This window comes from Vibrio sp. PID17_43 (assembly GCF_002608565.1).
In the GTDB taxonomy this organism is placed as follows: Bacteria; Pseudomonadota; Gammaproteobacteria; order Enterobacterales; family Vibrionaceae; genus Vibrio.
Genome location: NZ_LIXM01000028.1, coordinates 1 through 50,160, shown reverse-complemented (window position 1 = coordinate 50,160; position 50,160 = coordinate 1). Strand labels below are relative to the sequence as shown.

Annotated in this window: 44 protein-coding genes and 1 pseudogene; 10 read left to right on the top strand and 35 right to left on the bottom strand. The window is 45.7% G+C overall.

The genetic code is table 11. The features are described from left to right. Positions 1-519 precede the first annotated feature (519 nt). The 7 genes from AK965_RS17635 to dusA form a co-directional block, all read right to left on the bottom strand. Entirely contained in the window at positions 520-1,299 is a 780-nt protein-coding gene (locus AK965_RS17635; RefSeq protein WP_099080837.1) for a phosphoadenylyl-sulfate reductase, read from the bottom strand. After that, the gene (gene cysI / locus AK965_RS17630; protein WP_099080836.1) at positions 1,292-3,028 is read right to left on the bottom strand and encodes an assimilatory sulfite reductase (NADPH) hemoprotein subunit; all 1,737 of its coding nucleotides are present in this window, start codon (positions 3,026-3,028) and stop codon (positions 1,292-1,294) included. The genes AK965_RS17635 and cysI overlap by 8 nt, the downstream gene beginning before the upstream one ends. Next, positions 3,028-4,902 carry an assimilatory sulfite reductase (NADPH) flavoprotein subunit gene (locus AK965_RS17625; RefSeq protein ID WP_099080835.1) on the bottom strand — a complete coding sequence of 625 codons (1,875 nt, stop codon included), beginning with the start codon at positions 4,900-4,902 and terminating at the stop codon, positions 3,028-3,030. The genes cysI and AK965_RS17625 overlap by 1 nt, the downstream gene beginning before the upstream one ends. A 116-nt stretch (positions 4,903-5,018) precedes the next feature. Continuing rightward, positions 5,019-5,249, bottom strand: coding sequence for a hypothetical protein (locus AK965_RS17620; protein ID WP_099080834.1), 231 nt, complete (start codon positions 5,247-5,249; stop codon positions 5,019-5,021). Between the two features lie 148 nt (positions 5,250-5,397). Then, positions 5,398-6,060, bottom strand: coding sequence for a TIGR04219 family outer membrane beta-barrel protein (locus AK965_RS17615; RefSeq protein ID WP_099080833.1), 663 nt, complete (start codon positions 6,058-6,060; stop codon positions 5,398-5,400). A gap of 99 nt (positions 6,061-6,159) precedes the next feature. Then, positions 6,160-6,375, bottom strand: a complete 216-nt coding sequence (pspG, locus tag AK965_RS17610) for an envelope stress response protein PspG (protein WP_099080832.1) — start codon at positions 6,373-6,375, stop codon at positions 6,160-6,162. Positions 6,376-6,538: 163 nt separating this feature from the next. Beyond that, positions 6,539-7,519: a tRNA dihydrouridine(20/20a) synthase DusA gene (gene dusA, locus AK965_RS17605; RefSeq protein WP_099080840.1), complete on the bottom strand. Its 981-nt coding sequence runs from the start codon at positions 7,517-7,519 to the stop codon at positions 6,539-6,541. Between the two features lie 392 nt (positions 7,520-7,911). On the opposite strand from dusA, the gene zur reads away from it, so the two are divergent. Continuing rightward, positions 7,912-8,358 carry a zinc uptake transcriptional repressor Zur gene (gene zur, locus AK965_RS17600; RefSeq protein ID WP_099080831.1) on the top strand — a complete coding sequence of 149 codons (447 nt, stop codon included), beginning with the start codon at positions 7,912-7,914 and terminating at the stop codon, positions 8,356-8,358. A gap of 27 nt (positions 8,359-8,385) precedes the next feature. Then, positions 8,386-8,847, top strand: a complete 462-nt coding sequence (locus AK965_RS17595) for a chemotaxis protein CheX (protein ID WP_099080830.1) — start codon at positions 8,386-8,388, stop codon at positions 8,845-8,847. 96 nt (positions 8,848-8,943) lie between these two features. Here the strand turns inward: AK965_RS17595 and pgi are convergent, their stop codons facing one another. Beyond that, on the bottom strand, positions 8,944-10,596 hold the full coding sequence (gene pgi / locus AK965_RS17590; RefSeq protein ID WP_099080829.1) for a glucose-6-phosphate isomerase: 1,653 nt from the start codon (positions 10,594-10,596) through the stop codon (positions 8,944-8,946). A 305-nt stretch (positions 10,597-10,901) separates the two neighbouring features. Between pgi and AK965_RS17585 the strand changes: the two genes are divergently transcribed. Beyond that, positions 10,902-11,330 (top strand): secondary thiamine-phosphate synthase enzyme YjbQ, encoded by a 429-nt coding sequence (locus tag AK965_RS17585; RefSeq protein ID WP_099080828.1) that lies wholly within the window; start codon positions 10,902-10,904, stop codon positions 11,328-11,330. Positions 11,331-11,371: 41 nt separating this feature from the next. On the opposite strand, the gene AK965_RS17580 is transcribed toward AK965_RS17585, so the two are convergent. Genes AK965_RS17580 through AK965_RS17570 form a run of 3 tightly spaced genes read right to left on the bottom strand, consistent with a single transcriptional unit; the run spans position 11,372 to position 15,062 of the window. Beyond that, positions 11,372-12,568 carry a hypothetical protein gene (locus AK965_RS17580; RefSeq protein ID WP_172438185.1) on the bottom strand — a complete coding sequence of 399 codons (1,197 nt, stop codon included), beginning with the start codon at positions 12,566-12,568 and terminating at the stop codon, positions 11,372-11,374. 3 nt (positions 12,569-12,571) lie between these two features. Continuing rightward, positions 12,572-13,648: an alanine racemase gene (gene alr, locus AK965_RS17575; RefSeq protein ID WP_099080838.1), complete on the bottom strand. Its 1,077-nt coding sequence runs from the start codon at positions 13,646-13,648 to the stop codon at positions 12,572-12,574. Between the two features lie 13 nt (positions 13,649-13,661). Continuing rightward, positions 13,662-15,062, bottom strand: a complete 1,401-nt coding sequence (locus AK965_RS17570; protein ID WP_099080827.1) for a replicative DNA helicase — start codon at positions 15,060-15,062, stop codon at positions 13,662-13,664. A gap of 349 nt (positions 15,063-15,411) precedes the next feature. On the opposite strand from AK965_RS17570, the gene AK965_RS17565 reads away from it, so the two are divergent. Continuing rightward, complete coding sequence (locus AK965_RS17565) at positions 15,412-16,176, top strand: YdiY family protein (RefSeq protein WP_099080826.1); 765 nt, start codon at positions 15,412-15,414, stop codon at positions 16,174-16,176. Between the two features lie 131 nt (positions 16,177-16,307). On the opposite strand, the gene rplI is transcribed toward AK965_RS17565, so the two are convergent. The 14 genes from rplI to pilM form a co-directional block, all read right to left on the bottom strand. Then, positions 16,308-16,760, bottom strand: a complete 453-nt coding sequence (gene rplI / locus AK965_RS17560; protein ID WP_099080825.1) for a 50S ribosomal protein L9 — start codon at positions 16,758-16,760, stop codon at positions 16,308-16,310. Between the two features lie 33 nt (positions 16,761-16,793). Next, positions 16,794-17,021, bottom strand: coding sequence for a 30S ribosomal protein S18 (rpsR, locus tag AK965_RS17555; protein WP_000090472.1), 228 nt, complete (start codon positions 17,019-17,021; stop codon positions 16,794-16,796). Between the two features lie 16 nt (positions 17,022-17,037). After that, on the bottom strand, positions 17,038-17,340 hold the full coding sequence (priB, locus tag AK965_RS17550) for a primosomal replication protein N (RefSeq protein WP_099080824.1): 303 nt from the start codon (positions 17,338-17,340) through the stop codon (positions 17,038-17,040). Positions 17,341-17,348: 8 nt separating this feature from the next. Beyond that, positions 17,349-17,729 carry a 30S ribosomal protein S6 gene (gene rpsF / locus AK965_RS17545; protein ID WP_099080823.1) on the bottom strand — a complete coding sequence of 127 codons (381 nt, stop codon included), beginning with the start codon at positions 17,727-17,729 and terminating at the stop codon, positions 17,349-17,351. Positions 17,730-17,972: 243 nt separating this feature from the next. After that, positions 17,973-18,644 carry a ribulose-phosphate 3-epimerase gene (rpe, locus tag AK965_RS17540; RefSeq protein ID WP_099080822.1) on the bottom strand — a complete coding sequence of 224 codons (672 nt, stop codon included), beginning with the start codon at positions 18,642-18,644 and terminating at the stop codon, positions 17,973-17,975. 100 nt (positions 18,645-18,744) lie between these two features. Beyond that, positions 18,745-19,584, bottom strand: a complete 840-nt coding sequence (locus AK965_RS17535; protein WP_099080821.1) for a Dam family site-specific DNA-(adenine-N6)-methyltransferase — start codon at positions 19,582-19,584, stop codon at positions 18,745-18,747. 69 nt (positions 19,585-19,653) lie between these two features. Beyond that, complete coding sequence (locus AK965_RS17530; RefSeq protein ID WP_099080820.1) at positions 19,654-21,171, bottom strand: AAA family ATPase; 1,518 nt, start codon at positions 21,169-21,171, stop codon at positions 19,654-19,656. A gap of 52 nt (positions 21,172-21,223) precedes the next feature. Beyond that, on the bottom strand, positions 21,224-22,324 hold the full coding sequence (aroB, locus tag AK965_RS17525; protein ID WP_099080819.1) for a 3-dehydroquinate synthase: 1,101 nt from the start codon (positions 22,322-22,324) through the stop codon (positions 21,224-21,226). A 29-nt stretch (positions 22,325-22,353) separates the two neighbouring features. Further along, a complete protein-coding gene (aroK, locus tag AK965_RS17520) occupies positions 22,354-22,872 on the bottom strand; it encodes a shikimate kinase AroK (RefSeq protein WP_099080818.1) in 519 nt (172 codons plus the stop codon). A gap of 190 nt (positions 22,873-23,062) precedes the next feature. After that, entirely contained in the window at positions 23,063-24,808 is a 1,746-nt protein-coding gene (locus tag AK965_RS17515) for a type IV pilus secretin PilQ (protein ID WP_172438183.1), read from the bottom strand. Positions 24,809-24,840: 32 nt separating this feature from the next. Then, on the bottom strand, positions 24,841-25,362 hold the full coding sequence (locus tag AK965_RS17510; protein ID WP_099080816.1) for a pilus assembly protein PilP: 522 nt from the start codon (positions 25,360-25,362) through the stop codon (positions 24,841-24,843). After that, the gene (locus tag AK965_RS17505; protein ID WP_099080815.1) at positions 25,352-25,945 is read right to left on the bottom strand and encodes a type 4a pilus biogenesis protein PilO; all 594 of its coding nucleotides are present in this window, start codon (positions 25,943-25,945) and stop codon (positions 25,352-25,354) included. The genes AK965_RS17510 and AK965_RS17505 overlap by 11 nt, the downstream gene beginning before the upstream one ends. Beyond that, positions 25,938-26,513, bottom strand: a complete 576-nt coding sequence (locus AK965_RS17500; RefSeq protein ID WP_099080814.1) for a PilN domain-containing protein — start codon at positions 26,511-26,513, stop codon at positions 25,938-25,940. The genes AK965_RS17505 and AK965_RS17500 overlap by 8 nt, the downstream gene beginning before the upstream one ends. Continuing rightward, positions 26,497-27,513 (bottom strand): type IV pilus biogenesis protein PilM, encoded by a 1,017-nt coding sequence (pilM, locus tag AK965_RS17495; RefSeq protein ID WP_099080813.1) that lies wholly within the window; start codon positions 27,511-27,513, stop codon positions 26,497-26,499. The genes AK965_RS17500 and pilM overlap by 17 nt, the downstream gene beginning before the upstream one ends. Positions 27,514-27,692: 179 nt before the next feature. Here pilM and AK965_RS17490 point away from each other — a divergent pair, with 179 nt between their 5' ends. Further along, entirely contained in the window at positions 27,693-30,257 is a 2,565-nt protein-coding gene (locus tag AK965_RS17490; protein ID WP_099080812.1) for a penicillin-binding protein 1A, read from the top strand. A gap of 60 nt (positions 30,258-30,317) precedes the next feature. Here AK965_RS17490 and oxyR read toward each other — a convergent pair whose 3' ends face one another. Next, complete coding sequence (gene oxyR / locus AK965_RS17485) at positions 30,318-31,226, bottom strand: DNA-binding transcriptional regulator OxyR (protein ID WP_099080811.1); 909 nt, start codon at positions 31,224-31,226, stop codon at positions 30,318-30,320. A 167-nt stretch (positions 31,227-31,393) separates the two neighbouring features. Between oxyR and AK965_RS17480 the strand changes: the two genes are divergently transcribed. Then, positions 31,394-32,122: a redoxin family protein gene (locus AK965_RS17480; RefSeq protein ID WP_099080810.1), complete on the top strand. Its 729-nt coding sequence runs from the start codon at positions 31,394-31,396 to the stop codon at positions 32,120-32,122. Between the two features lie 263 nt (positions 32,123-32,385). Here the strand turns inward: AK965_RS17480 and argH are convergent, their stop codons facing one another. From argH to argC, 4 genes are all read right to left on the bottom strand, one after another. Next, positions 32,386-34,260 (bottom strand): argininosuccinate lyase, encoded by a 1,875-nt coding sequence (gene argH, locus AK965_RS17475; protein WP_099080809.1) that lies wholly within the window; start codon positions 34,258-34,260, stop codon positions 32,386-32,388. Between the two features lie 250 nt (positions 34,261-34,510). Then, on the bottom strand, positions 34,511-35,725 hold the full coding sequence (locus tag AK965_RS17470; RefSeq protein ID WP_099080808.1) for an argininosuccinate synthase: 1,215 nt from the start codon (positions 35,723-35,725) through the stop codon (positions 34,511-34,513). Between the two features lie 90 nt (positions 35,726-35,815). Continuing rightward, positions 35,816-36,607 (bottom strand): acetylglutamate kinase, encoded by a 792-nt coding sequence (argB, locus tag AK965_RS17465; RefSeq protein ID WP_099080807.1) that lies wholly within the window; start codon positions 36,605-36,607, stop codon positions 35,816-35,818. A 20-nt stretch (positions 36,608-36,627) separates the two neighbouring features. After that, the gene (gene argC, locus AK965_RS17460; protein WP_099080806.1) at positions 36,628-37,632 is read right to left on the bottom strand and encodes an N-acetyl-gamma-glutamyl-phosphate reductase; all 1,005 of its coding nucleotides are present in this window, start codon (positions 37,630-37,632) and stop codon (positions 36,628-36,630) included. Positions 37,633-37,775: 143 nt separating this feature from the next. Here argC and argE point away from each other — a divergent pair, with 143 nt between their 5' ends. The 3 genes from argE (at position 37,776) to AK965_RS17445 (ending at position 42,805) form a co-directional block, all read left to right on the top strand. Then, positions 37,776-38,912, top strand: a complete 1,137-nt coding sequence (gene argE / locus AK965_RS17455; RefSeq protein ID WP_099080805.1) for an acetylornithine deacetylase — start codon at positions 37,776-37,778, stop codon at positions 38,910-38,912. 279 nt (positions 38,913-39,191) lie between these two features. Next, on the top strand, positions 39,192-41,825 hold the full coding sequence (gene ppc / locus AK965_RS17450; RefSeq protein ID WP_099080804.1) for a phosphoenolpyruvate carboxylase: 2,634 nt from the start codon (positions 39,192-39,194) through the stop codon (positions 41,823-41,825). Between the two features lie 440 nt (positions 41,826-42,265). After that, on the top strand, positions 42,266-42,805 hold the full coding sequence (locus tag AK965_RS17445) for a PadR family transcriptional regulator (protein ID WP_099080803.1): 540 nt from the start codon (positions 42,266-42,268) through the stop codon (positions 42,803-42,805). A 70-nt stretch (positions 42,806-42,875) separates the two neighbouring features. Here the strand turns inward: AK965_RS17445 and metF are convergent, their stop codons facing one another. The 3 genes from metF to AK965_RS17430 form a co-directional block, all read right to left on the bottom strand. Further along, positions 42,876-43,778 carry a methylenetetrahydrofolate reductase gene (metF, locus tag AK965_RS17440; protein ID WP_099080802.1) on the bottom strand — a complete coding sequence of 301 codons (903 nt, stop codon included), beginning with the start codon at positions 43,776-43,778 and terminating at the stop codon, positions 42,876-42,878. 270 nt (positions 43,779-44,048) lie between these two features. Further along, positions 44,049-46,457, bottom strand: a complete 2,409-nt coding sequence (locus tag AK965_RS17435) for a bifunctional aspartate kinase/homoserine dehydrogenase II (protein ID WP_099080801.1) — start codon at positions 46,455-46,457, stop codon at positions 44,049-44,051. Positions 46,458-46,473: 16 nt separating this feature from the next. Further along, positions 46,474-47,634 (bottom strand): O-succinylhomoserine (thiol)-lyase, encoded by a 1,161-nt coding sequence (locus tag AK965_RS17430; protein ID WP_099080800.1) that lies wholly within the window; start codon positions 47,632-47,634, stop codon positions 46,474-46,476. Positions 47,635-47,862: 228 nt separating this feature from the next. Here AK965_RS17430 and metJ point away from each other — a divergent pair, with 228 nt between their 5' ends. Beyond that, entirely contained in the window at positions 47,863-48,183 is a 321-nt protein-coding gene (metJ, locus tag AK965_RS17420) for a met regulon transcriptional regulator MetJ (protein ID WP_005432736.1), read from the top strand. Positions 48,184-48,298: 115 nt separating this feature from the next. On the opposite strand, the gene AK965_RS17415 is transcribed toward metJ, so the two are convergent. Both AK965_RS17415 and AK965_RS17410 read right to left on the bottom strand, forming a co-directional pair. Beyond that, positions 48,299-49,576 carry a malic enzyme-like NAD(P)-binding protein gene (locus tag AK965_RS17415; RefSeq protein ID WP_099080799.1) on the bottom strand — a complete coding sequence of 426 codons (1,278 nt, stop codon included), beginning with the start codon at positions 49,574-49,576 and terminating at the stop codon, positions 48,299-48,301. 480 nt (positions 49,577-50,056) lie between these two features. Beyond that, positions 50,057-50,160: pseudogene (locus AK965_RS17410) on the bottom strand (elongation factor Tu); the annotation flags it as partial.

Genomic DNA, 50,160 nt, shown 5'->3' with positions numbered 1-50,160 from the left:
TGTGCCAAGTCTTGCGACTTGATTGGTCACTCAGTTCATTGAAACCTAATTTGATACCAAGGTATCTAATTGGATTATCATCAACGAGTGCCCACACAGATTGATAGGTTCTTATTTTTAAAGAGCGATTCTTCTTTGTGACTTACATCACTTCGGAAGAGGCGGCCATTCTAGCGAGATAATCTTTTGTGTCAAACACTTTCTCAAATTATTTCGTTTTTCTTTCTGACCTTGCCGACCTTGCCCTGAGCCCTTGTGAGCCCTGCCCTGTCGACAAGGACGCATTATAGAGATCGTGCTCACATTGGCAAGCGTTATTTTGCAAAAATTGCAAAAACAATGGTTAAACACTGTGTTTTCGATCAAAGCCTTATTTATCCAACTTTACCCAAAGAACGTGAACAACTTATCCACAGAGTTATACTTTTGAGGCACATTTTCATACCTTATAAATAAAGAAAGCGGCTTTGCAGCTGCTTTCTTTATTTACCTGAAAGTCGGTTACAGCCAACTTTACGACTAGATGCCCGAACCATCTTGCTCAGAGCCATCATCTTCATGCAATCCACATTCACGCTTTAATCCGAAGAAGCGGGTTTCTTCTTCCGACATTCCGGGCTCCCACTTTATAGTCGTATGGGTATCACCTACAGAGAGATAGCCTTGGTCCCAAAGCGGATGATAACTTAAACCGTGCTCTTCTAAATAATAGTGCACATCTTTATTTGTCCAATCGATCACGGGCAAAAACTTGAAGACACCATTTTGTATTGACAAGATAGGTAACCCCGCTCGTGACTTGCTTTGTTCGCGGCGCAACCCTGAAAACCAAGTTCCTATATTTTGCTCACGTAGAGCTCGTCGCATTGGCTCGATTTTGTTTATCTTGTTGTACTTTTCAATTCCCTCTATACCTTGTTCCCAAAGTTTTCCGTAACGTGCTTCTTGCCAATTGGCACTTTCTTTAGCTTGGTACACTTTAAGGTTAAGATTCAGTTGCGCTTTCAACTGATCGATGAATTGATAAGTCTCTGCAAATAGATAACCGGTGTCCGTTAGGATGATGGGAATGTCCGGCTTTTGTTGTGTCACAAGATGGAGCATCACTGCGGCTTGGATACCGAAACTGGATGAGACAGCGAACTCCCCTTCCAAATTCTCCAATGCCCACTTTAGTCTCTCTTGTGCCGAAAGCTGTTCGAGATCGACATTGATTTGAGCAAGACGGAGAATTTGCTCCGTCTTCGTTAATGTCAGTAACTCTGCTAGCTCCGGTTTGGACGCTACAGAATCAAGCATGGAAGTCCCTCTTTGATATGAACACTTCTTGGATAATACCAACTCGAATCGTGAAGTCGCCAAATGCTTCGCCTTCCTCACGTTCAGCAGCCCAACGAGCCACCAGCTGATCAATCTCTTCTAAGATTTGCTTATCCGTAATATTCTCTTTGTACATCTTCGGCACTCGCGTTCCGCCACGGTTACCACCTAGGTGTAAGTTGTATCGACCTGGCGCTTTACCAACTAAGCCGATTTCTGCCAACATTGCTCGACCACAACCGTTTGGACACCCTGTTACACGAAGAATGATATTGTCTTCTTCAGGTAGACCATGCTTTTCGAGAATACCTTCTACATCGGTTACGAACTGAGGAAGGAAGCGCTCTGCTTCTGCCATTGCTAATGGACATGTTGGGAACGCCACACACGCCATCGAGTTTTTACGTTGTTCACTTACGCCGTCATCCATCAAGCCATGCTCACGAGCAATCTTCTCGATCTTCGCTTTTTGGCTTTTCGGTACACCTGCAACAATCAGGTTTTGGTTTGCTGTCATGCGGAAATCGCCTTTATGGATTTTGGCTATTTCAGCAACACCCGTCTTAAGTGGTTTCCCTGGGAAATCCAGCAGACGACCGTTTTCGATGAAGAGTGCTAGATGATACTTACCATCGATCCCTTCAACCCAACCGATACGGTCACCACGTTCCGTGAATTCGTACGGGCGGCTTTGCTCAAACTTAACCCCGGCACGTTTTTCTACTTCTGCTTTAAACACATCACTACCGACACGATCTAATGTGTATTTGGTTTTTGCATTCTTACGGTTAGAACGGTTACCCCAATCACGTTGAGTTGTTACTACAGCAGCAGCAACATCAAGTGTTTTCTCTAATGGGATAAAACCAAAGTCATCCGCTCTACGTGGATAAGTTGACGTATCGCCATGCGTCATCGCTAGACCACCACCAACGAGCACGTTAAAACCAACCAGCTTACCGTTATCTGCAATCGCTACGAAGTTAAGATCGTTAGCATGTACGTCTACGTCATTTTGCGGTGGGATAACCACTGTGGTTTTAAACTTACGTGGCAAGTAGTTCTTACCCAAAATAGGTTCGTCTTCTTCCGTGCTTTCTACTTTTTCACCGTCGAGCCAAATCTCTGCATAAGCGCGTGTCTTCGGTAATAGATGCTCACTGATCTTCTTCGCCCATTCGTACGCTTCTTGGTGTAGCTCCGACTCCACTGGGTTAGTGGTACACAAGACGTTACGGTTAACATCACCCGCGGTGGCAATCGAATCAATACCAATGCTGTTTAGCGTTTGGTGCATCAACTTGATATTTGGTTTTAGCACGCCATGGAACTGGAACGTTTGACGAGTAGTAAGACGAATACTTCCATATAAAGAGTGCTCAGTTGCAAACTTATCGATCGCTAGCCATTGCTTTGGTGTAATGATACCCCCCGGCATACGTGCACGAAGCATGACGTTGTGTAGTGGCTCCAGCTTTTGCTTAGCACGCTCATTTCGGATATCGCGATCATCTTGCTGGTACATTCCGTGGAAACGAATCAACTGGAAGTTGTCTGCAGTAAAGCCACCAGTAATGCGGTCTTGCAGATCTTGTTCAATCGTTCCACGTAGTAAATTACTTTCTCTTTTAAGGCGCTCGTTATCCGAGAGTGGACCAAGCACCTCACCTAATACTTCTTGGCTGTTTGATTGTTGATTCGCGCTCATTAGTACACATCCCTTTGGTAACGTTTCGCTTTACGTAGATCGTTGATAAATGCTTCTGCTTCTTCACGAGATAGCTTGCCTTGTTGCTCGGCTACAAATACCAGCGCATCGTGAACATCTTTTGCCATACGAGTAGCATCACCACACACATAGATGTAGGCACCATTCTGAATCCATTGCCAAACTTGTTCAGCGTTTTCTAGAATGCGATGTTGAACATAAACCTTCTCTGCTTGGTCACGGCTAAACGCGACATCAAGGCGGGTCAGCAAACCTGACTTGAGGTACTTTTGCCATTCAACTTGGTAAAGGAAATCTTGAGTAAAGGTACGGTCACCAAAGAACAACCAGTTCTTGCCTTGCGCGTCACGGTTATCACGCTCTTGAATAAAGCTGCGGAAAGGCGCAATACCTGTGCCTGGACCAACCATGATGATTGGTGTGTTGTCATCTTGTGGCAGTTTGAAGTTATTGTTGTGCTCAACAAACACTTTCACTTCACCGCCTTCTTCTAGACGTTGAGCGAGGAAACTCGATGCTCCGCCATAGCGCTTCTCATCACCTTTGTCGTATTCAACCAATCCGACAGTTAGATGAACTTCTTCGTCCACTTCCGTTTGACTCGAAGCGATAGAATACAGACGAGGTGTCAATCGACGAAGTAAACCAACCAATTCTTCTGCGCTTAGATTGGTCTTCTTTTCTGCAAGGACATCTACGACTTGAGTATTTGCTGCGTACTCACGAAGTTTGTCTTTATCTTCCACTAGCTTTTGTAGTTTCTTACTACCAGAAAGCTCTGCAAACTTCGTGACGAGTTGAGGATTAGAAGCGGTGATCTCATATTTGCTAACTAAAGCGCTGTGAATAGATAAACTCTCACCATCAACTTCGACACTCTCGACACCGGATAAGCCTGCTTTTGCAAGGATAGCATTCGCCAACTCTGAACTGTTATCAAACCAAACTCCGAGCGCATCACCGGCTTGGTAAGTTAGTCCAGACTCTTCAAGGTCAATTTCGACATGGCGAACATCTTTACCTGAATCTCGGCCAGTGATCTTTTGGCTTGTCAGCAGTGATGCAGTGTATGGGTTTTGCTTATTATAAGACGAGTGGCCTGATGCTGCCTGCCCGACTGGCAACTGAACCACTTCCGCTTCATTACCTGAACAAAGCGCTTCTTTCACTTGTTCAAGGGCTTGTTTGCGCCATTCCGCGGCTGGCGCATCGTAATCCACATCACAGTCAATGCGATCGATGAAGGCAGTTGCACCAAGCTTAGACAAGTAAGTATCGAAGTCTTTACCCGTTTGGCAGAAGAACTCATAGCTTGAATCGCCAAGCGCAATGACTGCGTATTGCAGGTTTGGTAACTTAGGTGCTTTCTTAGATTGAAGGAATTCATGCAGTTCAATGGCATTATCTGGCGCTTCGCCTTCACCATTGGTCGAGGCCACGACAATAACGTGTGTCTCTTTAGCGAGATTTTTACCTTTGTAGTCACAGGCATCAAAGAGCTCTACAGCAATGCCTTCGGCTTTCGCTTCTTGCTCTAGTGCTTCAGCAACACCTTTTGCATTACCCGTTTGAGAAGCAAAGATGATGCTCAACTTACCTGCCGGTTGTACAGCGACAGCCGCCGCTGCGTGTGCGATTGGTATCGCGACTGCAGTACTTGGTTGATTTTGTGCGAGACCCCAGAAATAACCACTGACCCAAGCAAGTTGCTGTGAAGACAACTCAGAGACAGTTTGCTGGAGTGAACCAAATTGTTGATCATTAAGAGGGCTTGCGATTGGCGAGCTTCCACCTTGCCCATTTTTTCCTTCCGACTCATTCTTGTTAGAAGATTCATTCTTTTGAAAAGACATTGTCACGACATCCCTATTCATTGCGTGACTATAGATTAACCACTCTCTTTAATAACAAGAAAGAATAGAAGTGAATGCTTTATAACTTTTTGGAAGTAAGCCCCTCTGCGTTACACTCAACGATCTTCGATGCGTACCTGTTGAAAGCCCACTGCCATTGCCGACTTGGATGCCGTATCGAGATCATCATACAGACACTCCTCACCATGGGTATCAGTGAGAAAAACAAATCCGCCTTGTGCGTGACGAAATTCCACGACCCAACCACCTTCTTGCATTGCAGGCTCGATGATGGCCTCTACAAGCTGTTTTTCACGAAATAGATGTCTTAGTTCATTTATAGTCATCGTAAGCCTCAGCTCCTAGCGTTTAACACTAGATAAGCATGGCCCAACTCTGCGAAGTTAGGCGAGTATTTCGAATAAGTATAATGAAGTGATATAAAAAAAACGCCGCTTATAAGGCGACGTTTTAAAAGAAGTATCTTGAGCTAACTTAAAATGAGAATTCTACACTCGCGAAAAAGCCATTGGCAAAGATAAACTCTTTACCTAAATCTGATAAAAACTCTTCTGACTCTAGGTCAATTACACGGTAACCACCACGCAAAGCCAATTGAGACTCTTGGAAAGGAATACGGTACTGTATGCCTGCCATTAAGTCCGTGCTCTTAATGCCTTTGTTATCACCAAAGTTCATTTCACCAATCACATCAAAATTGGTGTTTGGCACCGTGATTTCGGCGTAGCCGTACCAAGCCCAAATCAGTTCATCGAACTCTTCCGTACGAACGTTAGTCCCTGCATCAGTGTATTTAGTATCACTTAAGTTGCTAAACGTTAGGCCCGCATCAAAGTGCAACAAATCATGCTCAAGAATTTGGTAGTAAAGAGTGAGGTCAAGCTTATCAAAGCCCATAAAATCTGCATCAATGCTGGAATAACGAAGACGAGCATTGGGCACGTATTTTACGTCATGCTCTACCGCTGCGTAGAAAGACCCTGTTGTATTGCTATCTCTTCTTACTTCATTAACTTTGGTATCCGCAACCCAAACTTCTGCACCGACTTTCGTCGTCAAAGAAGACTCTTGTGCAAAAAGAGGGAAAGACGCGGCCAACGATAGTGTCGCTAAAGCGAGGGTCGCTTTATTTGTCATGTAATTTTTACTCCGAGATAGCTGATTTCAACATTAAGGGCATGTAAGAAATACTACCATACTCTCACAGCCCTCTATCAACTAAATCTCGACAATCCGTTACTTATAACGCGGTTGGGCAACAACACTTTTAAAGAACCATATACCTAGAGCAATGACTATCAACCAAGGTAACAGTTTCAATACAGCACCAACCATGCCAAGTAGGAACATCACCACCAATGCGATACCTGTTGCGGCGAATACCGTCATCATTGTGATACCTGTTACCAACAATGTCGCGGCGAACACTAAAATAAAGATAAGCTCCAACATAATCACTTCTCCTTTGTTTTAGTGTTATTACAGCAGGTTCTATACCAACTTTTTCAAATGAAACTAAATTAATGATCTAAAAGAAAAAATAAAGCCAGAGGCACTTCTGCACTCTGGCTTACATATTCATCACTTGGCAATTCTAACCAACCACTGGTGAATTTTACACATTCAGTTCTTTCGGAATTTTCGCTAGTGCATCTTGCAGTACTTCTAGACCAGAGCCTGGCTTATGCGCGTTTTCACTGATGTGGCGACGCCATTGACGTGCACCCGGCATGTTTTGAAACAAGCCCAACATATGACGAGTAATGTGCCCGATGTAAGCACCTTTTGCCAATTGCGCTTCAATGTAAGGATACATCTCTTCGACAATTTCACTGCGTTTCTTCACTGGCGCATTCGAGCCAAACAGCTCTTGGTCTACTGATGCAAGCAGATAAGGGCTTTGATACGCCTCACGACCGATCATCACACCGTCTAAATGTTGTAGATGTTCTTTTGCTTCTTCTAATGACTTCACACCGCCATTCACAGCGATAGTGAGATGAGAGAAGTCTTTCTTCAACTGGTAAGCGCGCGGGTAATCCAATGGTGGTATTTCACGGTTTTCTTTCGGGCTCAAGCCACTCAGCCACGCTTTACGCGCGTGAATAGTGAATTGCTCACAGCCGCCTTTTTCAGACACAATCGATACAAAGTCAGTGAGGAACTCATAAGAGTCTTGGTCGTCGATACCAATACGTGTTTTTACCGTCACTGGAACATCAACCACGTCCTTCATCGCTGCTACACAGTCAGCCACCAATTGGGGCTCTGCCATCAGACACGCACCAAAGCGACCGTTTTGAACTCGGTCAGACGGACAACCCACATTTAGGTTGATCTCATCATAGCCGCGTTCTTGAGCTAGCTTGGCACACTTCGCCAAATCTTCAGGGTTTGAGCCACCCAATTGAAGCGCTAACGGATGCTCTTCTTCGTTGTAAGCAAGGAAATCCCCTTTTCCATGAATGATCGCGCCTGTGGTTACCATTTCGGTATACAGCAGGGTTTCTTTGGTCATTAAGCGATGGAAGTAGCGACAATGACGATCGGTCCAATCCAACATTGGTGCTACAGAGAGCCTGCAAGAATGAGTCATGATATAAACACCCGTTTTTACGTTGCCAAGTAAGAGCGCATTGTGCACTCAAAAAATTAAGTCGGGTATTGTATACCCAAGTACCCTCTAGGTGCTAGTTTCAGCAAGAACGACTGAGTTTTCAGATATGGCGACGAGTAAGGTTCGAGTAGTTCTACACCAAAATCATCACAAACTACGCTAGCCAAGGCAACGCCCCTGTGGGAGCGCCATGAATCCGCTTATGGCTGCCTGATTTCTGCACTGGTCTCTCGTTCTCTGATATCCACAGCGCATCCCTCCCTCGCGGACTTGCTTTATTTCATGATTTTCGTTCTGATTATGGGTAAAATAAAGCGCTTCTGCACAAAGTGCATATTGAAGTGCTTTATCATCAAGCACGTCCGATAGTTATGGTGAAAGATTTGGACTCAAAAATCATTGAACAAATTGAGCGTACATGCGTGGAACGTGGCGTTAGGCTGACTCCACAACGCAGACGCGTTTTTGAACTGATTTGTTCTCACCGCCGCGCTTCGAGTGCGTATGAGCTATTGGAGCAACTTAAAAAGAGTGAACCTCAGGCGAAGCCACCAACCGTTTATCGAGCGTTAGATTTTCTTTTAGAGCAAGGTTTTATCCATCGAGTCGAGTCAACAAACAGCTTTATCACTTGCTGCTCTTTCAACACTCAACAACATTTTTTTCAACTGTTAATTTGCGATAAATGTGGTGATGTCGTTGAACTTGAAGACGAGACGCTGATATCCTTGTTAGCCAATAACGCCGAGAAACACGGATTCAAGTTAACAAATCAAGTTATTGAAACCCACGGTGAATGCCAGGCATGTTCCTCGTAGACAAAAAAAGATAGATAGAAGAACGTTATGCGCGCTGAATTTGTAAACCCGTTTTTAGCTTCTTTAATGAATGTTCTAAAAACTATGGCCTCTCTAGAACTGAAGCCACAAAAACCGCGAATCAAGAAAGATGAGATCGCACGAGGGGACGTTTCTGGCCTTATCGGTATGGTTGGTCCACAAACACGTGGCTCAATGTCAATTACCTTTGATGAAGCATTAGCACTAGAAATCATGCAAAACATGCTTGGCGAACGTCCAAATGGCGTGAACGAAGAAGTGACCGACATGGTTGGTGAGATCACCAACATGGTGACTGGTGGTGCAAAGCGTATTCTTGCTGAAAGTGGCTTCGATTTTGATATGGCAACACCGATTGTTGTATCAGGCAAAGGTCATACTATTCGCCACAAATGTGAAGGCTCCATCATCATCATGCCTTTCTCTTCACAGTGGGGAAATGCCTTCATCGAGATTTGTTTCGAATAAAAGAAAAACAGGTTGGTCAGTGCCAACCTATTTTATTTCTGCCTCAGGTAATAAAAAAGGTCAGCGTTTGCTGACCTTTGTTTTTCTATTCAAACATTAAGCTTTGAACGCTTTAAACGCGTTGATCAGACCATTTGTAGAGCTGTCGTGTGAGCTGATTTCTGATTCATCTGCTAGCTCAGGTAGGATTTGGTTCGCTAGTTGTTTTCCTAGCTCAACACCCCATTGGTCGAAGCTGAAGATATTCCAGATAACGCCTTGAACGAAGATTTTGTGCTCGTACATTGCGATCAGGTTGCCTAGCGTGCGAGGTGTGATTTGCTTAACTAGGATAGAGTTCGTTGGGCGGTTACCTTCAAATACTTTGAATGGTACTAGAGATGCCATCTCTTCTTCGCTCTTACCTGCCTGCGCAAATTCTGCTTTCACTGTTTCTGCAGACTTACCAAATGCCAATGCTTCTGTTTGTGCAAAGAAGTTAGACATCAGTTTTTGGTGGTGGTCGCTCGCTGGATTGTGGCTGATTGCTGGTGCAATGAAGTCACATGGGATCAACTTTGTGCCTTGGTGGATCAACTGGTAGAACGCATGCTGACCATTTGTGCCAGGTTCACCCCAAATGATAGGACCTGTTTGATAAGTTACTGCGTTACCTTCACGGTCAACGTACTTACCGTTAGATTCCATGTTACCTTGCTGGAAGTACGCAGCGAAACGGTGCATGTACTGGTCGTAAGGTAGAATTGCTTCTGACTCAGCACCGTGGAAGTTGTTGTACCAAATACCGATTAGAGCAAGAATCACTGGAATGTTGCTTTCTAAGCCTGTCGACACGAAGTGGTTATCCATCTCATGGGCGCCATCTAGAAGCTCAATAAAGTTTTCGTAGCCAACGGCTAGTGCAATTGAAAGACCGATTGCTGACCAGAGAGAGTAACGACCGCCAACCCAGTCCCAGAACTCAAACATGTTGTCCGTGTCGATACCGAACTCAGATACCGCTGGAGCGTTAGTCGATAGCGCAGCGAAGTGCTTAGCAACGTGTGCTTGATCGCCAGCAGTTGCTAGGAACCAATCACGTGCAGAGTGCGCGTTGGTCATGGTTTCTTGAGTTGTGAACGTCTTAGACGCGATCAAAAATAGCGTTGTCTCTGGATCGACTTTCTTCAGAGTCTCAACAATATGAGTACCATCAACGTTAGAAACGAAGTGTAGGTTTAGGTGATTTTTGTATGGTGCCAGTGCTTCCGTCACCATGTAAGGACCAAGGTCAGAGCCGCCGATGCCGATATTGACGATATCTGTGATTGCTTTACCTGTGTAACCTTTCCACTCACCGCCGATGACACGCTCAGTGAATGATTTAATCTTCTCAAGAACCGCGTTTACCGCTGGCATTACGTCTTCGCCGTCAACCATTACAGGCTTGTTCGAACGATTACGTAGTGCGGTGTGAAGAACAGCGCGTTCTTCTGTTTTGTTGATTGCTTCACCACTGAACATCGCTTCAATCGCTGACTTAAGCTCAGTTTCGTTCGCAAGTGCGAATAGATGCTGCAGAGTTTCTTCGTTGACTAGGTTCTTTGAGTAATCGACTAGAATATCTGAGCCGAAACGTGCAGAGAATTTGTCAAAACGAGCCGCGTCTTGAGCAAATAGCTCTTTCATATCCATATCTTGTGCAGATTCGAAATGCGCTGTTAGCGCTTGCCAAGCTTGAGTTTGCGTTGGATTGATATTTTTCAACATGGTCTTTATCCCGATGTTACAGTAGGTTCTATTCCTGACAGTCTAGAGAAAACTGTGGAATCCCCGATTTAGCAAAATGTATATAAATTAGATGTTTGGGCAAATTGCCACAAAACAAGTCTTGTAATTTTTTTTCAGGCATCAATTATGACGGAGAGCTTTTACTCTCACATTGAGTTAGGTCACGTTCCCTGTTTCGAATTTAAACAATTCATTTATGATGCTAAGAATCATACCATTAACTAATTGTTGACTCTAATTGGATTAGGATAGACACCAATTCACATTCTTCCAAAGGAACGCATATGTGGGCACAAAGAACACTGCAACTGAAAGCACGATGTCGTGGTTTTCACCTCATCACTGATGAAATTGAACAACAATTACCAGAAATTCAATCGCTTTCAGTCGGTTTGTTACATCTATTTATTCAGCACACCTCGGCCAGTTTGACCTTAAACGAAAACGCCGATCCAACCGTACGAATGGATATGGAAGCCCACTTCAACAAGTTTGTTCCTGAGCGAGCACCCTACTACCAACATACCTACGAAGGCGATGATGATATGCCTGCTCACATAAAAGCATCATTACTTGGCAACAGTGTGACGATTCCTATCCAAAACGGTCGATTAGCATTAGGCACATGGCAGGGTATTTACTTGGGGGAGCACCGATATTCTGGGGGTAAGCGCTGCATTATCGCGACCATCAATGGTGAAGAGTTCAGATAAAAAAATGCTAACCACGGGGTTAGCCTTTGTTTTATCTCAATTTAGAAAGGTTGGTTGATCATCACTCGGAAAGTGCCTTCGTCTGCGCCTTTTGCCATTTCAGCACGAACCACAATCCCTTCTACTTGGAAGCGTACCGCCCCACCGACGCTCCACTTCATCTCTTCATGCAGTGTTTTTAGATCATAGTCATCTGCGACTCGTCCAACTTCAAAAAACGCTACCCATTGCCACCAAGGCAGATCGTAATAGTTGAGCAGGGGAATATCATCTAGCGGCTGCCAATCCGGTAATACGCGGTATTCAGCAGAATAGTGAATTGCACTGCGGCCGTGATATCGACCTGCGGTGTAACCACGTAGTCGATACAAACCTCCTAAGCGGACTTGATCTTGTTCCGGTGGCCGACTGCACACGCCACCATCACACTGATTCCATGTTGGTGTATCTGCAGTATAAAAATCCAATGCCAACACTTGCTGATCGAACCAATCACCAAGAGAACCAAAGGAGTAATAATGACTTTTTTGGAACTCCCACTTTAGCCATAAATCTTCTGACCGCCAACTATTCGCTCCGGTAGTAAGGTCTAAAGAAGTGTGCGAACCACGAGTTGTGTTGCGCACGCTATCGCGGTTATCCCAATCAAACGTCAGAATAAACCCGCTCGCTTCTTCATTATTTCTACTATAAATATCTAACTCTCGGGAAGAGTAGAAAGGTGTGAATACCAATGAGCTCACACCTGACTCGACTGGTGAAGCAAAGCTGACATCACGAACGGGTTGAAACGCACCAAGTAATCCGTACTCACGCACGTTCCCCCATGGTAAGAGGTATTTGAACTCCAACTTATAGTTCTGCTCTTCCCCATTAGCAATGGTTTTGTTTTGTGTTGATGAATTATTATTACCCTGACTTCCCAAGTAATAGGGATTGTCATTAAAACGGGTTCGGTACATCTGTGTGCTGAACAACCAATGAGAAGAAAGAGCGTAATTAAATGCCGATAAAAAACCGACGTAGCTGTCTTTCTCCGAATATAGCCCCATACCAAACAGCGCCGCTTGTGGTTGACCCACTCCTTTTGCAACACCTGCCACGCCTATCGTACTTCCGAGCGTCTCGGTAGTGAAATAGAATGGAACAAATGCGGAATCTTTCTCTTTCGCGAACGACTGAGACGATAAAAAAAGGCTGGCAGAAAAAGCCAGCACTGAGAGTAGTCTTTTCTTCATTGGTTACTTAGCGTATTCCATTTCGACGCGAGAAGTCAGTTTCGTCACTAGCTCATAAGCAATCGTGCCAATGTGACTCGCGACCTCTTCTACTGGTAACGCTTTACCCCAAAGAATGGCCTCGTCACCAACTTTATCCGTAGCATCTGCGCCTAAATCAACCGTCAACATGTCCATTGAAACACGACCAGCGATCGGCACTTTACGCCCATTCACCAAAACAGGAGTGCCATTTGGCGCACTTCTTGGGTAACCGTCACCATAACCAACCGCTATCACGCCGATTTTAGTATTACATTCACAGACCCATGTGCCCCCGTACCCCACACTTTCACCTTTTTTCACTTCACGTACAGCTATCAGATGAGACTTCAATGTCATCACCGGCTGGTAACCAAGATCTTGTGCGGTCTTATCACTAAAGGGGGAGACACCATACATAATGATCCCCGGACGAACCCAATCGAGTTGGCTTTGTGGCCAAGCCAGTAAGCCGGCTGAAGCCGCGAGTGAACGTTCCCCCTGACAACCTGCGGTCAAAGACATAAACAACGCTATTTGCTCAGGGGTGGTATGGCTATCAAGTTCATCAGCACAACCAAAGTGACTCATATAACGAAGCGGCTTAGCTACATTCTGACACGCATTTAGGCGAGTGATAAACTCTTCATATTGTTCTGGACGAACCCCTAAGCGATGCATGCCGCTATCGATTTTTAGCCAAACCACAACCGGCGTTTCTAATTCCGCTTGTTCAAGAGCGATCAACTGCTCTTCACAATGCACCACCGTTTGGATGTTATTGGTGACCAAAACCGCCAAATCACCTGCTGAGTAGAACCCTTCGAGCAATAATATCGGCTTCACCACACCGCAGGCGCGTAATTGTAACGCTTCTTCAATTCGTGCAACTCCGAATGCATCGGCATGAGTCGCATGCTTCGCGACGTGACGCAAGCCGTGGCCGTAACCATTGGCTTTTACCACCGCCATCACTTTACTTTCTGGCGCTTGCTGTTTTACTCGTTGAAGGTTGTGTTGTAGTGCAGACAAGTCAATACATGCCATTGCGGCTTTCATGTAGCTCATTGTATTACTCATCATCAATATCAAATGCAGGACCCGCGTAATTGTCAAAGCGCGAGTGTTGACCTTGAAAGGTCAAACGTACAGAACCAATTGGACCGTTACGCTGTTTACCTAGAATGATTTCTGCCGTCCCTTTATAAGGGCTATCCGGATGATAAACCTCGTCACGATAGATGAACATGATCAAGTCGGCATCTTGCTCGATAGAGCCCGATTCACGCAAGTCGGAGTTAACTGGGCGCTTATCCGCACGTTGCTCTAAGGAACGGTTAAGCTGCGACAGGGCAACAACAGGCACATTTAGCTCTTTCGCCAACGCTTTCAACGAGCGAGAGATTTCTGCAATCTCAAGCGTACGGTTGTCCGATAATGCAGGAACACGCATAAGCTGAAGGTAGTCGACCATGATCATGGATAGGCCACCATGTTCACGCGCGACACGACGAGCACGAGAACGGACTTCCGTTGGAGTCAGACCTGAGCTATCGTCGATGTACATGTTCTTCTTTTGCATCAAGATGCCCATGGTAGAAGAAATACGCGCCCAATCTTCGTCATCTAATTGACCCGTACGGATTTTAGTCTGGTCGACACGAGAAAGAGACGCAAGCATACGCATCATCAACTGTTCTGCTGGCATCTCAAGCGAGAAGATCAGCACTGGCTTCTCTTGTTGCATCGCGGCGTTTTCACATAAGTTCATCGCAAAGGTAGTTTTACCCATCGATGGACGCGCAGCCACAATCACCAAATCCGAGCCTTGCAGACCCGCCGTTTTCTTATTGAGATCGGTAAAACCAGTATCCACCCCAGTCACACCGTCTTGCGGCGTTTTGTACAACAGCTCAATACGCTCGAGTGTTTTCTCCAGAATGTTGTCCACATTCTGCGGTCCTTCATTTTCACTGGTGCGCGATTCTGCGATGGCAAAAACTTTACTTTCCGCTAGATCAATCAAATCTTCAGAGCTGCGACCTTGCGGATCATAACCTGCATCCGCGATCTCATTTGCCACGCCGATCAGGCCGCGAACAATGGCGCGTTCCGCAACGATATCAGCATAAGCGTTAATGTTCGCCGCACTAGGCGTATTTTTAGCAAGGTCGGCAAGGTAAGCAAAACCACCGACATCCTCTAATGATTCGTGACGCTCCAAATGCTCAGATAACGTGATTAAATCAAGAGGCTTGCCCGCTTCAAGAATGGTTTTGACACCATCAAAGATAAGACGATGTGGACGACTATAGAAATCACTGCTAACAACACGTTCGGCAACGGTGTCCCAACGTTCATTATCCAATAAGAGCCCACCAATCACTGATTGTTCCGCTTCCAATGAGTGAGGGGGCACCTTCAGTGCGTCTACCTGACTGTCCAAAGGTTTGCGATTTCTGTTTTCCGCCATGACTTTGCTCGATAACTACTATTGACCCGAGATTATAACCTTAAACCTAACTAATATGCTTCCCCGATACGACAATTACTTGTTAAGAGTGGAACAGGAGAAATACGTCTCTTGATGTTAAGCCAATGGCCTCTTTCGGTGAGTTAACACTCCCTAGTAACGTTAACCATCGAGCAAGCATCTATCATTATTGCAAAGAGTCTATATTGTGATTGGTTTCGCCCATATCAGTCATGGATATCACGATGGTAACTAAGCCTGAGTCTAATATAATTTAACGTACCATTGACCAAATAAAATATCTGTATCAGTATCATGCCCCACCATTTTCATTGCATTCGAGGTAGTTGTGTCACGATACTGGTTACTTGGCATTAGCTTGCTTTGTATGGGCGCATCGCATGCTGAAGAGTCAGTACAGCCAGAGCAAACCATTGAAGTGACCGTTCCTCTAGAAACTGAGGTCGAATTCGGCTATCAGGCTCACACAGGTAACACGGACTCTCGTTCCCTAAATGCTCGCCTAAGCGCTGAATACACTTCCGGTCGTCACCGTTCAATGGGTGAATGGAAGTATTACAACCTGTATAAAAACGGCGAGGAAGATAAACGATCTTCCACTTACACCGCACAGAGCGACTACAAGTTGGGGACAAAAACTTACTTGTATGGCAGTTTTAAAGGGGTAGATTCACGCTACAGTGCTTACTTTAAAGATTACACGCTTTCTGGCGGTCTGGGTTATCAGTTTGCTTACACTGAAGATTTCACTTTGGAGGTCGAAATCGGACCGGGCTTTCGCTATCAAGAACCGAACCTTGATGAAATTGACGACGATGATATTGTCTTTTCAGATATCGTCCAAGAGGCGATATTTCGTGGCAACATCAACACGACTTGGCATGCACTCGATAACTTGAGTTTTGGCGTTGACGTCACAATGGTGAGCGGTAAAAGCAACACGCGTATAGATAGCGATATTAGTATCATCAATAACATCACCGAAGATATAGCATTAAAGCTAGAGCAATCTCGTCAGTACCACGATAGGGTGCCAGAAGGGCTGAGCAAAGCAGATAGTGTGTTCTCGGTAAACCTACTATTTATCTTCTAATACCAATGCCGCAAATTATGTAGCCAGTATTAGATAATTTCTGGTCTTCCCCACCTTCCGCTTTTCATTGAAAATTAGACATAAAAAAAGCACCTCTAGAGAGGTGCTTTAAATTCGTCTTGATACTGATATTAGTCAGCAGCAACAACCTGTACTTTCGCAGTAGCGAACACTTCTGAGTGAAGTTGAACGCTGATCTCGAATTCACCAGTGTTACGTAGAGCGCCTTCAGGAAGACGAACTTCGCTCTTAGCAACTTCAACGCCTGCCGCTGTGATAGCGTCAGCGATGTCACGAGTACCGATAGAACCGAATAGTTTGCCTTCGTCACCAGCTTTAGATGCGATAACAACAGCTTCTAGAGCGTTAACTTTCTCAGCACGTGCTTCAGCAGCTACTAGTTGCTCAGCAACTTTAGCTTCTAGTTCAGCGCGACGAGCTTCGAACATTTCAACGTTAGCTTTAGTAGCCATAACTGCTTTACCTTGAGGGATAAGGAAGTTACGTGCGTAGCCAGATTTAACGTTTACTGTATCGCCAAGACCACCTAGGTTACCGATTTTATCAAGTAGAATAACTTGCATTGTTTAATCCTCTTTCTTAATAAAACGAACCGATTACTGATGCTTGTCAGTGTACGGTAGTAGAGCTAGGTAGCGTGAACGCTTGATAGCGCGAGCTAGTTGACGTTGGTATTTAGCGCTTGTACCAGTGATACGGCTAGGAACGATTTTACCAGCTTCAGTGATGTAGTTTTTAAGAGTTGCTACGTCTTTGTAATCAATCTCTTGTACGCCTTCTGCAGTGAAACGGCAGAATTTACGACGACGGAAGAAACGAGCCATGGGCTATCTCCTGATCTTAAATTTGAGTAATATTGTCGGCATGTAACACTAATTTCCCAACGCCATTTCGGCCGGTTTGATAAGCGACAAAACCACTTACCTTAATGTTACTACCTTGTACTAAATTCTGAGTTAACGCTTGTGACCTAAGCCCACTGACAACTACCGGCATTCGACAATAAACTTGTCGTGGTAGGTCAGCTTCGATAACAGCAGAGCGATGCTCTAACCAAAACCGACAGTGTTCAATGCCACTTGGGCTTTTACTACGAATGGGCGGCTTGGCAATGGTGCCACTCAGCTCCATTCGATTGGCCATAAGAGAAATTACTCAGCAGCTGCTTCTGGCTTAGCTTCAGCACGCTCTTCGCGACGTGGAGCACGCTCTTCACGTTGCTTAAGCATGATAGATTGCTCAGTGATAGCCGCTTTAGTACGCATGATCATGTTGCGTAGAACTGCATCGTTGAAACGGAAAGCAGTTTCTAGCTCATCGATTACAGCTTGGTCAGCTTCAACGTTCATTAGAACGTAGTGAGCTTTGTGAAGCTTGTTGATTGGGTAAGCCAGTTGACGACGGCCCCAGTCTTCTAGACGGTGGATTTTACCGCCAGCTTCAGTGATTGAACCAGTGTAACGCTCGATCATGCCAGCAACTTGCTCGCTTTGATCTGGGTGCACCATGAATACGATTTCGTAATGACGCATGGGTTGCTCCTTACGGATTATTCAGCTTCCACAAATGGCCCGGTCGTCCAGAGGAAGCAAGGAACTAAAGAAAATTGACCGAGTTTTAAGGAGCACGAATAGTACAGAAAGGACGCAAAATAGGCAAGTGATTATTTGCACAGCGCGAGGGATATTTTTGCACCCTTGCCTTCAGAAACGACAAAGGCTGCCAGCAAAGTGACAGCCTTTTTAATCAGTGTGTTATTACACTTATTTCAGCGCTTATTTAACTTGAGCAAGTTCCGTACGCATTTGGTCAATCACTTGCTTGTAATCTGGCTGACTAAAAATTGCTGAACCCGCGACAAACATATCCGCACCCGCTTCGGCGATTTCACGAATATTATCGACTTTAACACCACCATCGATCTCTAAACGGATATCACGACCAGACTCATTAATCATTTTGCGTACAGCACGGAGCTTATCCAAAGTGTTCGGAATGAACGATTGACCACCAAAGCCCGGGTTAACGGACATAAGTAGAATCAAATCCACTTTGTCCATGATGTACTCTAGGTGAGCAAGCGGTGTTGCTGGGTTAAGCACCACGCCCGCTTTACAGCCGTGCTCTTTGATCAATTGAAGAGTACGATCGACGTGCTCTGATGCCTCAATATGGAAAGTGATCATCGATGCGCCCGCTTTCGCGAAATCAGGAATAATACGGTCGACTGGCTTGACCATTAAATGAACGTCGATTGGTGCAGTAATACCGTAATCACGCAGCGCTTTACACACTGGCGCACCAAATGTCAGGTTTGGTACATAGTGGTTATCCATCACATCGAAGTGCACGACATCCGCACCCGCTGCGAGTACTTTTTCTACGTCTTCACCAAGACGGGCAAAATCAGCCGATAAAATGGATGGCGCAATGAGAAAATCTTTCATACCTGACCTCAGTAGTGGCGAGCAAACAACAAACAAATTTGCGCACAATTCTACCGAAGCCAGTGGGGAGATCCACTATTTAGAGACAATAGTGTGAGAACTAGGAGTCAGATTTATCCGTATCTGGGGCACGAAACAGAGCAAGCAGCTCATCTACTTTATTGCGTCCACTGCCGTTGCGGCTGATGGTTCGCTTCACTTTAACCACATTAAGCTCTGCACCATGGTACAGGCGACGCGTTAATGTCGTGTCGTGGTTTGAAATCAGAACGGGAATACCACGTTCAGTTGCAGCTCTCTCTGCAATGTCAGCCAATGCTGCTTGGTCATCAAGAGTAAAACCATTACCGGCATATGAGGTAAAGTTCGCCGTATTCGACAACGGTGCGTAGGGTGGATCACAGTAAACCACGCTGCCTTTGCGCGCTCGGCTGAATGTCTCAGGGTAACCTTCACAGACAAATGTCGCCTTCTTCGCTTTTTCTGCAAAGAATTCAAGCTCGGCTTCTGGGAAGTAAGGCTTTTTGTAAGAGCCAAACGGTACGTTGAAGCCACCTTTTTTGTTGTAACGGCACAATCCATTAAAACCAAAACGATTCATATAAAGGAACGCAAGGGAACGGTACATCACATCGTCGGTACCGTTAAACTCAGCGCGAATACTCAGGTACGCTTCTTTACGATTATTCTCTGCGACAAACCAACGCTTTGCCTCTGAGATGTAATCCTCAGGACGCTCTTTCAACAGGTTATAGAGGTTAATTAGGTCGGGGTTGATGTCTGCCAGCAAATATTGGTCATAGTCGGTATTCAGGAATACTGAACCAGCACCAACAAAAGGTTCAACTAGCTTCCGAGCCGGTGGCAAATGACGTTGGATGTCTTCAACCAGACCGTATTTTCCTCCCGCCCATTTTAGAAAGGCTCGTTGCTTTTTCATCTACTGCTCTATCTATCGACCAAAAATTAAGGCTGCGGAATGTAACATATTTTTCGACGAAGCTCAGGATTATTTCACGCGATCAATTTCGCGATGTACTTGACTCAAGGATTTTGCCCAAGGACTCACCGACTTAAGTGAATCAGGCAGTCCTTCAACCGCGTCACGCGCTAACTGAATGGTCGGGTAATCTTGATAAGTAATTATATACCACTCTGTACCACTGCGAACCGTTGGGTAAATGCGCACTTGGTGATTGAGCTGATGGAGATCTAAAAATACTTGAACATCTTCCATTGATGTCATGGCAGCAAGCTGCAAAGTATAGGCTCTTGGAGACAAAGCCTTTAACTCTTCACGAGCAAACGAAAACTTCAGCACCGGTTGACGCGAAGCCAAGTCTGAATCCGATCCTACCGACGTCTCACTATCTTCCGCCTCAACCACTTTAATCAATGATGAGCTGGCACTGCTTTGTAATGAAGCATCGGACGCTTTAACAACGGCGTCGATTTTAGCCGTATTCGCATGCTCAGGCTTACCTTCAAGCAAAGCATCGACCACATCAGATTCAATGACCACACGCTGTTGAGCCTCTTCAGAGCCAACACTTGCAACTTCGCCAGTCACCACAGGTGGTAATGCGTCCGAGTCATCGGTCACATTAAACAGATCAGAGTGGCTATCAGCATCCGTTTCCATCGACGTACCTACCGATACACCGACACTTGATTCGACTTCGGGCTCGGTTAACGTTGGGATCGCTGTTTGCTCCAAACTGCCTGTCATTTGCTGCGCTTTTTCCTCTGGACTTGGTTGATTATACATCCACCAATAGCCACCTACTGCCAGTAACAATAACACCAACACAAGCAATGCGATGTTACGCGATGATCCGACCATTGAGCGGATAATAATCCTTTTTTCCATTTTCATCCCTCCTAACGCCATAATGTCGCCTGGAACAGGTTCAACTTTTTTAAAAGCATCTCGAACGCGTTTTTCCGCATCATCATCCACGTATCGAACCACTAAAGATTCAAAAAATCGACGCGCCTCCACTTCCGAGAGCATCTCAATGTCTAATTCAACTGGCTTTAACTCTTGCCCATAACTAAGGCGCGCGAGAACCGACTCTATCTTTCCAGCGATAGTAAAGAGTACGACATTTATTTTCCACTTTGGATTCGCTTGTGCTTCTAACACCAATATCCAAAGTTCTGAGAGCAGAGTTTCACTCAGCAAGTGAGCGTCATCGACCACAATAGCGATATCACACGAGTCGTTGCCGATAATTCGCACAAAGCTATCAATCAATCTATCTTGTTGATTAAAAAGAGCATCAGAAACAATCTGGTTCAAAATAAGCGTACGATGCTGCACATCATCTTGATTAGTTCGACACAGTAACAAACATTGATTTTTATTGCTTGCACCGAGCTCAAGGTATCGTTGTGCTAACCATGATTTTCCGTAACCGGCATGACCATTAACCGCAATCAGGTTGGACCCAAAATTGGTCAGTAAACCCAATCGATCCAACAATTCAATTTGAGAGTCCAATTCCAGTACGTGAGCGAAACTCATTTAAAAACCCTAATCAACAACAAAAATGACACCCTAAAACAGCATGACTAAATCAAATATCACGCCCAAAGTCGATGGCTTGTTTGATCACGTCTTGAGGTGTGTCCGCGATGACTTCTGCGCTGCCGATACCCGTTGGTAACACTAGGCGAAGCTGACCAGATAGCACTTTTTTGTCACGCATCATGTGCGCCATAAAGTCATCAAATGTCATACTTTCTGGGGTGTGTACAGGCAATTTAGCGCGGCGCAAAATTGCAACAATTCGATCGAACTGCGCTTGAGAAATCAACCCACGGAGATGGGATGTTTTTGCTGCCATCACTGTACCTGAAGAAACCGCTTCACCATGTAGCCAGTTACCATAGCCTAGCTCCGCCTCAATCGCGTGACCATAAGTGTGACCAAGGTTGAGCAATGCTCGAATACCGGTTTCTTTCTCATCCTGCGCGACAACTTCTGCTTTGATTTCACAGCAACGTGCAATCGCGTAAGTCAGGGCTTCTTCATCTAGGGCGTACAGACGATCGAGGTTCTCTTCCAACCAATCGAAAAATGCACCATCATAAATAATGCCATACTTGATGACCTCTGCGATGCCCGCAGCAAACTCACGCTCTGGCAATGTCGACAAACAATTGGTATCGATAATTACGGCTTTTGGCTGGTAAAAAGCACCAATCATATTTTTGCCTAATGGGTGGTTAACAGCCGTTTTACCACCAACTGATGAGTCAACTTGAGACAATAATGTCGTAGGGATTTGGATGAAATCCACACCGCGTTGATAACACGCTGAAGCAAAGCCAACGAGATCACCAATCACACCACCGCCCAATGCGATAATCACCACATCACGCGCATAACTTCCCTCCAATAGGAAGTTCATGACTTGGTTAAATACGTCTAGGCTTTTGTATTGCTCGCCATCAGGTAACTCAAGTAAAGAGGCGTCACAGCCAAGCTGCTTCAGTTGGTTAAGAATTTTATTCGCGTACAGAGGTGCAACCGTGACATTACTGATCACGACCACTTTCTGGTTTGCGTTTTTATTTGAGAGAATTTGAGAAAGGTACGCCGGGTCCTCAAATAACCCGGCGCCTATAGAGATTGGGTAGCTACGCTCTGCTAGATTGACCGTAATCCGTTCCATCGGGGCCTCCAATTAAAAAAGATAATTGCTTATCTCTCTTCTAGCATTTTTACGATTTGGTTGGCTACCACTTTTGCACTCTGGTCGTCAGTACGAACGGTGTAATCCGCCACTTCTTCATATAGAGGATTACGTTCACCAGCCAATTGCTCCAATACTTCACGAGGTTTATCCGTTTGAAGTAAAGGACGCTTCTTGTCACGGTTAGTACGTGCCAATTGCTTTTCGATAGTCGTTTCTAGGTAAACAACAACACCACGAGCTGAAAGGTGATTGCGGTTTTCTTTGCTCATGACAGAGCCGCCACCTGTTGCTAGCACGATACCTTGCTCTTGAGTTAGGTCTTCAAGCACCGCTTCTTCACGCTTACGGAAGCCTTCTTCACCTTCTACATCAAAAACCCAAGAGATATCTGCGCCTGTGCGTTCTTCAATCACTGTATCAGAGTCAACAAACTCCATATGCAGCTGCTGTGCGAGATGTCTACCAATTGTACTTTTGCCGGCACCCATTGGGCCAACAAGAAAAATATTACGTTTCTCAGCCATATTTAGCGGTATTTTTACAACGTTAATTCAATAAGATCGTCACAAGAAAACACAGCCAAACTGCTATTCAACAAGGCTTGTGACACCAATTCCTCACAGATAATTCGTGATAAGACCCGAAATTATCCAAGCATGGTGCCACTAATGCAACTTTATTTTTGATCTAATCGCTTTTTTTACTGATTAAGCGTTACTGGATTACGACTTTGGGTGTGACAAAAACCAGCAACTCACTTTTACCTACATTTTCATAACTGCGACGGAAAAGCGCCCCCAATAGCGGCAAATCCCCCAATAAAGGCACTTTATCAACAGCGTTGGTAATGTTGTGCTGGAAAATACCACCGAGTACCACAGTCTCACCATTGTTCACCAATACCTGAGTTCCAATACGTTGAGTATCGATAGCCACAGCTTCACCAGTTCCCGTTTTTACTACTTGCCCTGGCCTATCTTGCGTCACACTTAAATCCAACACTAAGCGGTTATCTGGCGTAATTTGCGGCGTCACTTTTAAACTCAACACCGCTTTTTTGAACGTTACCGAAGTCGCACCACTTGAAGAAGATTCTAGGTATGGGATCTCTGTACCTTGCTCGATATAAGCCGGTTTTTTATTGGTAGTGATTAAACGCGGACTAGAAATGATTTCTGCTTTCGATTCTTGTTGTAACGCAGAAAGCTCTAAGTCCAATAAGGTATCAGAGCCCAGCTTTGCCACTTGGAAAGCAATACTGGTTGCACTCGGATTGGTCGCAGCTAAATTCACATTCAGGAAGTCATCAATACCGGCACTGCTACTAGCGTCTTCACCTTCACTACCGCCAGCATCGTAGAGGCCAATGGTCGCTAAATTACTCTCAATTGAACCTCCGACAGTATTGCTGCCATTGGTTGAGGTAAAGCCCCAGCGAACACCCAGTTCATCCATATTGCCTTCATAGATAGTCACAATTCGGGCTGCAATTTGTACTTGTTTAACGGGAATATCCAGCGATTCGATGATTTCTCGGATAACGGCAATGTTCTCAGGTAATTCACGAATCAAGAGTGAGTTAGTACGCTCATCAATCGTCATTTTTCCGCGTTCAGACAACATACTAATGTTACCCTCGCCATTGATCATCTCTGCAATATCTGATGCTTTAGCGAAATTAACTTTGATGATTTCCGATGATAGTTCGCCCATCTCCTGCTCGAGTTTTTGTTTCTCCAGTTGCTGCATTTCTCGTAAATCGAGCTCATCCTTTGGCGCGACCAAAATCACATTCCCATCAACGCGTTTATCTAGCCCTTTTACCTGCAAAATAATATCCAATACCTGTTGCCAGGCTACACCATCAAGGCGCAAGGTCAGATTACCGGCGACCGAATCGGACACCACCAAGTTGAATTGATTATGATCGGCAATCAATTGCAATACGTTACGCACAGGAATATCTTGGAAATTAATCGAAATCAGCTTGCCTTGCTTATCTAAGATGCTCTTATCTGGCACTTTTTCATTCGGCTTTAACTTACTAACCGTCACTTCAAGATAACGCCCAGAGAGCCGATAATCATGGGTATAACCTTCATCGATATACGCCTGCAAACGTGTGCCCGAAACCTCACGAAAGACCTCGACACTTTCAACTACGGTTGAGAAGTCTTTTACATCAAGCAGATAAAGCTGTTCATCTGCCACTAAAGTGTTGAGCAAATCAATGCTCAGCCCTTCCTGGACGCGCTTAATATCCACTATCGCTGCTGGAGAGGCCAGTTCGACTACAATGATCGCATCTTTGTCTTTGTTAGTGCGAAAATCGATACTTTTTAGTGCATTAGCTTGTCCTCCTTCAGCGTGAGCTAAAGGCGCTAAAAGTAAAAGCAGCCAGAAAGTAAAAAGCCCAGTTAGCTTCTTTGGTAGGCTCGGAAATCCTTGTCTCATCTTCATTACTCAATATCAAAAAATAAATACAGCTATATCTATCTCAAAGCCAGCTTAACTTTGCGTTTTTGCCAGCACCCTAAGCCATCGGGCAGGGTTTCATTAATCGTTAAATAACGCTGGGATACATGGGTAACCTTGCCATTGTTGCGCCCAAGATATTGCCCCGGCTTAATGGGGTAAACGGTGCCGTTTGGTGCTTGCACAAGCCCTGAAACATTGTTATCTACACCCATCACACCTTTTAAACGCAACTGACTAAGAGGAAAGCGTTCCAGTTTTCCGGTACGCTTTCTCGCCGGAGGCTGCCAGCAATCTTTCCTAACCTCGGGTTGAGTCGCAATAATGGCTTCTTTCGGTAGCTCAAATGGGGCTCGCATCACCATGGGATCATAAGCGACCACCCGATATTTCTCCGCTGGCCTCAGTTTTTCCGCATCACGACGCGCTTTCTCTTCTACACCACGAATGAAATCGCTCAATGATTCATCATTGGCTTGGCACCCAACTAATACGCTGGCAATAGCAATACCTATCATCAGCAAAGTTTTATTTCTCAACTTTCGCTTCCTCAGGTTTGAACTGGTAAGTGTTCGCCTTTACGCGAAAATGCAGAGCTTCGCTCTCTTGACTGACTCGCTGCCACGTCACATCGGTAAATGTAATGATACGAGGCAGCGTCGCAATAGCTTGGGAGAAACGGCCAATATCATGAAAATCACCTGTCAGCTCAATATTGAGTGGCAAACGGTATAGAAAGTGCTCGGACTGTTTCTCCCCCCACTCAATACTGGTAAACGTCAGCTTGTTATCAATACCGAGCTCATTAATAGAGGCCAGCATGGTTGCCAGTTCTTTCTGCACTGGCAGTTGTTGCAATAGCATTTTGTAGCGCGTGGTGAGCTCATCCAACTGCGATTGAAGCTGAGGCAACGTTGCAACTTTATTTGCTTTGATTCTGAGTGCCACTTTTAAGGCTTGCTCTTCTTGGATCTGGCTATTAAGGCGTTGCTCTTCGGGAATAAGATAAAACCAATAGCCAAAGCCCTGAATGAACAACACCATTAATAAGATGACAGCCAACTGAGGATGTAATGGCCACTCTGCAATTTCATCAAATTCTAGATCTGACCAATTAGCCATGTTGACCTCCTGTCTGTTGAAGAGGCTCTTTAAACAAGAAGGAGGCTTTGAAGGCCTGAAATTCTTTACCAAAGCGCACTTTACCGTGAACAATCGAATGCATTTCTACATCGAGTAACTTGGCCGACCTCTCCATCTTATCCAGCATAGTTGCCAAGCGCGGCGTGCTATCGGAAATGCCTGAAATCTCTATCTCATAATCGTTCATCTTGATCTTATCGACGTACACACCATTCGGGATCACGGAAGGCATCAAATTCATGAACTCCGTCGTTTTGTTTCGCCCGCGTTGAAGTTCTTCAACAACCTTCAAGCGTCCTAAGATCTTGTCGTGTTCTTGCTCGGCGATCTTCATCGCTTTCATTCGTTGATCTAGTAGTGAAATATAATGTGCTAAATAATCGATGCGCTGCTGCTGCTGATCTTGCTGATACTGGTAGTACTGGCCAATGCTCCATTGAATACCACCTGCCACTAATGCACTTAAAATCACTAGCCCGACAAAGCGACGACGGTGTGCCTCACGCTGGCGTTCGCGCCAAGGAAGAAGGTTAATGTGATACAACATTCTTACCTCCTAACCACTGAATCCCACGCACAGCAAGCCCCGCAGCCGCAGTGAAACGCGGCCAGTCCGCGGTGTCACGCTTGCGCTTAGGCACTTTCATATCAAATAAACCAAGAGGGTTGAGCAACTCACACTCTAGTGCCAGTTGTTCAGACAGAGCTTCAGCGATCATTGGCATGGTCGCCCCTTCGCCAGACAGCCAGATACCTTGGATGTTTTGTGAACCATTCATCGAGCTGTATAACTGCATTTGACGCTTCACATGTTCGATCATGTGACAGTTAAACGACTCAGCCATCCCTTGTTCATTATTTTCAGAGAGGGCATCGTGTCTCACTCCACTGACGTTGCGGGTCCCGCAGACAAACTCTTTATGAAAGAGCTCGCCTTGCTCAGTAAACATGGTGAATGAACTGCTCATTTCTCCAAGGTGAAGTAAACAATACGCACTCCTGCTAGGAAAGCGTCCTGCAGCCAACTGCCAAATGTGCCCAAGACTTTGCGAGTGCACATCCACCAGCACCGTTCTCAACCCTGACTTTTGAACGGCACCAACTCGCGCTTCTACCACTTCTTTACGCGTTGCAAAGAGTCGATAACTATCTATGCCTCGTTCCTGTTCTGCGACTTCAACTAAAGCAAAATCAAGACTCAGTTCTTCCACAGGAAATGGCGATTGATGTGAAAAAGCTCGGACGATGGCAAATTCTTTTTCACTTTCATCCAAGTGGTGTTCAATTGGCAACGTTTTACTGATCACTGCATTGTCAGGAACAGAAATAGCCACTTGTCGAGCGCCAAAAGGAAACATTTTTTTCATCTCTTTTAGGGTCTTTACAAATTCTTGATGATTTATGATGTTATTTTCAGCGACAATACCTTCCTTAAGTAATATTTCTTTGTAGCCCAATAAGGCGTAACTGTTGCCATTGGGTTTAAGTACCACGGCTTTGAGGCTGTTATGACCGATATCTATGCCAGTAACTAATAGCTTATCCATCTCTACTCTCGATCCGATATTCAATCGTGCAAAGTTGTTCTTAGCATCGAGAGAATTTTCTTCGTGCAAAGGTTGTGATTAGCATCTAAATAAGAGTTAATATCTCTATGTGCTAAATTTTTAACCTAAGAGTACAAGGGTTTGCCGTTATACAGCCTCAACCAATCAGGGATTCTCCGGTGAAGTTCATAAAGCGTTTACTATTTTTAACATTGATTTGCATAATTCTTGGAGTCACCACAATTTTCGGCTTCTACCAGTATGTAAAGCCTGAATTGCCAGACGTTGCAACTCTAAAAAATGTTGAATTACAAACACCTATGCAGGTGTTTAGTCAAGATGGAAAACTGATCGCACAGTTTGGCGAGAAACGTCGTATTCCTGTTACTTACGACGAAATTCCACAAGATTTAATTCACGCACTGATCGCGACCGAGGATAGCCGATTTTATGAGCATCCAGGTATCGACCCGATCGGTATTACACGGGCTGCAGTGGTTGTGGCGCTTTCTGGTTCAGCAAAACAAGGTGCGAGTACTATTACTCAGCAATTAGCTCGTAATTTCTTCTTATCGAATGAAAAGAAGATCATGCGAAAAATTAAAGAGATTTTTATTGCAATCCACATCGAACAGCTTCTATCTAAGCAAGAGATCATGGAGTTGTATGTGAATAAGATCTTCCTTGGCTATCGTTCATATGGCTTTGGTGCAGCTGCTCAGGTTTATTTCGGTAAGAGCCTAAATGAATTGACATTGAGTGAAATTGCAACGTTAGCCGGCATGCCAAAAGCGCCTTCGACCATGAACCCGATCTACTCATTAGAGCGTGCAACCAATCGTCGTAATGTGGTATTGATGCGCATGCTAGATGAGAAATACATCACTCAAGAGCAATATGACCAAGCTCGTTCTGAGCCTATCGTAGCACGCTACCACAGCGCTGAAATTGAACTTTCCGCCCCATATGTCGCTGAGCTTGCACGTTCATGGGCAGTCAATGAGTATGGTGAGGAAAAAGCCTACACTTCGGGCTTAAACATCTACATGACAGTGAACTCAAAACTTCAAGATGCTGCAAATACAGCCGCTATCAATAACCTATTGGCTTATGATGAGCGTCACGGTTACCGAGGTGCAGAGAAAACCTTATGGAAAGCCAGAGAAGAAGCGTGGAATACAGAGCAAATTGAAACGCACCTGAAAACGCAACCAACTTACGGAGAGCTATACCCTGCGGTTGTCACCAAAGTGGAGGATAAATCGGCACAAGTTTGGGTGAAGAACAACAATGAGCAGACTATCGCTTGGACTGGCATGAACTGGGCACGCAAGTTTTTGACCGATGAGCGTCAAGGGCCTGCGCCAACATCTGCAAAAGAGATCCTAACCGCAGGTCAGCAAGTATGGGTGCGTGCAATCAACACCACCGATAAAGAAGGCACCATCACAACCCATTGGAAATTGAGCCAAGTACCAAATGCGAATACGGCTTTTGTGGCAATGAATCCAGAGAACGGTGCGGTGCTTTCTCTGGTTGGTGGTTTCAACTTCATACACAGTAAGTTTAACCGTGCAACCATGTCTGTGCGTCAGGTCGGTTCGAGTATCAAACCGTTCATCTACTCTGCAGCATTAAACAAAGGTCTAACACTCGCTTCACTCGTCAACGATGCCCCCATTAATAAATGGGATGAGGGCTCAGGTTCGGCGTGGCGTCCAAAGAATTCACCACCAACATACATTGGCCCAACGCGTCTACGCATAGGCCTGGCACAATCAAAAAACGTGATGGCTGTTCGTACGTTACGTGAAGTTGGCTTAGACGAGACGCGCCAGTACCTAGCCCGTTTTGGTTTTGACATCAATGAGGTTCCTCGTTCAGAGACTATCGCCCTCGGTGCAGGCAGCTTAACACCAATGAAAGTCGCACAAGGCTATTCTGTGTTTGCCAATGGCGGTTATTACGTGGAGCCGTATTACATTGATCATGTTGAGAACCCGTTCGGTGAGGTGCTATTTAAAGCCAATCCAAAAACAATTTGTCAGAAAAATTGCCCTCAAATGAGTGTGCAAGCAGAGGATAAGTTCATCACAGAGTTTGGTGAACAAGATGTCGCGTTAGACAACGCCGACACAAATCATACATTGGAAAGCAATGAGCCTAATTACGCACCACAGGTTATTTCAGAGCAAAATGCTTTCTTAATGCGTGAAATGATGTACAGCAACATCTGGGGTGGTGGCAGTTGGCAAGATGGCACAGGTTGGAATGGTACAGGCTGGCGAGCACAAGAACTTGATCGCCGTGACATTGGAGGCAAAACCGGTACCACCAACGATTCTAAAGATACTTGGTACAATGGTTACGGGCCAGGCATCGTGGCGATTTCATGGGTAGGTTTCGATGACCACTCGCGCACACTTGGCCGTACAACCATCAACAGCAATCTAGGTCAAGACCAGATCTCTGGAGCAGAGTCTGGCGCAAAAACCGCAGAGCCTGCATGGATTGACTTTATGCACGCAGCACTAGAGGGCACACCACAACAAAGTAAGAACATCCCTGATGATATTGTTCGCGTACGTATCGACCGTGACAGCGGGCTGTTAACTCACAAAGTGGATGGTACATCGATGTTTGAGTACTTTGAAAAAGGGACTGAGCCTACAGAGTACGCCGGCAATCACCTCGAAGATAGTATCTACTCCACAGGCAGTGGTGAGACAGAAGAGTTGTTCTAATCGCTTAACAAAGAATAGGGAAACCAGAGGCTTCCCTATTCTTATCTACTTTTTGACTGTTCATGCCGCTATAGACGCGGTTTGCGAGCCAAGAATGTCTTTAACCTTCGCTGCTAAGGTCTCAAAACGCGCACGCAGTGGTGAACCAGGACGGTAAACTAATACGATACTTCTCGATGGCACAGGGTTCACAGCAGGTACATAGCAAACCCCATCTTTTTCCTTCTCCTTTGGAACCGAAAGCTGCGGCAATAGCGTAATGCCCGCTCCTGCTGCCACCATATTACGCAATGTCTCCAAACTCGTGGCTTTAAAACGTTCATCATCTTTGGCGCCGGCTGCAAAGCAGAAGCCTAAAGCCTGATCTCGCAAACAATGACCATCACCAAGTGCCAATACCGTTTTACCACTGAGTTCAAGCATATCAATATGATCGAGTTCTGCCCATTCATGGCCACAAGGGACGGCGACACTCATGGGTTCACTGTAAACCTCAATCTCTTTAAATGGTGCAGTCTCGGTTACTGATGCTAAAACAAGACAATCCAATTTTCCTTCTTCTAACTGACGGACCAGTTGATGGGTCTGCGCCTCATGCAAGAACAATTCAAGCTCTGGAAACTCTTCTTTTAGTTGAGGCACGATCTTTGGCAATAAGTAAGGGCCAACCGTAGGTATAAAGCCAATATGCATAGGGCCAGTCATCGATCCACTTTGACCACTCGCCATATCTTTAAAGGTTTTCACTTCACTTAAGATGCGTTTCGCCTGCTCCACCAGCTGCAAACCAGAGTCAGTAAACAATACACGTCGGCTACTTCTCTCTAAAAGGGTCGTGCCTAGCTCATCTTCTAACTTACGAATTTGCCCACTTAACGTCGGTTGACTCACAAAACAGGCTTCCGCTGCCTTTCGAAAATGCTTGTGCTCTGCAAGCGCAACCAGATACTCAAAATCTCGGATATTCATGACATACGATTCGCTTTTATTGCTTGATAGAAATAATCTATCAAAACCATAGCATTAAACGATTGGAGCTATCAAAGTTTTTTTTCAATAATGAGTACATTGAAGCATGACGACGCGGAAAAACCGCTAAGCTCTCAACAAATTATTCATATAAAAAGGAAATCATCATGTTTGCATCAAAAGAAGGTCAAGCTGTACCATCAGTTACTTTCCCTACTCGTAAAGGTGACGCATGGGTGAACGTAACCACGGATGAACTATTTAAAAATAGAACGGTTATCGTATTCAGCTTGCCAGGTGCATTTACTCCAACATGCTCATCAAGCCACCTACCTCGATACAACGAATTATTCTCTGTATTTAAAGAGCATGGCGTGGATGAGATTCTCTGCGTATCGGTCAACGACACGTTCGTAATGAACGCGTGGAAAGCAGATCAAGAAGCTGAGAACATCACTTTCATTCCAGATGGCAACGGTGAATTCACAGATAGCATGGGTATGCTCGTTGATAAGAATGACCTAGGCTTTGGTAAGCGTTCGTGGCGTTACAGCATGCTAGTAAAAAACGGCGTGGTCGAGAAAATGTTCATCGAACCGAACGAGCCTGGTGACCCGTTCAAAGTTTCAGATGCAGACACAATGATGAACTACGTGGCACCTGAGTACAAGACTCAAGAATCCATCACCGTATTCACTAAGCCAGGCTGCCCTTTCTGTATGAAGGCAAAGCAGAACCTGATTGATCACGGTCTTCAATATGAAGAAGTCATTCTAGGTAAAGACGCAACAACCGTGAGCCTGCGTGCAATCTCTGGACGTACGACGGTGCCTCAAGTCTTCATCGGTGGTAAACACATCGGTGGTAGCGAAGAGCTAGAATCTTACCTAGATTAATCCTTTGTCTAATAAGCGCAGTCTACGTTGTTAACGTCCTGAGCAACAGCCTCGTCATTGACGAGGCTGTTTCATATAGGTAAGGCCAAGTAAAGATGATCCTCACTCAGATGACAGATAGAAAAAAGCCCCAAAACCAATATTAGTTTTGGGGCCCTCTTAGATTCTTCTAAGAAAAAGCAGTGGTACTTTAATAGACCAACCTTCTTCTCAAAGGTTCCAATTTTTTCGCTTATTATTTTATCCGATTTGAAAATCTTCGCTTAAGCGACGTTACTTTTCTGAATTACCTGCTCTATAAGATTGATCTCTAAAGCGACTTCATCACACGCATGTTGACGTGGACATTGGTCACAATCTTTCAATACTTTCTCCGGCAACAGTGACTTTGACGTTGGTAAGAAGCTTTGTTTCATAAAGAACTCAGGCGTGCGAGTCAGAACAAAGACTTTCTTGATCGCCATTTGACGCGCTTTCTCAATCAGGTTGTGCACAATCGCACTCCCCTGCCCCTGCCCTTGCCAACCGGCTTCAATACCTAGCGTTCTAATTTCAGCCAAACCAGAATCATAAACGTACAAAGATGCACAACCCGTTACTTCACCATGATGCTCCGCAACGGCAAAAGAACCAATATCACGCACCAGTTCATTACGTGAACGCGGTAAGTTCTCACCCATATTCGCCCAATAAGCCACCATGCCTTCCAATGTCTCGATATCGGTCAAACGTGCAGGACGAACTTTCACCGCCGAGGTATCACGTTGTGTTAGGCGCTTATCGGCTTGTTCCACCGCATAAGCAACTTGCTGTGGTGACACACCACCAAGCGCGCAACGTTTTTCTAAGCAAGATTCGATGGTTAATATATCGTACACATCCACTTCAATCACCTCGGAGAAGGTTTTGAGCTCTCGCAATGATAACTCTTCCAATGCACAACCTTTGGCAATTGCACCAACAACCGCAACACCGACAATATGGTGCGCTTCACGGAATGGGATGCCTTTCGCCACTAAGTAATCAGCCAGCTCAGTTGAGTTTGCATAGCCTTGCTTCGCCGCTTCTAGCGTGCGCTCACCGTTGACTTTAATACCATCAAAGCATAGCGCTGCCATTTCCATGCAGTCGTTCCACGTATCAAGCGCATCGAACAGACCTTCTTTGTCTTCCTGCATGTCTTTGTTATAAGCCAGTGGCAGCGCTTTTACGGTCATCATCATGCCTGCGAGTGCGCCATATACACGCCCGGTTTTACCGCGGATAAGCTCTAGTGCATCTGGGTTTTTCTTCTGCGGCATCAGAGAAGATCCCGATGTCACGGTATCTGCCAGTTCGATGAAGTTAGATTCACCCGAATTGTAGAAGATCATGTCTTCTGCCAAACGCGACAGGTGCAGCATAGAGATAGACGCCACCGACATTAGCTCCATCACATGATCACGATCAGATACCGAGTCTAGCGAGTTACGTGTTGCACGGTGGAAGCCAAGATTGTGAGCCAACTCTTCACGGTCGATTGGGTAAGCGGTACCAGCAAGCGCGCCTGAACCAAGTGGGCAGGTGTCCAAACGCTTCAGGGCATCGCTTAAGCGTGAGTAATCACGCTCAAACATTTCGACATAAGCCAAACACCAGTGAGCAAAGGTCACAGGTTGTGCGCGCTGCAGGTGTGTATAACCAGGTAGGACTGTATCTTGATGCTGCTTTGCTACGCCAACCATTTTAGTTTGTAAACGGTCGAGGGCAATCAACAGCTGTTGACCTTGCTGACGGCACCAAAGCTTGAGGTCCGTTGCCACTTGGTCATTACGCGAACGACCGGTATGTAGCTTTTTACCTAAGTCACCCACTTTGCCTATCAACTGCTGCTCAACCCATGAATGGATATCTTCCGCATCCGAATGCAAGATTTGATGTGGGTCTTCCATGACTTCTAGTTTGAGCTCATTCAGTGCGAGTTCAAGCTTTTGCTGCTCTTGTGCGGACAGCACATCGACAGAAAGTAACGCTTTAGACCACGCAATAGAACCGACAATGTCTTGCTCAGCTAATCGGTAGTCGAAACGCAACGAATCGTTGAAGTCTTTAAATCTGGTGTCTGCCGCTTGGGTAAATCTTCCGCCCCATAATGCCATTGCGTCTCTCCTGATGACTATTACTTATGCTAACCTGCTATTCATGAAGTGTTGACCAAACTGATGATCATTTGCTCACTTTTTCTTATGTTTCAACGGTACGATAAACCCAACAAAAAATAAAGTATAAATTCAGTATTATTACATATTTATTCACGATTATTTTATTTTTATGTTGGCCATATCAGCAAAATAAAAAAGACCTGCCGATAGTAGGCAGGTCTTTTATTTTATAAGGTGTTAAATTGGCTTATTTTTTCTGGCTGTTCAATGCGCGGATACGGCTGGATAGCGAATACAGACGGATGAAGCCTTCTGCATGGCTTTGATCATAAACTTCATCCTCACCAAAGGTCGCAAACTGCTCACAGTACAAACTATTGTCAGAGCGTTTTTGAGTGACCGTAGCTTGGCCTTTGTACAGCTTCACAACCACTTCACCATTAACATCCTTCGCAAGTTCTTCTGTCGCGGCAAGGATCGACTTACACAGTGGTGTGAACCAACGACCGTCATACACGAGATGCGATGCCTTTAGGCCTAACTCTTCACGGAATTCGAATGATGATTTATCGAGCACGAGCTGCTCAACCGCACGCAGAGCTTCCATCATGATGGTGCCCCCTGGCGTTTCGTAACAACCACGAGACTTCATCCCCACAAGGCGGTTCTCGACGATATCGATACGGCCAACGCCATGCTTCGCCCCTTTCTCGTTTAAGTAAACCAGAGTGTTGTAGGGCGTCATTGCTTCACCATCAACTTCAACAACTTCACCTTTCGCTACCTTTAACGTCACGTATTCTGCTTCGTTTGGTGCTTGCTCTGGATCGACTGTCCAAACCCAGCAATCTTCGTTCGGTGCATTCCATGTATCTTCGAGAACACCACCCTCTGTTGAGATGTGCCACGCGTTGGCATCTCGCGAGTAGATCTTAGTCAGAGACGCTGAGCAAGGAATATTACGCTCTGCGAGGTAATCCAAACACTCTTCACGGCTAACAAGATCCCACTCACGCCATGGAGCAATCACATGTAGATCCGGCGCTAGTGCTGCAAATGCGCCTTCAAAACGCACTTGGTCATTACCTTTGCCAGTACAACCGTGACACAGCGCGTCAGCGCCCACTTTACGCGCCACTTCTACCTGTGCTTTAGCAATGATTGGACGCGCCATTGACGTACCTAGCAGATATTTACCTTCGTAGTAAGCCCCCGTTTTTAGTGTCGGGTAAATGTAGTCTGCGACCATCTCTTCTTTCAGGTCAGCGATGTAACACTCCGAAGCACCCGAGGCTTTTGCTTTCGCTTCAATGCCTTCTAGCTCTTCTGCGCCTTGACCAACATCGGCAACGAAAGCCACCACTTCACAATCGTAGTTCTCTTTTAGCCACGGGATAATGACTGAAGTATCTAGACCGCCTGAGTATGCGACTACCACTTTTTTAACGTTCACTTTGCTCATTTTTGTTCTCCAAACTTACCTGGCGCTGCGCTCGGCGGTCAGTGCCAACCACTTCCTAATGTTGAATTTTTTAACTGTTTTGCTTCTGCTTTATTGCGGCAGAAACTGCGTTCCTATACTTTCACCCGCGAATAGCTGGGTCAGTTTCTCTGGGTAACGCCATGTCGCGACTTCGATAGGACGACCAAGATCATTGGCGGCCTCCAAGGCGGCTTTAACTTTGACGATCATGCCGTCGGTGATCACTTGCCCTTGGATCAAGGCATCGGTTTCTTGCTCGGATAGCGTTTTAATCAAATGACCTTTACCATCCAATACACCACTCACATCAGACAAAAGTACTAACTCCGCATCTAATGCGCCCGCTACAGCAACAGCAGCTTGGTCTGCATTCACATTCATCATTTGGCCTTTATCTGTCAGGCCAATTGAGCTAATGATCGGTAGCGCACCTGTGTTTAGAACCGCTTGTAATAACGTTGAATCACCCGGTGATGCTTTGCCTACTGCGCCTAACTCTGGATCAAGCTCTTCGACATGACACATTCCGCCATCTGCAAGACTAAGTCCTACCGCATTCAGCCCATCAGCAATCGCTTGACCTTGCAGTAATTTATTCGCTGTACCCGCAAGCGCACCTGCAATCACAGGAATTTGCTCATAAGGCGTCACACGAAGACCATTTTTCTTTACGGTCTCAAGCTGAAGCTTTGCCATCAACTCATCAACTAGGTAGCCACCTCCATGAACGATGGCGATTTGTCGCTGCGCCGATTTTTGGTATGCCGCAATAGCAGCAAACAGTTGGCTTAAGGTTTGAGTGCAAGATAGAGCTGCACCACCGAGCTTAATGACTAAAGGAGCTTGATTGGTTTGCGTCATCGCATTTCCCTCTTTCACGACTACAGCAACGCTGTCAGTTCTGGGTAACCGTAATGAATATTGAGACATTGCATCGCTTGACTCGATGCACCTTTAAGTAGGTTGTCGATCGCCGATATCACAATGATGTGCTCGCCTTTTACCCTCCAGCCGATATCGCAGAAAGGGGTATTTTCGACATCCTGAATACGTGGAATACCATCGCCTTTTAGACGAACTGCTGGCTTACCTTGATAGGCTTGTTCAAACGCTTGTGCCACTTGTTTTTCCGCCACACCTTGCGCCAACTTCATTGTGATGGTGGCAAGAATGCCGCGCTTAAAGTTGCCTAGATGTGGAGTAAAAATCACATCGCAACCTAAGTGTTGAGTAATCTCTGGTTGGTGGCGATGGTTAAAGACACCATATGGCTGCAAACTCACTTCGCAGAAGCTATTGACCATGGAGGCTTTACGTCCTGCGCCAGACACACCGCTGGTAGCATTAATCACTGGCCATTGGTTGGTATCTAGTAATGCACTTTCTAACAGAGGTTTGATTGCGAGCTGTGAAGCGGTTGGGTAGCACCCCGCCACTGCAATCAAGGAAGTGGTTTTGATTAATTCTTGGTTCCACTCTGCTAAGCCGTATGCTGCTTTATCTAGCCAGTTGTTATATTGATGCTCGAAGCCATAAAAGGTGTTGTAGAAGCCTTCGCTTTTCACACGGAATGCCCCCGATAAATCGAATACCTGACAACCCGCATCTAAGAAAATTGGGGCTAAGTCGTGGCTCACTTCATGCGCTGTCGCCAGAAAGACGACATCTGACACTTGAGCAACTTGCTCAGGGTCGGTCAGTGGTGAAACTGGCATATCAATCACACCCGCTAACTTGCCGTGCAATTGAGCAATATTCTTTCCTGCATCTACGCTATTGGCGGAAACGTATAAACCTGATAGCGTGAGTTCAGGGTGTTTGTTGACCATTAAAGCCAACTCTGCGCCGGTGTAGCCGCTGGCTCCGATAATCGTGGTTTTTAGCATTACATGGCATCCATACGCTTAAGGTCAAAATGACTATTCATATTTAATTTTTGCTATATTTTGATTTTTTATTCATTAAATATGATTTAGTATGTGTTTTACATTTTTACACTCTGTCTGTCAATAGGAGAATTGAAAGATCCATGCAATTACCAAGTTTTCTAGAAGTCTATGAAGGACTGATCAGCACCTCTTCGATCAGCTCAACCGATTCAAGTTGGGACCAAGGCAATGCCAAAGTGATCGAGAAGCTAGCTTCTTGGTTTAAAGATCTTGGCTTTAGTGTTGAAGTGATCGAGGTGGAACCAGACAAACACAATATGATCGCACGTATGGGTGAAGGCGAAGGCGGTCTACTCCTCGCAGGTCACAGCGATACCGTGCCATTTGATGAAGGCCGTTGGAGTTTTGACCCACATAAACTGACCGAGAAAGATAACCGCTTTTACGGTTTGGGCACTGCTGATATGAAAGGCTTCTTTGCGTTTATTTATGAAGCGGTGAAGAAAGTCGATTGGAGTAAGCAGACCAAGCCACTTTATGTATTAGCAACCTGTGATGAAGAAACCACCATGCTGGGTGCGCGTCATTTTACTGAGAATGCGCCTTTTAAGCCGGATTACTGCATCATTGGTGAACCCACCAGTCTTGTACCAATTCGAGGTCATAAAGGGCATGTGGCAAATGCCATTCGCGTAACAGGTAAATCCGGTCACTCTTCAAACCCTGCTTTAGGCGTTAACGCAATTGAGATCATGCATGACGTCATGTTTGCCATGATGCAACTGCGCGATAAATTAGTGAAAGAGTATCACCATCCTGGTTTTGCCATTCCAAGTCCAACCCTAAACCTTGGCCATATTCATGGTGGCGACAGCGCTAACCGTATTTGTGGCTGCTGTGAGCTGCATTACGACGTGCGTCCTCTTCCTGGTATTAGCCTTGATGGTTTAGAGAACATGCTGCGTGGCGCATTAAAAGAACTCGAACTGAAATGGCCAGGGCGATTGGAAATTATTCCACTGCACGAACCCATTCCGGGTTACGAATGCCAACATGACCACCCATTTATCGGCGGCGTTGAAGAGATCTGCCAAACTAGTTCAGAAACCGTTAACTACTGTACTGAAGCGCCATTCCTGCAGCAGTTGTGTCCAACCTTGGTTCTTGGCCCTGGTTCGATTGACCAAGCCCACCAGCCGGATGAATTCCTGTCTTTCGACTTTATCGACCCAACCATCGATGTGCTGTCACGTGCGATGGTGAAATATTGTTGTTAGTCGCATTCTGTACTTTCCTGACAATGCAGTTCGATTGAGCTGCTATTTGTTATCTTCGAGTCTCTTCTTCTAGCACGCTATATCCTTCTTTTGGTGAGCGGTTTTGTAATTAATTTTCACTTAGAGCGGTATAAGCGGACCTAATTTTGCTCTAAATCAGGAGAGCTGTGGAATAATTGCAAACTTACTCGGCTTTATTTGACTAGAACTGGTGGTTTTCGCTAGATTGGAGTCTTAACAAGGACAATGGATGTAGTTTTTTTACGAGGCAGGATGACAATGAACGAGAAATACGCCGCACTCAAAAGCAATGTGCGCATGTTAGGCCACTTACTGGGCAACACGATCCGCGATGCCCATGGCGAAGAAATCTTCGAGAAAGTGGAAACTATTCGTAAATTATCCAAATCGGCTCAAGCTGGAAATAGCGCTGACAGAGAAAGCTTAATAGAAGAAATTAAAAGCCTGCCAGATGAGCAATTGACGCCCGTGACCCGTGCGTTCAACCAATTTCTAAACCTGACCAATATTGCTGAGCAATACCACACCATTTCACGCCATTGTGAAGAGCATATCTGCGAACCTGACGCAATTAACTCGCTGTTCTCAAAGCTTGTGCAAAATGATGTGAGCAAGCTAGACACGGCACAAGCGGTTCGCGAGCTGAACATTGAATTAGTTCTAACTGCGCACCCTACCGAAATCACTCGTCGCACCATGATCAATAAACTGGTTAAGATCAACGAGTGTCTATCTAAGCTAGAGCTGAGCGATCTCTCTTTCAAAGAGCGTAAGAAAACTGAACGCCGTCTTGAGCAACTTATCGTGCAAAGCTGGCATTCTGACGTTATTCGTCAACAGCGCCCAACCCCGCTTGATGAAGCCAAATGGGGCTTTGCGGTTGTAGAAAACTCACTATGGGAGGCAGTACCTGACTTCTTACGTGAAATGAACGACCGTCTAAAATCATACCTTGGCGAAGGTCTACCGATTGATGCTCGCCCTGTACACTTCTCATCTTGGATGGGTGGTGACCGTGACGGTAACCCATTTGTGACCCACAACGTAACTCGTGAAGTACTGCTTCTATCTCGCTGGAAAGCGGCAGACCTGTACCTTAACGACATCAACGAGCTGATCAGCGAACTGTCAATGACAGTGTGCAACGACAAAGTTCGTGAACTTGCGGGTGAAGATCAACACGAACCATACCGTGCGATCCTAAAACAGCTACGTTCACTGCTGAACGAAACCAAAGACATTCTTGACGCGAAAGTTCACGGTCAGAAACTGGCCGTCAAAGCGCCGCTACAAAAAGTAGAGCAGCTTTGGGAGCCGCTTTACGCGTGTTACCAATCACTCAACGAATGTGGCATGGGCGTTATTGCCAACGGCTCACTGCTAGATACGTTGCGTCGTGTTAAAGCATTTGGTATCCACTTGGTTCGCCTTGATATCCGCCAAGAAAGTACCCGTCATGCGGATGCTCTGTCTGAACTGACGCGTTACCTAGGCATTGGTGACTACGAACAGTGGAGCGAGCAAGACAAGATTGCTTTCCTAACCAATGAACTTGCGTCTAAACGTCCTCTTCTACCTCGTGACTGGGAACCATCTGAACCCGTTAAAGAGGTTTTGGACACCTGTAAGATTATTGCCGCGCAACCTCGCGAAGCATTTGGGGCTTACGTTATCTCCATGGCACGAACGGCCTCTGACGTACTCGCTGTGCACCTACTACTACAAGAAGCGGGCTGCCCTTACCGCATGGACGTGTGTCCGTTGTTCGAAACGCTAGACGACTTGAACAACGCAGAATCCGTTATCAAGCAACTGATGGGTATCGATCTATACCGTGGCTTTATCCAAAACCACCAAATGGTCATGATCGGCTACTCTGACTCTGCGAAAGACGCTGGTGTTATGTCGGCGGGCTGGGCACAGTACCATGCAATGGAGTCGTTGGTTAAAGTCGCCGATGAGGAAGGCGTTAAGCTGACTCTGTTCCACGGTCGCGGCGGCACAATCGGCCGTGGTGGTGCACCTGCACATGCTGCCCTGCTATCTCAGCCACCGAAGAGCTTGAAAGGCGGTCTGCGTGTAACAGAGCAAGGCGAGATGATCCGCTTTAAGCTTGGTCTACCAGACGTTGCCGTAAACAGCTTCAACTTATACGCAAGCGCAATATTAGAAGCAAACTTACTGCCGCCACCAGAGCCAAAACAAGAATGGCGTGACTTAATGGAAGTGCTGTCTGAAATGAGCTGTGAAGCCTACCGCAGTGTGGTTCGTGGCGAGCCAGACTTCGTCCCTTACTTCCGCCAAGCAACGCCTGAACTCGAACTGGGTAAACTGCCTCTAGGTTCTCGCCCTGCGAAGCGCAATCCAAATGGCGGTGTTGAAAGTCTCCGCGCGATTCCTTGGATCTTCTCTTGGAGCCAAAACCGCTTGGTACTACCTGCATGGTTGGGGGCCGGTGAGGCGATTCAATACTCGGTTGATAAAGGTCACCAAGCACTACTAGAAGAGATGTGTCGCGAATGGCCGTTCTTCTCGACTCGCCTTGGCATGCTAGAGATGGTGTACTCGAAGTGTAATATCGACATTTCGCGTTACTATGATCAACGCTTAGCGGATGCGTCTCTATTGCCTCTTGGCGATCGTCTGCGTGCACAATTACAGCAAGATATTAAAGCGGTACTGAACGTAGAAAACAACGAGAACTTGATGCAACGCGATCCTTGGGGCCTTGAATCAATTCGCCTGCGCAACATCTACGTAGAGCCATTGAACATGCTTCAAGCTGAGCTGCTTTACCGTACTCGTCAAACCGAAGAGCCCTCTGCTGACTTAGAGGAAGCGTTGATGGTGACGATTGCAGGTATTGCCGCAGGTATGCGTAACACAGGCTAATCACTATTGCCAAAGGGATAACAAAGCTGAGCGAGAGCTCAGCTTTTACTCCTATTCAACAATAACTTTACTATATGGATAACAATTATCCAGACAATTAATCCAAAAATAAAACAAAAAGTCCGCATCTATCAACATAAAAAACCACAACCAAACACTATTGAGCATTTTATTAGTTTTTTGAGCGAATCTCGCCCTAGTATTCCACTTCATGCTTATTATTTATATACTACTCGCCTGCTGAGAGCCCTAAAAAGTCCAATCATATAGGCTCCAGCTCGATGGAAGCATCCATCACTCTAGGTGATAAACGGCTTTAAGGTGACAGAACCAACTTTGTTGGTGCTACTTATTAAATAAAAATCTCAAGCGCCAGCAAGAGCGCAGCTGAAAGTATAAGTAGTTTGTTTACAAGTTTATTGACCATTTGGATTGAAGACATGTCATTACCACACGTAATCTTAACCGTTCTTAGCACTCGCGACGCGACTGGTTACGATATCACTAAAGAATTCTCAGCGAGCATCGGCTATTTCTGGAAAGCAAGCCATCAGCAAGTTTACCGTGAACTGAATAAAATGGCTGAGAAAGCACTCGTTACCTGCGTACTTGAACCTCAAGAAGGCAAGCCTGACCGCAAGGTATACTCAATCACTGACGCTGGTCGTAGTGCATTGGGCGAATGGTTTGATCAACCAACTGCCCACCCAACGGTTCGTGATGAGTTTTCTGCGAAATTGATGGCGTGTTCCGTTCAATCGGCAGCACCTTTCCGTGTTCAGCTTTCTGAGCTAGTAGAAGAATCTCGTAAGCTGGTTTCTCACTACAAAGAAATCGAAGCAGCATACTACGCAACACCATCAACACTAGACAAGCAAGCGCGTTTAGAGCGTTTGACTCTTCGCCGTAACCTAATGCTACGTGAAGCGTGGATTAACTGGGCTGAAGAAGTGCTAACTGAGCTTGAAGTGATCAGTTAATTTTAACACTTAAGTTAGAATAAAAAGGCTTGCCGATAGGCAAGCCTTTTATGCATCAGAAGGAAGTGAATTACGCCTCAACTACCGCTTGCGGACGCACACCTAAGGTATGGCATAGCGCGTAAGTCATCTCGGCACGGTTTAGTGTGTAGAAGTGAAAGTCTTTCACCCCTTCACGGCTGAGCACACGCACAATATCAATCGCTTGGCTCGCACCGACTAGCTGACGCGTCACAGGATCATCATCCAAGCCTTCAAATTGCTTGCTCATCCAGCCTGGCACTTTCACATTGTTCTGCGCCGCAAAGCGAGATGCTTGTTTGAAGTTCGAGACTGGTAAGATACCCGGAACGATTTCTACATCGATTCCAGCGGCTACACAACGGTCACGAAAGCGTAGGTAAGACTCCACATCAAAGAAGAACTGAGTAATCGCACGGTTTGCACCTGCATCGACTTTACGTTTTAGGTTAAGCAGATCAGATTGCGCGCTTTTCGCTTCTGGGTGTACTTCTGGAAACGCCGCCACCGAGATATCAAAATCATGACGCGCTTTAAGCAGCTCTACCAAATCCGATGCATACATATCTGGAGCACCACCACCCAGTGGAATATCACCACGTAGAGCTACGATGTTTTTGATACCGTTGTTCCAGTAATCATCCGCAATGTCGATCAGCTCATCACGAGTTGCATCAATACAGGTTAAATGAGGCGCAGCCACAAGACCCGTCGTCGCTTTAATCTCTTTAATAATGGAGTGAGTTCTGTCACGTTCACCTGAGTTTGCGCCGTACGTTACAGAAACGAATTTTGGTTGAAGAGTTTTAAGGCGATGCACAGAGCTCCAAAGTGTCTCTTCCATCTTTTCACTGCTTGGTGGAAAAAACTCAAATGAGACGTTGATATTGTCTGATAGTTCAGCAATATTTTGGTTTAAGGCATCGATATGGCCTGCATGCGTGTATCCCATCTTACTCTCCCTGTGACAACTCCGTCACTAAATCAAATCCCAAAACCGACGTTTGGACGTCCATATGTCTACAGAATGTATTGAATACGATTTAATGTCAACCTTGTGATTATGAATTTTTCTCAAGTTAACAATGAGGATAGTTCAAGTTTCTTTGCGGCAACTCCGTAACCTAACTCTGCAATTCAGTATGGCATTATCGAGACAATAAAAAACCCCGGAAGCAGTCCGAGGTTTTGTTATCGTTCGCAAAAATTGGCTTGGAATAATTTAAAACAAACTAGCTAGGCGATTAAGGTCGGATTGAATCGCGCCGGCGGTCACTTCACGTCCCGCACCAGGACCTCGAATCACTAATGGATTGTCTTTGTACCATTTGCTTTCAATCGCGAAGATGTTGTCACACGGCAGCAAGTTCGCCAGTGCATGCTCACGTGATAACGCTTCGACACCCACCGTTGCCTTGCCGTTGCGCTCTAAGCGAGCGACGTAACGCAACACTTGGTCGTTTTTCTGCGCCTTGGTTAAACGCTCTTGCAGAATCTCGCTTAGGCTATCGCCTTGGTCGAAGAAAGCGTCTAGGCTCAATTCTCGCAATTCTTCTGGCACAAGGGATTCCACTTTCACACTCTCTGGTTCAATGTCCAAACCAGATTCTCGGGCTAAGATAACCAACTTACGCACCACGTCAGAACCATCGAGGTCAGAACGAGGGTCAGGCTCGGTCAAACCTTGTTGCCACGCTAAATCTACCAGCTCTACGAACGGTACTGAGCCATCAAACTGCTGGAATAACCAAGATAGTGTGCCGGAGAAAATGCCCGATAGCGCGACAATGTCATCACCGCTTTCACGTAAATCTCGAACGGTATGGTTAATTGGTAGACCTGCACCAACCGTCGCGTTGTACAACCAATGGCGGCCAATTTTAGCAAAGGCATTTTGTACTTGGTGGTAGTACTGGCTGTCAATCGAACCTGCGATCTTATTTGCGGAGATCAGGTGAATGCCTTGCTGAGCAATCTCAACATAACGTTCAGCTAACTCTTTGCTTGCCGTGACATCCAATACCACGGCTTCATCATAATGTTGAAGTTCCCCAAGTCGCGTTAGCCAACTCCCATCGTTGCAAATTCCCTCATCCTCAAAACGCTGTGCGACCACGGCCGCGTCAATGCCTTGATCATCAAACCAAAACGTTTGGCTATCAACCACTGCAACCAAATCGAAGCTCATACCATGTCGCTTTTCTAGCTCTCCTTTTTGCGCTGAAAAAAGTCGTAACCAACTAGAGCCAATATTCCCCTTACCACACAGCGCAACCGCGACGCGCTTTTGGGCTTGGAATAACTGACTATGGATACCTTGCACGAGCTCTGCCACTCCTGCGCAACGTAATACCGCCACCAGGCTCAAGCCAGATTCAGTTTCAGAGATAAATTCAACCGGCGCGTGTTTTAATTGCTGATAGAAACCGAAACAGTGACTGGCATTTTTTGTCACCCCAGCGCCCACCGCAGCCAATAGGGAATAGCCTTCCTTGAGCTTGATTTCAGCTTCTACTGCTAGCTCTTGCAAGTACGTCAGTACTCCACTGGCAATTTCAGCTGTGTACGCTAAGCGCAGCGTTTGTTGATCCGATTGAGCTTCATACGCTAAAGGTTCTAGTTGAGCACGTTTTAGAGCCCGCAAAACCTCTTTCTGTGCACGTTCAAAGTCATGACCATGGAGAAAGGCTAACTGAACCAACAGCACTTCATCCAGCGATGTAATGATTTTAGCCCCTCGCCCCGAAGCCAATACACGCTCAATACGTGTCGAACCCGACTCTGGTTCATAGCTGCATTTAAGATTCAAATCCATTGCGCTCTGCGCAACAGGCTGAAGCGTTCGACTATGTAACACCGGAGCCGCCAAGCGAGCGAGTTCACTCGCTTCATCCAAGCGCAGCAAAGGGAGTAGACAAGCATCCGACACCAAACGAGGGTCTGCACTGTATACGCCTGGAACATCACTCCATATGGTCACCATACTCGCTTCTGCCAGAGCGCCAATCACCGTTGCAGAGTAGTCTGAGCCATTCCGGCCAAGTAATACCGTCTCGCCAGATTCATTTTGCGCCATAAAACCTGTAATAATGATTCGCTTGTGACTGTTCTGCGTAAGTACCGTTTTAATTAGTGGATAAGATCGTGCACAGTCTACTTCTGGTTGAGTCCCTGCATCAGCTCGTAAAAATGCTCGTGCATCCTGCGCGACTGCTGGCAAATCGTACTGTGATAACAAGGCAGCAAGTAAGCGTGAGGACCACACCTCACCATGCCCTAGCACTGCGGCTTTTTGTGCTTCCGTTAGTGGAGCCGACAACTCTGCTAATGTACTGAATTCATCTTGCAGAGAAGCAAGTAATTGCACCTGCGCTTCGCCTTCCAGCAAAGCTTCCACCAACTCGGTTTGGAACTGTCGCAAACTTTGCAAGGCTTCATGAGCAATGCGGCCGTCTTTATCTAACCCTTCTAAAAAGTCAATAAGCCGATTCGTCGTTTTACCTGCCGCAGATACCACGACTAAATCATTCTCTGCCGAATACTCTTTAAGAATCCCAACCACACGTAAGTAGCACTCGGAGTTGGCTAGACTACTGCCTCCAAACTTGTGTAGCTGACGTTGTACCCTCATGACTTTCTCCCCCTAATTACTGCGCTGCTTTCGCGAAGGCTTGCTCAAGATCAGCAATCAAATCTTGTGCATCTTCAAGACCAACAGACAAGCGCAATAACTGTTGAGATACGCCCGCTTCTGCTAATGCCGTTTCCCCCATTGCACGGTGAGTCATGGAAGCTGGATGACAAATTAGACTTTCTACCCCCCCTAAAGACTCAGCTAAAGAGAACAATTCCAGCTCTTTCACAAATACTTTTAGCTGTTCAAACGAACCGGCGAATTCAAAGCTCAGCATTGAACCAAAGCCAGATTGCTGTCGCTTCGCAATATCATGACCCGGATGTTCTGGCAGGCTAGGGTGATAAATCTTCGCCACCAACGAGTGCGTTTGAAGATAGCCCAACACAGCGAGTGAACTTTCTTCATGAACTCGCATTCGGGCACCCAACGTACGAATTCCTCTTAATGTCATGTAACTATCGAATGGTGTTCCCGTCGCGCCAATGCAGTTCCCCCACCACGCCAACTCTTCAGCATGCGCTTCACTCTTAGTGATCACCACACCACCAATGACATCTGAATGCCCATTGATGTACTTTGTCGTTGAGTGAATCACAAAGTCTGCGCCCAGTTCTAAAGGCTTTTGGTACACCGGAGTCAAAAAGGTATTGTCGACCGCTACTAAAGCCCCCACTTTTTGGGCTTTTTCACATATAGCCGCGATATCCACCACGCGAACCAACGGGTTAGATGGCGTTTCTAACAAGATCAATTTGGGCTTTTGCTCAAGTGCAATATTCAGTGCCTGCTCGTCAGACTGGTCAACAAACTGAACCTTGAAATCACCTTTATTTGCACGAGTATTAAACAAACGATAGGTACCACCGTAGCAGTCATGTGGAGCAACAATGAGGTCATCAGGGCCTAAGAAAGCTGAAACCCAAAGGTTAAGTGCAGAAGTGCCACAGTTGGTTACCACCGCACCTTTACCAGATTCTAATTCATATAGAGCTTTCTCTAGTAAGCCTCGGTTCGGATTTCCTGAACGGGTATAATCGTACTGAGGAACTTCTCCAAAAGCGGGAAAGCCATAGTTAGTAGAAAGGTAGATGGGTGGAACAACAGCGTGGTACTGACTGTCTGACTCAATACCAGTGCGTACAGCAATGGTCGCAGGCTTATAGGTGCTCATGGGGGTATCCTTTCACGGCTGGTGACATCTGAGTGGGAATGCGCTATATCTAACCTATCTTATTCGATTGATTAACACTCTTCCCTGACTGTTAACCTCACTTTACTTGTCTAAAATTAGGACGTCAATACCTCCAGACGTCTATATGTCTTTGCTTATGGCGGTAAATGCAGCTAAAATCAGCACCTATATTTATTTTTCAACTTATTATATGAATGAAGGTGTGCAATGGCTGACTGGAATGGCGAATACATTAGCCCGTATGCAGAGCACGGTAAAAAAAGCGAACAAGTAAAAAAGATTACCGTATCTATCCCGCTAAAAGTTTTGAAAGTGCTGACTGATGAGCGAACTCGCCGCCAGATCAATAACTTACGCCATGCAACCAACAGTGAGCTGCTTTGTGAGGCTTTCTTACATGCTTACACAGGGCAACCACTACCAACGGATGAAGACTTACGAAAAGATCGTCCAGACGATATCCCAACGGAAGCAAAAGCGCTAATGACGGCAATGGGCATCGAATTCGAAGCATTTGACGAAGAATAATTGCTTACAAATTTGCCATCGTTCAGAAGCGGCATCGGGGCTCGTTTCAGAAACAATAAAAAAGGGACGCAATCGCATCCCTTTTTTATTCCAACGACTTTCTTCTATGAGATCGTTACTCTGCCATGTAATTTTCTGGTATTTCAATACGAGCAACACCTGAATCAACGGCAGCTTGAGCAACCGCTTTTGCTACGCGTGGCAACAAACGAGGATCCATCGGTTTAGGAATGATGTAGTCCGTACCAAATTCAAGCTTGTCCACACCTGCCGCTTTCAATACTGCTTCTGGTACTGGCTCTTTTGCTAGTTCACGAATTGCACCTACTGCCGCTAACTTCATTTCATCGTTAATCTCGCTTGCACGTACATCAAGCGCACCACGGAAGATGAATGGGAAGCACAATACGTTGTTTACTTGGTTCGGGTAGTCACTACGACCAGTACCCATGATCAAGTCATCACGCACTTCATGCGCGAGTTCCGGCTTGATCTCTGGATCCGGGTTTGAACATGCAAATACGACCGGTTTATCGCCCATTAGCTTCAGCGCTTCTGCTGGCAATAGGTTTGGACCTGACACACCCAAGAATAGATCAGCCCCTTCAATCACGTCTTCCAGCGTGCGCTTATCCGTATTGTTCGCAAATAACTGTTTGTATTCATTTAGGTCATCACGACGTGTATGAATCACCCCTTTACGATCCAACATATAGATCTTCTCACGCATTGCCCCACACTTAATCAACAGCTCCATACAGGCCACTGCCGCTGCGCCAGCACCAAGACAAACGATGGTAGATTCTTCAAGCTTCTTACCTTGCAACTCGATTGCATTCAGCATACCTGCAGCCGTAACAATCGCCGTACCATGTTGATCGTCATGGAATACCGGTACGTCACAACGCTCGATCAAGCGCTTTTCGATCTCAAAACAATCGGGGGCTTTGATGTCTTCTAAATTAATGCCACCAAAGGTATCGGCAATGTTTGCTACCGTGTCGACAAACTCATCAATAGTACGATGTTTTACTTCGATATCAATCGAATCCAACCCCGCAAAACGCTTAAACAACAGCGCTTTACCTTCCATCACAGGCTTAGAAGCCAGTGGACCAAGATTACCCAATCCTAGAATCGCCGTGCCGTTAGAGATCACCGCAACCATATTACCTTTCGCCGTATACTTGTAAACGTTATCGGCATTTTGCGCGATTTCACGCACTGGCTCAGCAACACCTGGGCTATATGCTAATGCAAGATCGTTCGCCGTTTCTGCAGGCTTGGTCAGTTCAACCGCAATCTTTCCTGGCGTTGGGTATGCGTGGTAATCCAATGCTTGTTGGCGGCGTTCTTCTTCTGGGGTCAGTTCTTGGCGAGTGTCTTCAGACATGGGTCGTTTCTCTTTTTATGGTTTTTGGGTAAGGGGGATAAATCTTAATGTATAGAAATCAATCTTCATAGGCAAGATTGCGAGCTATATCTTTAAAAAATGGGAAAATAAAAGAGATTAGACCAGACATTTGTACTTAATACCTGATTTAAAGGGTAGTTGCTTCAAAAACATAAAAACGTAGAGCAAATACTGGTAGCCCCAGTGGATTAAGCACTGCACTTTGGTGAGCTTATAAACCGTTCAAATACGTAATAAGGAGCGAGAAAATGAAATCGTGCGTGAGGAGATGTTATGTTTAAAAAAAACAGCAGGATGGGGGTAATAATGACAATACCGCAAATAATGATTAAATAATGAGTGGAATGGTTATCATCACTAACCCAAAAACGATATAAAAAAGGGAAGCCTTAGCTTCCCTTTCGATGCGCCTTCTTCAATGAGAAGAAGAGTGCAAGATTTCGTTTAATTCGTTAAGAATTATTCGAAGATCTTAGCAACAACACCAGCACCTACAGTACGGCCACCTTCACGGATAGCGAAACGTAGACCTTCGTCCATTGCGATAGGAGCGATTAGTTCAA

Coding starts and splice junctions, on each gene's coding strand:
- AK965_RS17580 (WP_172438185.1), bottom strand. CDS start 12,568: ATGAAGAAAAGACTACTCTCAGTGCTGGCTTTTTCTGCCAGCCTTTTT.
- oxyR (WP_099080811.1), bottom strand. CDS start 31,226: ATGAATATCCGAGATTTTGAGTATCTGGTTGCGCTTGCAGAGCACAAG.
- metF (WP_099080802.1), bottom strand. CDS start 43,778: ATGGGATACACGCATGCAGGCCATATCGATGCCTTAAACCAAAATATT.
- aroB (WP_099080819.1), bottom strand. CDS start 22,324: ATGGAACGGATTACGGTCAATCTAGCAGAGCGTAGCTACCCAATCTCT.
- priB (WP_099080824.1), bottom strand. CDS start 17,340: ATGGCCAATCGAATGGAGCTGAGTGGCACCATTGCCAAGCCGCCCATT.
- dusA (WP_099080840.1), bottom strand. CDS start 7,519: ATGACTCATTCTTGCAGGCTCTCTGTAGCACCAATGTTGGATTGGACC.
- AK965_RS17415 (WP_099080799.1), bottom strand. CDS start 49,576: ATGTCTGAAGACACTCGCCAAGAACTGACCCCAGAAGAAGAACGCCGC.
- AK965_RS17585 (WP_099080828.1), top strand. CDS start 10,902: ATGTGGGCACAAAGAACACTGCAACTGAAAGCACGATGTCGTGGTTTT.
- rpe (WP_099080822.1), bottom strand. CDS start 18,644: ATGAAAGATTTTCTCATTGCGCCATCCATTTTATCGGCTGATTTTGCC.
- rpsF (WP_099080823.1), bottom strand. CDS start 17,729: ATGCGTCATTACGAAATCGTATTCATGGTGCACCCAGATCAAAGCGAG.
- zur (WP_099080831.1), top strand. CDS start 7,912: ATGGTGAAAGATTTGGACTCAAAAATCATTGAACAAATTGAGCGTACA.
- AK965_RS17505 (WP_099080815.1), bottom strand. CDS start 25,945: ATGGCTAATTGGTCAGATCTAGAATTTGATGAAATTGCAGAGTGGCCA.
- argB (WP_099080807.1), bottom strand. CDS start 36,607: ATGACGCAAACCAATCAAGCTCCTTTAGTCATTAAGCTCGGTGGTGCA.
- AK965_RS17480 (WP_099080810.1), top strand. CDS start 31,394: ATGTTTGCATCAAAAGAAGGTCAAGCTGTACCATCAGTTACTTTCCCT.
- rpsR (WP_000090472.1), bottom strand. CDS start 17,021: ATGGCTCGTTTCTTCCGTCGTCGTAAATTCTGCCGTTTCACTGCAGAA.
- ppc (WP_099080804.1), top strand. CDS start 39,192: ATGAACGAGAAATACGCCGCACTCAAAAGCAATGTGCGCATGTTAGGC.
- AK965_RS17445 (WP_099080803.1), top strand. CDS start 42,266: ATGTCATTACCACACGTAATCTTAACCGTTCTTAGCACTCGCGACGCG.
- rplI (WP_099080825.1), bottom strand. CDS start 16,760: ATGCAAGTTATTCTACTTGATAAAATCGGTAACCTAGGTGGTCTTGGC.
- AK965_RS17570 (WP_099080827.1), bottom strand. CDS start 15,062: ATGGCGGAAAACAGAAATCGCAAACCTTTGGACAGTCAGGTAGACGCA.
- AK965_RS17435 (WP_099080801.1), bottom strand. CDS start 46,457: ATGAGGGTACAACGTCAGCTACACAAGTTTGGAGGCAGTAGTCTAGCC.
- pspG (WP_099080832.1), bottom strand. CDS start 6,375: ATGTTGGAGCTTATCTTTATTTTAGTGTTCGCCGCGACATTGTTGGTA.
- cysI (WP_099080836.1), bottom strand. CDS start 3,028: ATGAGCGCGAATCAACAATCAAACAGCCAAGAAGTATTAGGTGAGGTG.
- AK965_RS17530 (WP_099080820.1), bottom strand. CDS start 21,171: ATGAGTTTCGCTCACGTACTGGAATTGGACTCTCAAATTGAATTGTTG.
- metJ (WP_005432736.1), top strand. CDS start 47,863: ATGGCTGACTGGAATGGCGAATACATTAGCCCGTATGCAGAGCACGGT.
- aroK (WP_099080818.1), bottom strand. CDS start 22,872: ATGGCTGAGAAACGTAATATTTTTCTTGTTGGCCCAATGGGTGCCGGC.
- pgi (WP_099080829.1), bottom strand. CDS start 10,596: ATGTTGAAAAATATCAATCCAACGCAAACTCAAGCTTGGCAAGCGCTA.
- alr (WP_099080838.1), bottom strand. CDS start 13,648: ATGAAAGCCGCAATGGCATGTATTGACTTGTCTGCACTACAACACAAC.
- AK965_RS17625 (WP_099080835.1), bottom strand. CDS start 4,902: ATGTCTTTTCAAAAGAATGAATCTTCTAACAAGAATGAGTCGGAAGGA.
- pilM (WP_099080813.1), bottom strand. CDS start 27,513: ATGGATAAGCTATTAGTTACTGGCATAGATATCGGTCATAACAGCCTC.
- argE (WP_099080805.1), top strand. CDS start 37,776: ATGCAATTACCAAGTTTTCTAGAAGTCTATGAAGGACTGATCAGCACC.
- AK965_RS17620 (WP_099080834.1), bottom strand. CDS start 5,249: ATGACTATAAATGAACTAAGACATCTATTTCGTGAAAAACAGCTTGTA.
- AK965_RS17615 (WP_099080833.1), bottom strand. CDS start 6,060: ATGACAAATAAAGCGACCCTCGCTTTAGCGACACTATCGTTGGCCGCG.
- AK965_RS17430 (WP_099080800.1), bottom strand. CDS start 47,634: ATGAGCACCTATAAGCCTGCGACCATTGCTGTACGCACTGGTATTGAG.
- AK965_RS17635 (WP_099080837.1), bottom strand. CDS start 1,299: ATGCTTGATTCTGTAGCGTCCAAACCGGAGCTAGCAGAGTTACTGACA.
- AK965_RS17595 (WP_099080830.1), top strand. CDS start 8,386: ATGCGCGCTGAATTTGTAAACCCGTTTTTAGCTTCTTTAATGAATGTT.
- AK965_RS17470 (WP_099080808.1), bottom strand. CDS start 35,725: ATGAGCAAAGTGAACGTTAAAAAAGTGGTAGTCGCATACTCAGGCGGT.
- AK965_RS17535 (WP_099080821.1), bottom strand. CDS start 19,584: ATGAAAAAGCAACGAGCCTTTCTAAAATGGGCGGGAGGAAAATACGGT.
- argH (WP_099080809.1), bottom strand. CDS start 34,260: ATGGCATTATGGGGCGGAAGATTTACCCAAGCGGCAGACACCAGATTT.
- AK965_RS17515 (WP_172438183.1), bottom strand. CDS start 24,808: ATGAAGATGAGACAAGGATTTCCGAGCCTACCAAAGAAGCTAACTGGG.
- AK965_RS17500 (WP_099080814.1), bottom strand. CDS start 26,513: ATGTTGTATCACATTAACCTTCTTCCTTGGCGCGAACGCCAGCGTGAG.
- argC (WP_099080806.1), bottom strand. CDS start 37,632: ATGCTAAAAACCACGATTATCGGAGCCAGCGGCTACACCGGCGCAGAG.